The organism is Blastococcus mobilis (assembly GCF_900188025.1).
Classification (GTDB): Bacteria; Actinomycetota; Actinomycetes; order Mycobacteriales; family Geodermatophilaceae; genus Blastococcus_B; species Blastococcus_B mobilis.
Genome location: NZ_FZNO01000001.1, coordinates 339418 through 397088, shown reverse-complemented (window position 1 = coordinate 397088; position 57671 = coordinate 339418). Strand labels below are relative to the sequence as shown.

Sequence of the window (57671 nt, the reverse complement as noted above, 5' to 3'; positions counted from 1 at the left end):
CTTCCCCCGGCGCAGCATGCTGCTGACCACCACCGGGGTCTTCCTCGCCGGCAACCTGCTGTCGGCACTCGGGCCGTCCTACGGCGTGATCATGACTGGCCGGGTGGTCTCTGCCATGGCCCACGGGGCCTTCCTGGGCATCGCGGCCGTCTACGCCGCCGAACTGGTCGACCCGGCTCGCAAGGGTCGGGCCGTGGCCACCGTCTTCACCGGCCTCACCGCATCGACCGTGCTGGGCGCTCCGATCGGCGCCGCCGTCGGCCAGGCTCTAGGGTGGCGGTACACCTTCTGGACGCTCGTGGTCTTCGGCGGCGTGGCGTTGATCGGCCTGCTGGCCTTCCTGCCTGCTCGCCGGAGCAGCTCCCAGCAGCACCCCGCTTCGGACCCCGCTGCCGGGCACGCCGATGAGCACGGCCACGGCGTCGAGCACGCGGATGCGGACATCCGTCCTCCCGCCGGACACGGAGGCCACGGTCACGGTCACGACCACGGCGCCGCCGCTGAACCGGCTGCTGCCCACGGTGAGGCCGCCGGGACCGAAGGACTGGACGCCCACGCGCTGGCGCACCTGGGCGGGGGCGGACAGGGCCCGAGCATGCGGGAGCAGCTGGTCGCGCTCCGTCGTCCCGCGGTCTGGGCCGCCCTGCTGACCACCTTGTTGGGCTACGGCGGCGTGTTCACCAGCTACGTGTACATCGCACCGCAGTACACCGAGGTGACCGGCCTCTCCAGCAGCTGGATCACCCCGCTGCTGCTGCTCTTCGGAGCAGGTCTGTTCGTCGGCAACAACCTCGGCGGGCGGCTGGCCGACAAGCGGCTCATGCCGTCGGTCCTGGGCACGATTGCGACCCTGGGCGCGGTCCTGTTCGCGATGACGTGGCTGATCGAGCACACCGTGACGGCGGTGGTCGGCACGTTCGTGTTCGGTGTCGCCGCATTCTCCGTCGTGGCTCCGCTCCAGCTGCGGGTGATGAACGCGGCCGGGCACGCGCCGGACGTGGCGTCGGCGGCGAACATCTCCGCCTTCACCCTCGGCAGCGCGCTGGGCATCTACCTCGGCGGTGCCGCCATCGACGGAGGTCTGGGGCTCGCCTCGGTGAACTGGATCGGCGGCCTCATCAGCACCTCCGGCCTGGTCGTCGCCGTCCTGAGCTGGCTGCTCATCGACCGTCGTCAGCCTCGGACGCCCGAAACGCATCACCACCACTGAACCGGGCCGGGTTCCGGACGGCGAGTCGACCGGAACCCCGCTTCGGCACCGGGACCCCGGTGCCGTCGGAGGAACAGAAGGGAGGAACGGCCGTGCCCCACATCGTCCGGGAGCCGGGCGTCCTCACCGGGACGCGGATGGCCGCCTTCCTCGCCCTCGTCCACGCCATGAACGATGCGCTCAGCGCAGTACTGGGCGCGCTCCTGCCCACGCTGCAGGCGCGGCTCGCCGCCGGCACGACCACACTGGCGGTGCTCGTAGCGGCCCTCACCGTCAGTTCCTCGGTCACGCAGCCCGTCCTCGGCGCCGTCGCCGACCGGTTCGGTCTGCGCAGGGTCGCCGCCATCGGAGTGGGACTGGGCGCGATCGCGCTGAGCCTGGTCGGTGTCGTCGACTCCGTTCCGATCCTGCTGGGCCTGCTCGTCGTGGGTGGGTTGGGCTCGGCAGCGCTCCACCCGGTGGCCACCAGCATCGTGGGAGGCCCTGCCGCGCGGAACCCCGGCCTGGCGGTGGGACTGTTCACGGCCGGCGGCATGGCAGGCTTCGCCGCCGGTCCCGTTCTCATCCTGTACCTGGTCTCCTCGTTCGGGCCCGGGGCGCTGGCCTGGCTCATGCTGCCCGGCCTGCTCCTCGCCGCGGGCGTCGCTCTGCTGCTGCCGGAGTTCGAGCCGCATACCGACAGCCGACCGCTCCGCTCCCTGGAGCGGAGCATGTTCACCGGGGCTCTCGGGTGGCTCACGGCGGCATCGACCCTGATCGGTCTGGCGTTCATCGCCTTCACCAGCGGCGTACCGCTGTGGCTCGTGCAGTTCCACGGCCTGGCCGCCGACGCGCCACTGCTCGGCTGGACTCTCGGCGCCTTCTCCCTCGGTGCCGCGCTCGGCGCCGTCCTCGGCGGCGCCGTGGCTCCGCGGGTGGGCACCTCCCGGGTCACCGTCCTGTCGCTACTGGCCGCCGCCGGGGCCCTGGTCGTCGTCCTCAGCCTGCCGGCGGGGCCCGCGCTCCCCGCTGTGGCGGCACTCGCGGGTGCGCTGCTGTACGTGAGCCAACCCCTGTTGATCGTGGCGGCGCAGACGGCCGCGCCACGGAGTCCCACCGCCGCGGCCGGTGTCGTCATGGGGTTGGGCAGCGGCATTGCGGGCCTGCTCTACATCGGGGTCGGTGCGCTGCAGGAAGTCATCGGCCTCTCGCCCGCGATGACGCTGACCTTCCTTCTTCTGATCCCGGCCGCGGCCATCGCCCTCCGCGGGCTGACGTTCCAGCAGCGGCGCCGCGTCGGCGACGAAAGAGCGTAGACGGCCCACCGGAGTCAGGTGCCTGCTGACCGGCCCAACGGGCCCGTCGGCCGACTCTCGTACCCTTCAGATCGAATGGGGGTGGCCCATGGCGGCACGACTGTGGACGGCACTGGTGTTGCTGGCCGCCGTCCTCGCGGTGCACGGCCTGCAGTGCACCGATGCCACCGCCGGCGCGGCCCCTGCCGCCGTCCCGACGGCGATCGTCACCGTCGGCGCTCACCCGGCCGCGACTGCCGGGGCCCTGATGGCAGCGGAGCACGTCGAAGCGACCCCGGCTGCCGGCCCTGCCATGGGGCAGGACGCCGGCATCCCCGCCGCGCTGCTTCTCCTGGCCGGACATGGCAGCGCGGCCGGACATGGCAGCGCGCCGCACGGGGAGGACGCACACCTCTGGGTGGTCTGTCTGGCGGTGCTCGCCGCCGGCCTGGCGGTCCTGCTGGCACTGCGCCTCCCCCGGCTGGTTCAGCTGACCTCGGTGTTGCGGGTGCACGTCCGCGCCTCCGCTGCCGCCGTGGCCGACCGGCTGCGGCCCCCCGACCTCTCTGCCCTCTGCCTGCTGCGGATCTAGGCCGAACCCACGACCACCCCGCCCAGCATCTGCTGCACACGGGGCAGTCCTGGCATGCCTTCGATCCCACCACTGCGCAGAGAAGAGACCTGTCCCATGATCCGCACCACCGCACGCCTCACCGCCGCACGCCTCGCCGGCTCGCTCGTGGCCGGCGCCCTCGTCCTCGGCGGCTGCGCCGACGACACCTCCGACGCCGCCGGTCACGCCTCCATGACCAGCAGCGGTGGGTCCTCGTCCGACCCTTCCGACAGCGACGACGGCGCGTTCAACGACGCCGACGTCAGGTTCGCCCAGGGCATGCTGCCCCACCATGAGTCCGCGATCGAGATGGCGCAGCTGGCCGACGGCCGGGCCGCCGACCCGCGCGTCCTCGACCTGGCCACGCGGATCGAGGCCGCCCAGGCACCGGAGATCGACACCCTCACCGGCTGGCTGGACCAGTGGGGAGTCGAGGGCGACACCGGCCACGGCAGCACGGACCACGGCGACATGGGCGAGATGGCCGAGCAGGACATGCAGGCCCTCATGGCCGCCTCCGGCCCGGAGTTCGACCGGTTGTTCCTCCGGATGATGGCCGAGCACCACCGCGGCGCGATCCAGATGGCCGAGACCGAGGTGGCCCAGGGCCAGAACGCCGACGCGATCGCGATGGCCGAATCCATCCGGGACAGCCAGGCGGTGGAGATCGCCGACATGGAGCGGCTGCTCGCCGAGCTCGGCGGCTGAGCGAGGACACGGCGGGGCGGGCCGGCTCGCCCGCCCCGCCGCATCCCCACTCACATCGCCCCCCCCGCACCGAAACTCGGAGATCTCCTTGCTCGAGCCCCACGCTCACCTGCCCCTCACCGTCGGTCGCCGAGCGGTCGCGCGCACCGGTTGGGCGGCGACCGTCCTGGTGGCACTCCTGTCCGGGTGCTCCTCCTCGCAGTCCGGAACCGCCGCCGAGGACCCGCGGACGGCCGAACCCGGCACGCTGCCGTCCGCACACGTCCACGGGGTCGCGATCGACCCCGGGGACGGGACCCTGCGCCTGGCGACCCATGAGGGGCTCTTCGAGGTCGGCGAGGGCGGTGAACTGACCGCGGTCGGCCCGGTCATCGACCTCATGGGCTTCACCGTGGCCGGCGCCGACCACTACCTGGCCTCCGGGCATCCGGGGCTGCGGGTCGACCTGCCGCAACCCGTGGGCCTCATCGAGACCACCGACGGGGGCGCGACATGGGAGCCGGTGTCCCGACAGGGACAGTCGGACTTCCACGCCCTCACCGTCAGCGACGCAGGCATCCTCGGCTACGACGGGACGCTGCTCCGCAGCGCCGACGGCCGGACGTGGGAGCAGCTGCAGATCCCCGACGAACCGCACACCCTCGCCGCCGCGCCGGACGACAGCAACCTGCTGGCCACCACGCAGCAGGGACTCCTGCGGTCGGCAGACGCCGGCTCCTCGTGGTCCCTCGTCGAGACCGCGCCGCTGTTGCAGGTGGTCACCTGGTCCGGCGACGGCACCACCGCGGTCGGCGTCGACCCGGAGGGCACGGTCTGGACCAGCACCGACGGGGCCGGGACCTGGCAGCAGGCGGCGCGGCTGGGTGCAGCCCCACACGCCGTGGCCGCAGCCCCCGGCGACGGCGGGTCGCAGCGGATCGCCGTCGTCACCGACAACGGTCTGCTGCAGTCCACCGACGCGGGGAAGACGTTCGCCGTCGTGCTGGAACGCTGACCGCCTGCCTGCCGGCGTGGGACTCGCACTGGTCCCCGCAGGCCGTGCACGCCGCCGCGCGGGCCCCCAGTACCGCTCGCGTCAGGTCGGCGTCGTAGCCGGTGTGCCGGGACAGCATCCGTCCGGTGCCGCACACGCCGGCGCAGTCGAGGTCGGTGCGGATGCACGTGGTCAGCTCGGCCACCGTGTCCTCGGACCAGCAGCACTCGGCGCCGGAGCAGCACATGGCTGACGGACCAGGAGACGGCGACCGACCGCGCCGAACGAACAGCCGTGCCCGTCGTCGAGATCGAGGTTCCGGGGCCTGGCCCGGACCGATGGGATCGCCATGGACGCCGTGAAGACATGGACCGTTCACGTCGACATCGACGAGCACGAAGGGCGCACGCGCGCGGTCGCCCGCTTGCGCACAGGTGGTGCCGACGCCCTGGCCGGCACAGGGCTCGCCAGGCTCAACCCCGCGGACCGTGACGTGCCCCGGATCGGCGACGAACTGGCGGCCGCCCGGGCCCTGTCGGAGCTGAGCCATCTCCTGCTCGACATCGCCGCACGGGACATCGAGCAGAGCAGCGGGGTGCCGGCCCACCCCGTCCTGTGACGTCAGGGTCATCGGGACTCAGCTCTCTGTCACCCGGACCGACTCGACACCAGACTACGGACCTCGCGCAGGGCCACGGAGAGCGTTGCCAGGTCCGCCCGGTCGTCGGCGGCGACGTCCTGGAGGACGGCGAGACATCGGCCGACGGCCGGTTCACTGCGCGTGAACCACTGCTGGATCAGCTCGGCACTGTGCTGCGCGGGGTCACCCACCTGCAAGACGTCGGCGGTCAGCGAGGCCCGGACGGCGTAGAGGTCGTCGCGGAGCGCCGCACGGGCCAGGGCCTGCCATCGGTCGTCACGGGGAAGCCGCAGGATGCGCTCGCGCAGCCAGTCGAGGTGCAGCTGTGGGCCGAGAGCGACGTAGACAGCGGCCACCTGCTCCCACTCCCGGCCGGTCGCGGAGGCCACGTCGATGACGTCCAACGCGGAGAAGAGCGCCGGCAGCCCGGCCACCCGTCGGGCGAGCGCTTCGGGGACGCCGTCCGCGGTGAAGCCGGCGACCGCGGCCTCGATTGCCTCGTCCGCTTCCTGCGAGCCGGCGAGCAGGCGCGGTATCTCGTCGGCCAGCAGCGGGACGGACGGCCCGAAGTGCTGGACGGTCGCTCGGATGTCCAGTGGCTGACGTCGGTTCCGGAGCAGCCAGCGGCTCGCGCGTTCGGCCAACGTCCGCCCCTCGAGCCGGAGCCGGATCTGGGTGTCCGTCGAGACATCGGCCAGCGACTCGATCTCGGCGTGCAGCTGCGCCAGCCCGAAGATTTCCCAGCTCGCGAGGTGTGCGCGGGCGATGTGCGGGACGGGGAGGCCGATCTCCTCGGCCAGGCGGAACGCGAACGTGGTGCCGGCGCGGTTGACCATCGCGTTCGTCACGCAGGTCGCGATGATCTCGCGGCGGAGCGGGTGATCCGCCAGGCGGTCGGCGTACCGGTCCCGGATGGCCGTCGGGAAGTAGTCGGCCAGTTCGGCGGACAGGAACGCGTCGTCGGGGAGGTCGGAGGCGAGCAGCTCGTCGGATATCCAGATCTTCGAGTAGGCCAGCAGGACGGCGAACTCGGGCATGACCAGACCGCCCCCGGCCGCCGCGCGCTCGGCCAGTTCGTCGTCCGTCGGCAGGAACTCGAGCGCCCGGTTGAGGCGCCCGGACCGCTCGAGGGCGCTCAGGTATCGCACGTGCACGTCGAGCATGGCGCGCGCCTGCGCTTCGGCGTTGTACAGCGCCCGGGTCTGGGCGGCGTTGTCGCCGAGCACCAGCTCCCCCACCTCGTCGGTCATCTCTGCGAGCAGGGCATCTCGTTGCTTGCCCGTGAGGTCTCCGTCGGCGGCCACGCGGTCGAGAAGGATCTTGATGTTGACCTCGTGATCGGAGCAGTCCACTCCGGCGGAGTTGTCGATCGCGTCGGTGTTGATGCGCCCGCCCCCGAGCGCGAACTCGACCCGGCCCCGCTGCGTGACGCCGAGGTTGCCGCCCTCACCGACGACACGGCACCGTAGTTGGCCGGCGTCGACACGCACCTGGTCGTTGCGCTTGTCCCCCACCTCGGCGTGGGTCTCCGCCGAGGCCTTGACGTAGGTGCCGACGCCGCCGTTCCACAGCAGGTCGACGGGGGCTCTCAGGATGGCGCGGATCAGCTCGTCCGGGGTGAGGAACTCCGCCGTGACGTCCAGCCGGCCCCGGACCTCCGGGGTGAGCGCAACGGTCTTCGCCGTCCGCGGGAAGACACCGCCTCCGGCCGAGATCCGCGATGCGTCGTAGTCCGCCCAGCTGGAACCGGGGAGGTCGAACAGCCGGGTGCGCTCGGCGAAGCTCGCCGCCGGATCCGGATCGGGGTCCAGGAAGACATGCCGATGGTCGAAGGCAGCCACCAAGCGGATGTGCCGGGAGAGCAGCATGCCGTTGCCGAAGACGTCTCCCGACATGTCCCCGATCCCGGCCACCGTGACGTCGTCGTTCTGCACGTCGACGCCGAGGCCGCGGAAGTGGCGCTGGACCGAGATCCAGGCTCCTCGCGCCGTGATGCCCATCGCCTTGTGGTCGTAGCCGGCCGACCCCCCTGACGCGAACGCGTCCCCCAGCCAGAACCCGTACTCCCGAGAAATGGCGTTGGCGATGTCGGAGAAGGTCGCGGTGCCCTTGTCGGCGGCCACGACGAGATACGCGTCGTCCTCGTCGTGGCGCACCACGCGCTCGGGCGGGACGACCTCGCCCGCCACGAGGTTGTCGGTCACGGAGAGCAGTCCACGGATGAATGCCGAGTAGCAGGCGACGACCTCGGCCTGCAGCCGGTCCCGGTCCTTGGGCGGGTTCTTGACGACGAAGCCGCCCTTGGCGCCGACCGGCACGATCACGGCGTTCTTCACCGTCTGCGCCTTCATCAGCCCGAGCACCTCGGTGCGGAAGTCCTCCGGCCGGTCGGACCAGCGCAGGCCGCCGCGGGCGACCGGCCCACCGCGCAGGTGGACGCCCTCGACGCGGGGCGAGTACACGAAGATCTCGAACATCGGCCGTGGGAGGGGCAGGTCGGGGATCTGCGCCGGGGCGAGTTTGATCGAGATCCACGGCTCGGGCTCACCGTGGGGTCCGGCCTGGAAGTAGTTGGTCCGCAGAGTCGCCTCCACGATCCGGAGCAGGGCGCGCAGGACCCGGTCCTCGTTGAGGCTGGTGACGGCGTCGAGCCCGCTCTCGAAGTCGTGGACGATGTGCTTGGCGGTGAGATCCCGGTCCCCGGTGTGATCCGGATCCAGCCGGACCCGGAAGAGCTCGAACAGCCGGCGGGCGAGCCCGGGATGGTTGGTCAGGGTCGTCACGGTGTAGTCCAGGGCGAAGGTGGCGCCGACCTGCCGGAGGTACTTCGCGTAGGCCCGGACGACGGCCACCTCTCGTCCCCGTAGCCCGGCGCGGAGAACCAGTCGGTTGAGCCCGTCGTTCTCCAGGTCGCCGCACCAGACCATGGCGAAGGCCTCTTGGAAGCGCTCCCGCATCCCGTCGGTGTCGAGGTCGGGCATCTGCTCATGGCGTAGCCCGAAATCGTAGATCCAGACCGGATCGGCACCGGCAGGTCGCACCTCGTACGGGCGCTCGTCGACGACGTGGACGCCCATGTTCTCCAGGAGGGGAAGGACGTCGGAGAGGGTGACGGACTGACCGTGACGGAACAGCTTGAACCGCAGCGTGCCCGGCGCGGCCTCCAGCGGTCGGTACAGGTGCATCGCGAGGTCGTCGCCACCGCCGAGTCCCTCCATCCGCCCGATGTCGACGACGGCCGCGGCAGCAGGGGTGTCGTGCCGGTAGGCCGCCGGGAACGCCTCGGCGTAGCGGTCGTGGAGGGCGACCCCGCGTTCCTCGCCGAGCTGGTCGACCAGCGCGTCGTACAGGTCGTCGCTCCACGAGCGCATCGCCGCGACGAGCCGGGCCTCGATCCCGGCGACGTCGTACTCCGGGACCGCGCCGGGTTCGGTGTGGACGGTGATGTGCAGCCGGGCCAGGACCGATTCGCTCACCTGCGTGGCGTACTGCGTGCTCACGCCCTCGAAGGCCGCCTGCAGGATGCCTTCGATGCGGGTGCGCAGAGCCGTGGTGAGCCGGTCGCGCGGCAGGTACACCAGGCAGGACATGAAGCGGCCGAACATGTCACGACGCACGAGGAGGCGGAGGCGCTGACGGTCCTGGATGTCGAGGATGGCCGTCGCCGCCTCGTACAGCTCCCCCGGGTCGATCTGGAACAGCTCTTCGCGGGGGTAGTCCTCGAGGATGTTCAGCAGCATCCGCCCGTCGAAGCTGTCCGGTGGGTAGCCGGCCCGGTCCAGCACGGCCTGCACCTTGCGGCGGAGGACCGGGATGTCCCTGGGCGATTGCCGGTAGGCCGCGCTCGTCATGAGGCCGAGGAAGCGCCGTTCCCCGAGCGCGGCACCCTCGGGGCTCAGCGACTTGACGCCGATGTAGTCCAGGTAGTTGGGCTTGTGGACGGTCGACCGCGAGTTCGCCTTGGTGAGGTTGAGCAGCCCGGGCTCGCGCGCCTTCTGCCGAACCTCGGGCGGCAGTTTCGCGAAGCTGTGCGAGATCGGGCGGCTCCGGCTGTCGCGCAGCAGGCCCAGCCCCGTCCCCGGGACGGCGCACAGCGCGTCCTCGCCGCCCTCTCTGCCCAGCTCGTACTCGCGGTAACCGAGGAACGTGAAGTGGTCGTCTGCGAGCCACCGCAGCAGGGCGGCCGCCTCCTTCCGATCGTCCTCGTCGAGGGCCGTTGCCTCGATCGCCACGAGGTCGGCAACCGCGAGGGCTTGCTCGCGCATCCCTGACCAGTCCTCGACCGCGGCACGCACGTCGCCCAGGACGCGGAGGACGTCCCGGCCCAGGCCGTCCACCACCGCGGCGTCGGTCTGCCGGTCGACCTCCAGGTGGACGAACGACTCGGACACCGTTCCCGACGTCGGATCGTGCGGGGAGAGGATGCCGACGAGCCGCCCCCCTGTGTCGCGACGTACCGAGACGACAGGGTGCACGGTGAGATGCAGTCCGAGGCCGTGCCGGATGACCTCCGTCGTCGCCGAGTCGACGACGAACGGCATGTCGTCGGTCACGATGTCGACGACGGTGTGCGCCGAACCGAAGCCGTGCTCCTCGAAATCCGGGGAGTACACCCGCACTGCGGGTGCACCTGGCGCTCGGTCGAGGGCGAGGGTCAGGTGCGACATCGCGGCGCCGTACAGGTCGTGCACCGACCGAGCCGCCAGGTCGTCGCGAGCGACGTGCCGGTAGTACTGCCCGACGAACGTCTGGAACAGCCGCTGCTGCTCCGGGGTCTGCCGCTCCTGGGCGTACCTCCGGATGTCGTCGATGATCTCGGTCCGGTCCCTGGACGGGATGGTGGGCATGGCGACCCCCTCGTGGCCACGCCCCAGCGTGCTCTCTTCGGAGGCACGCGCCAAGGAGGATGGAGCCGCAGGCCGGATCGCCCGTGCCGCGCACTGGCCGTGCCGTCGCCGGGTCGGGTTCCGTTCCCGGCGATACCGCGGGCTGTGACCTCGGAACGCGCGCCCCTGCCACTCGAGGTCGCCGTCGCGACCCGCGTCTACCTCGACGGCAACATCACGCGCCACCCCCGGTCCCACGTCCTCGACCCGGCAGTCAGGCGCGCAGGAGTCGTCCGCCGCTCAGGTGTCCGGGCCCCTTGCGTCACGTCCCCCAGCGGCGGCCGTGGGGACACCGGGCCCCGGTTCCGCGGCACGGATGGCGGACAGCGTCCGGCGGACGCCGTACTCGTACGAGGTGGGGACGAGTCCGAAGGCGTCCGCGGCGCGGCGGCCGTCGACCACGAACGGCTGCTCGAACTGGTAGACCAGTTCCGCGCCCTCACGTGCGAGGGGTAGGAACCAGCCGAGCGCCCGTACCTGCCTGCTCCCGTGCCGCAGCAGCACCAGACGGGTGCCGGCCTGCCGGCATGCCTCGGCAGCCAAGGTGCGGCCAGTGGTCGGCTCGGGGTGCGGTACGTGCGAGACCGCTGCGTCCGCCCCGTCCTGCAGGCCCAGGACGGCCACGGTCCTCGCGAAGTCATCGACATACGTGGGGGTCAGCGGGAGGTCGGCGTCGCCGACCCAGTGCACCGGCCGACCGCGCAGCGCCGAAGCGAAGACGTTGCCCGCGATGAGGGACCGCACACCGGGCCCGTAGAGCTCCCCCGCACGAGCGATGCTCACCTGCAGACGGCCGCCGGCGGCCGCGTGGAGCATGCGTTCGGCGATCCAGGCCCGGAGGACGCCCTTGGTGCTCACCGGTCGCCACGGGGTTTCCTCGGCCATGGGGCCGCGAACCCGGTCGTACATCCACGTGTCGTCGGCGTAGACCAGCCGCGCCCCCACGGTGCTCGCTGCCTCGACCAGGGCGTCGGTGATCACCGGGAACTGCTCGGTCCAGCGTCCGAGCACCGGCATGACGCAGTGATAGACGCTGGCCGCCCCGCGGCATGCGGCGGTGAGGGCCGCGCCGTCCCGGGCGTCCGCCGCCACGCACTCCACGTCGGGCGTGCCGACGTCGCGCCCGTTCCGGGTCACGGCCCGCACCCTGGCCCCGGCCGCGTGCAGATGCGCCACGACCAGCCGGCCGACCGCGCCGCCGGCGCCCACCACCACGTGGACATCGGACCCTCCGGAGGCCGCCGGGTCGGGCGCGGGCGTGCGCAGCGCCGAGGGCGGTTCCGGCTCGGGGCCCCTCGGCCCGCGGGTCATCGCAGCCTCCTGGATGTGCTTCGCGGCCAGGACGCGGAACGCCTGGCCTCCCTCAGTGACTCACCGACGCCGACCTCGGCCCGCCATGGACTCTGTCGAGGTACTCCAGTACGGCGCGCTCCTCGGCGGGCTGCCGGCGGTGCCCGATGTAGCCGTCGGGACGCACAGGTAGGCGCCACCGCCCTCGGCGCCGTACAGACGGTGCGCCTCCCCGTCCGCATCGAGGAAGGCAGGTTCCTCAGGCCGGTCCGCGAGCGACGTTCCCGCCGGCAGGACGACGCAGGACCGGACGTCCGCACCCGGCGCTGCGTCGACCCGACGAGCGATTCCTGCGAGCCGCGCGCGCTCGTCCCGACCGGCGGCCGTACCGGTGAACAGCAGCAGGGACCAGTGCGGACCGCGGAAGTGGTCGAACAGCCGGGCGGACCCACCCAGGGCGTCGTGTCCGCGGGCGTCCGGGGCCCGGTCGCCCGCATGCGGACCCCGGGAGAAGCGGAGCCGTTCGATCAGGCCCACCGGCGGGTCGCCGTCGACCCGCGACGGCCTCCGCGGGAAGGACGCCTGCCCCTCCAGCCCGAGCGAGCTGCTCCGGTATCCCACGCCCAGCTCCGCGGCGCGGTTCAGGATCGCCCGCTGGACGGCGCTCAGCTGCAGAAGCGGCGTCAGCACTCTTTCTCGCACCACCCGTATCACCGGATGGGGCGAGAAGACGGCGTTGTGTCCGGTGTCGCTGCCCTCGAGGACCGACCGGGCTACCGGGAGGCGCTCCTCCTGGTAGGTGTCGAGCAGCCGGTCGGACGCCTTGTCCTGCAGCACGAGCGCCAGCTTCCAGCCGAGGTTGTAGGCATCCTGGATGCCGGTGTTCATGCCCTGCCCTCCGGCGGGGCTGTGCACGTGGGCGGCGTCCCCGGCCACGAAGATCCGCCCGACGCGATAGCGGTCGACCACGGCCACTCGGGGTGAGAAGTCGGACAGCCACGTGGCGTCGTGGAGACGGACGCCGGGCAGCCCGCGTTCGTCGAACAGCCGCTGGAAGAGCTCCAGCGACGCGGGCTCCACGCTGCCGTCCGCTGCGACCGGGGCGCTGGCCTGCACCTGCCAGGTGCCGGTTCCGGACAGCGGATCCGCGGCCAGGTAGTCCGCGCCGTCGAACCAGGCGTAGGAGATCCCCGGCTCGAGGCCGTCGATGCGCACGTCGCCCAGGACGAAATGCTGGGTCCTCGAGGTGCCCTCCATGCGCAGCCCCACGAGGCTCCGGACGGCGCTGCGCCCGCCGTCGCAGGCGACCACGTACCGTGCCCGAACGCGTTGAGGGGCGGCGTGGCCGGTCTCGGAGCTCAGCGTGGCCGTGACCCCACGCTGGTCCTGGGCGAGGTCCGAGAGATCGAGGCCGAGTTCCACCGTGCCGCCGAGGCTCTCCAGCCGGTTCCGCAGAACCTGTTCGGTGCACCACTGCGGAAGGATCAACAGATCCGGATACGGAAGGCCCGGACGCGCGGGCCGCGCCGGCAGGCGCACGTCAGCGGTCAGTCGCCCGCCGACGTAGAGGCGTAGATGGTTGTCCCGCCGACCGAGCTGCAGAACCGACTCGACGATCCCCAGGTCGTCGAAGACCTCGAGGCTGCGGGGCTGCAGGCCCTTGCCGCGGGAGCGGTGATGGAACTGGACGGCCTTGTCGATCACCCGACAGTCGATGCCACGCCGCCGCAGCTCACAGCCCAGCGTCACCCCGGTGGGACCAGCCCCACGACGAGTACATCGGTCTCGCTCGTCCTCATGCCCGCTTCCCTCCATGACCCACGGGCGTGCTGCGCCCGCGTCCGGAACCAGGCCTGGACGGCCGACGACGACGGGTGCATGCTTCCGACGAGGAGGCGGCGGATCCGGCGAAAGCTACGCGGAGGCCCGACGGAGGGCAATAGGTCCTGACGGCGAAGGCCCGGCGACCGGTGACTCGTCCGGGACAACGCCGACGCCGACAACCCACGGCGCGCTGCGCGGGGTCCTCCGGGCCCGCAGTTCCGGCGCGTGGCGGAAGCGCGGGCGCCTCCCCTACCGGTCAGTGGCGCGATGAGGCCCGGTGCCGGGCGAGGACGTCGAGGCCGAAGTCCGACTCGGGGTCACGCCACACCGAGTGAGCATGGTTCGCCTTCCGCTGCGTGTTGTCCCACTCGACCAGGAGCCGGGGTCCTTGCAGGCGGTAGTAGTGCGGTTCGCCGGGCGCTGTGGACCCCGCCCACGCGAAGTGGACGGCGTCGAGGACCGCGTCGTCGTCGTAGCGACGCAGCGGGGAGACCTCCGAGGGAACGCGGTCGAGATATGTGCCGAGCAGCGCCCGCACCATCACGCGTTGTTCGGGGTCGAGTTCGGCTGCCGGCACGCCTCTGGGTTCGGCGGTGTACTCCACCGCCACGTGGTCCGCGTCGTCGTACCCGGCGGCCACGTCAATGGCGTCGCTCAGGTCCTGCAGCTTCGCCTGCTCGACCGGGTCCGGAAAACGCTCGTCCCGCCAGATCCCGGCGAGCGGGATCACCCGGTCGCCCGGGGAGATCGTCGTGCGGTTGGCGGTGACCAGGTCCGAGGGAGCCCTGGGCAGCAGCACGGCGCGAGCCGCGAGGCCGGGACGCAACGACCGGACGAGATCCCGGGCGAGGTCCTCCACGCGGGCCAGCGGCCGGTTCACCGCCCCACCGAGCAGCGGCGACGTGGCGGGATCGGCGCCGAGGAAGCACGGAGTCGTCGCGACGACCGCGCCGTCCACCACGAGATTGTTCAGGGAGACGTGGTGTCCACCGAAACGCCATCCCCATGTCCCCCGCTCCCCGGGCTCGCCGAAGACCCGGAGGTAGTACAGGCCGGGGTCACGACCGCGCTCCCGGTCGAAGCGGGTCACGAAGCCCTCCGCCCCGTCGAGGACGTTCTCGAGGCCGATGATCGTCGCCACCGTGACGTACCCGGCCGTGGACACTCCCGAGGCCACGAGCCGCATGGCCGCTCGCTGCTGGGCCGGTCGCTGTGCGTGGAAGGTCAGGCCACCGTGATCGGTGGGTGTGTAGAACCAGCGTCGGCGCTCGGCATCGGATGCGTCGTCCGCAGGCGTCGCGCCGGCGGCGACCCGCCGCTGTTGCACGTCCAGGCTGTCCAGCCACGCGTTCGCCGCCTCGGCCATCCGCCGAGCCACCTCCCGCGCGGGACCGTCGTCCTGGGCGACCTCCCCACCGGCCATGGCCGGAATGTAGCGCCACGGCGTACCGGCATGCCCGGTGAGGACGCGATGCCCGCCTCACCTCCAGGAGTTCGCCGCGCGCATCCCGGAGCTGCTGGACGACAAGGGGCTGACGATCAACCGCGTGCGCCGCATCGCGTGACCACGGGCGCCGGGGAGGATGCGGCCCGGGGCGACCTCACGTGAGCCCGTCGCCGCGACCGTCGAGGGGGCGACGGTCGCGGCGTCACCGGCCTTCGACGACCGGGTAGTCAGGACGCCCCGTCCGCGCCCACGTGACGACGTTTCCTGCTGCCTTGCGCCGCAGTTCCACCTCGGACTCCCGCGAGTACCACGCGACGTGCGGCGTCACGAGGGCACGGGGATGGGCCAGCACCGGGTGGTCGGGCGGTGGCGGCTCCTCGGGGAGCACGTCGAGGGCGACGCCCGCCAGCACTCCCTCCTCCAGGGCCCGGAGCACGGCGTCGAGCTCGACCAGTCCGCCGCGGGCGGTGTTGACGAGGTAGGACGCGGTCGGCATCCGCGCGAGCAGGTCCGCCCCCACGAGCCCGTGCGTCTCGCGCGTCAGAGGCAGATGGAGCGTCACCGCGTTGCTCCGGGTGAACAGCTCCTCCAGCCCCACCTGCGAGGCGATGTAGGGATAGAGGATGAACTCGCCGCTGGCCATGCCGACGCCGGCAGCGATGATCCCGGGGCCGATGACGTGCCGGAAGCTGGGGGCGGCTCCGGCATGTCCCGAACCGACGGCGCGGCCAGGTGCTTGGTCGGGAACAGGTCTACCACCGACGAAGGGTGGCCTCCCGGACGGGTCGTGACCATCGCGCCCCCCCGCGTGAGCTGCATCACTGTCGAGGCGTACATTGCTGCACGCTCCCGGCTCGGGGCAACCTGGGTCGCGCGGTCGCGATCAGACCGAGACGTTCGGGTAGTCGCCGGTGCCGTGCGGCGTGAAGGCGACGTGGCGCCTCGAGAGGTCCGCGCTGCGTCGCACGCCGAGCAACTGCATCGAACGCTGGTACTCCTCGGCGAGGATCTCGTACACGCGGAGAACGCCGTCCCGACCGCCGGCCATGAGTCCGTACAGATACGCACGGCCGATCATCACGGCGTCCGCTCCGAGCGCGCGGGCGGCCAGGATGTCCTGGCCGTGGAGGACCCCACCGTCGATGAGCACCGTTGCGTGCTGCCCGACGGCCGCACGGATCGCGGGCAGCACGTCCAGCGTCGCAGCCGAGCGGTCAAGCTGACGCCCGCCGTGGTTGGAGACCACCACGCCGTCGGCCCCGTGCTCCATGATCTCGCGGGCCGAGTCGGGAGTGGTCACACCCTTGACCAGGAGGTTGCCCCGCCACCGCCGCCGCAGCCAGTCCAGCGCGGCGACATCCAGCCCGGGGTCGAACATCATGCCGGCCACCTCACCCGGGGTCGGGTTCCCCTGGACGCCGGTGAGCGATGCGAACGTCAGCCCCCCGGTGGTCAGCTCGTTGAACCACCACACCGGGAACCGGGACATGTTGAGCACGGTCCTGGCGGTCAGCGTCGGCGGGATGGTCAGGCCGTTGGCCACGTCCCTGAGCCGCATGCCGGACACCGTGGTGTCGACGGTGAGCAGGACCGTCGAGTACCCGGCCGCCTCGGCCCGGGACAGGAGGTCGTCATTGAGCTCCGGGTCGGTGGTGAAGTACAACTGGAACCAGAGGTCGGCCTCGGGTGCGGCGGCGCGGACGTCCTCGATCGAGGTGGAGCCCACCGTCGAGAGGGCGTACGGCACCCCGACGTGCTCGGCGACGGCCGCGACGGCCGCTTCGCCGTGGTGGTGCATCATCCGGGTGTAGCCGGTGGGAGCGAACACCAGGGGCATCGCGATCCGCGTGCCGACAGCTCCACGCTCGTGTCGGGATCGGCGACCGAGCGCAGCGCATCCGGGTGGAACGTGACCCGCCGGTAGGCCGCCAGGTTCCGGGCCGCCGTGATCTCCTCCTCGGCCGCGCCGTCCACGTAGTGGAAGACCGCGCGGGGAGTGGTCCGCTGCGCCGCCGCGCGTAGATCGCGGACGGTGAGCGCCCCCGTCAGGCGCCGCGCCGTCCGGCCGAACCGCGGCCTCCTGAACTGGACCACGTCACGGAGCTCGGACCACTTCGGTGCCCGCCGAGCGGTCCGGACCGGCCCCAATGGCACCTTGTCCGTCACGCTCCTCGCCCCCTACGAATAAGGCGGATCCGTCGACGACCGGCGCGGCACGCGGCGCGGGTCCAGGGTCGCAGTCAGGACGGCCGACCGCTCGTCGTCGACGGATGCCGCACGCGGAGCGCTGTTCTGCGGCGGCTCGTCCTCAGCCGCTGCACCCGTCACCGGTCGACCACGTTCCTCAGCTGCTCCCCCTTCATCAGCGCCGCGAGGTTGGTCGAGATGAGCTCGTCGGCGCCCACCGGCCGACCGCCGGCGGCATGCGGCGTCAGCAGCAGATTGGGCGCCTCCCAGAGCGGCGAGTCCGCGGGCAGCGGTTCGGCAGCGGTGACGTCCAGGGCGGCGCCGGCGATCCGGCCGTCCGCCAGTGCCGTGACCAGCGCGGCCTCGTCGACGGTGGAGCCGCGTCCGACGTTGACGACGTGGGCGTGCGGGGGCAGAGCAGAGAGCCGGCGGGCGTCCAGCGCGTTCGTCGTGGCGGGCGTCGACGGCAGGATCATGACCAGGACGTCGGTCCGTCCGAGCTCGGACTCCAGTTCCTCCTCGGTGACGACGGGGAAGCCCGACCGCTCCCCCGGGCTGCGGCCGATTCCGCGGACCTGGGCACCGAGCTGGCGAAGCATGGGCGCGAGGGTCTGCCCGATGTGCCCGAACCCCCAGACGAGCACCCGGGCGTCGAGGAGCGTGGTCACCGCGCCCGGAGGATGCAACGGCTGGAGGCCGCCGAGCTCGTCGGCCCAGCGATGCTCCGCCTGCGCCCTCGCTGCGGCGGGCAGGCGCCGGACCAGCGCGAGGATCAGTGCCAACGCGTGCTCGGCGACGGGCCGGTCGTGGAGTCCCAGGCCGGCGGTGACGACGACCTCGTCCGGGAAGCCCGCGGCGAGGACCGCGTCCGGCCCGGCCGCCAGGGTCTGCACCCAGCGCAACCGCGGCATCCGAGCGGCGACGTGGGCGAGGTGCTCGCCGGAACTGCCCCAGACCACCATCGCCTCGGCATCGAGGTGCGCGTCCGGCACCGGGGCCGAGGCGTCGTAGGTGACTGCCTCGACCCCCTCGAGCAGGGACGGGCTCAGCGGGAGCGAGTCAGGGAGCAGGAGCTTCATGGGGGATGTCCGCTTTCGGTCGAGGTCCGACGTGCGCCTCCGTCCGGGCGGGTAGCCCCGTCAGGCGGTGCCCCACGTCGGCCCCGTCGGCTCAGGACCGCGTCGTCGGGACGGAATGCGCAGCCCTGGGTCGTCGGCGAGAGAAGCATCAGCATGCTCGCCGCGGGAACGGCCGTGCCAGCCGATGCACGTGGCACACGACCGCAGCACACTCCCATCATGCGGACCAGCCGTGCGGCCGTCACGCACGACCACGCGGGGCACGCCTGGTCTCCCTCGGCGACCGGGGGGCGCGCGCCCGGCGGGTCGCCGCCGTGAAGGTCACCGAGATCGAGACCTTCCTGGTCCCGCCACGTTGGCTCTTCGTCAAGGTGTCGACCGACGAGGGGCTCGACGGCTGGGGCGAGGCAACCCTCGAAGGGCGCAGCCACACCGTCGAAGCGGCGATCCGGGACCTGGAAGACATCCTGGTGGGCCAGGATCCACGCCGGATCGAGGACCACTGGCAGGTCATGACCAAGTCCGGGTTCTACCGCGGTGGGCCGTCTTCTCCTCGGCCGTGGCGGGACTGGACCAGGCGCTGTGGGACATCGCCGGCAAGTCCTACGGCGTGCCCGTCCACCAGTTGCTCGGCGGCCCCGTGCGCGACCGCGCCCGCGTCTACGGCTGGATCGGTGGCGACGAGCCGGCGGAGATCGCCGACCGGGCCGCCGAGATGCGAGCCGCCGGCTTCACCGCCGTGAAGCTCAACGCGTCCGGCCGGATGAGCCCGCTGGACACGACGGTGGCGATCGACCGCACTCTGGGTCTGGCCGCCGCCGCGCGGGAGGCGATGCGGCCCGACGGCGACTTCGCCCTGGACTTCCACGGCCGGTTCACGACCCCCATGGCGCGTCGCATCGTGTCCGAGCTCGAACCGCTGCGACCGCTGTTCGTCGAGGAGCCCGTCCTGCCCGAGCACTCGAGCCACCGGCTGAGGGACGTCGTCGACGCCACGACCCTCCCGATCGCCACGGGGGAACGGCTCTACAGCCGCGCGGACTTCCTGCCCGTGCTCCAGGCCGGCATCGCCGTCGCCCAGCCGGACGTCTCACACGCGGGCGGCATCTCCGAGTGCCGCCGGATCGCGGCTCTGGCCGAGACGTTCGACGTCCTCCTGGCCCCCCACTGTCCCCTCGGTCCCATCGCTCTCGCGGCGTACCTGCAGGTGGACTTCGCGACACCCAATGTCCTGATCCAGGAACAGAGCCTGGGCATCCACTACAACACCACCTCCGACCTCCTGGACTACCTCGTCGACCCGTCCGTGTTCGCCTTCGCGGACGGCTGGTGCGCCCGTCCGACGGGGGCGGGCCTCGGCGTGGAGATCGACGAGGTCGCCGTCCGCCGAGCCGCGCGGACGGGGCACCGGTGGCGGGGGCCGATCTGGCGGCACCCCGACGGCTCCTTCGCGGAGTGGTGACGTTCCGTCGTCAGCATCGGCCGGTCCTCCGCGCCCCTCACGTGGTCGGGCTGGGAAGCGGTGGCGCGCCGGGCGAGGACGGATCGGCCAGGGCCGGTGGATCGCGATGCGTTGCTGCGCATCCACGGCCAGCGCGCCGATGGAAGACCTCCGGGCGCCTGAGCGGGCGCCGTACCCGGCCCGGAGACCCATGTTCCTGCTCGTGTTCGCCGTCCCGGCCCTGCTCGTCGTCGTGCTCGGCTACGTCGTGGGCTACGGGCTGTGGTCCTGGATCGGCGGCTGTCTCGACGCCGTCCTCGGAACGTCACTCGCCGGTGGCGCCGAGATCGCGGGATGGGTGACCGGTCTCGTACTGCTCCTGGGGGTGGTGCGGGCGGCGATCCGTCGGTCGCGGGCGCGACGCCCGTGAGGCCTCCCCACTGGTCCTCAGCGGCGTCCGCCCGCATCCTGTCCGGGCGGGTGATCACGACCGTCAGGAGGACGTCGATGAGGGTGACCGTGCTCGGGGCAGGCTCCTGGGGGACGACGGTCGCCGCCCTCATGTGCCGACGCGACCACGAGGTGCTCCTCTGGGCGCGCAATCCCGACGTGGCTGCCGAGGTCGATGAGCAGCGCTCCAACGAGGCCTATCTGCCCGGTGCCCGGCTGCCCGCGCGGTTGCGCGCGACCGCCGACCTCGAGCGGGCATCCCGGCACGCGGAACTGCTGGTGGTGGGGGTGCCGACGGGGGCGTTCCGTGAGGCGCTCGAGCTGACCCGGCCGCACCTCGCGCCGTGGATCCCGGTGGTGAGTCTCAGCAAGGGGCTCGAGCGCAACACCCACCTGCGCATGACCGAGGTGATCAAGGAGGTGCTGCCCGGGCGGCCGGCCGCGGCCCTGACCGGCCCCAACCTGGCGAGGGAGATCCTGGCCGGCCAGGCCGCGGCCAGCGTGATCGCGACCGAGGACCTGACCGTCGCCGCGGCGCTGCAGCGCGAGTTGGCCCGCGGCGTCTTCCGCGTCTACACCCACCACGACGTCGTCGGCTGCGAGATCGGGGGCGCGCTCAAGAACGTCATCGCGATCGCCACCGGCATGGCCCAGGGCCTGGGCGTGGGCGACAACACCCGATCTGCGGTGATGTCCCGCGGCCTGGCCGAACTGACCACCCTGGCCGTGGCCATGGGGGGCGAGGCGACCACCCTCGCCGGGCTCGCCGGCATGGGCGACCTGGTCGCCACGTGCATGAGCCCGCAGAGCCGTAACCGCCACGTCGGCGAGCAGCTGGGCCTGGGTCGGTCGCTCGACGAGATCCTGGGTGAGATGCGCATGGTCGCGGAGGGTGTGAAGACGGCGTCCACGGTGGTGGAGCTGGCCGACCACCACGGGCTCGACATGCCGATCGCGCGGACCATCCACGACGTCGTCACAGGTCGGATCCGGGCCTCGGAGGCCTACCGGGGCCTCACCCGGGCGGTTCCGGCCGGACACGAGCTCGACCCGGGGTGAGCGGCCGTCATCCCCCTGACGTGCCTCGCACGCCCGGTGCCGGTCCCGCGCTCACGCCCAACCTCGGGCTGCTTTCCCTGGACGCTGGTCAACGGAAGTGGTCGAGGGCGCCGAGCACCGTCGGCCAGGCTGCACTTCGGGGGTCGATCAGCGCGAAGTGCCCGGAGACGACCGCAGTCAGCACCGCCCCGGGATGGTGCCGCACGTAGGACTCGCTCACCTCGACGGGGACGATGCCGTCTTCGGTCCCGTGCACGATCCGGACCGGTCCCCCCGGGGAGGGCAGCAGCGCCGGGTCCAGGTCAGGACGCGCGGCGGCGTCCTCCCCGAGGAAGGCCGGCACCGCATCGCTGCCCAGACGTAGCGCCTGCGCCCGACGCAGGTCGGCCACCGGCGCCAGGGCCAGGACGCCGGCCGGAGCATGTGCGGGTCCGAGGGTCGCGGCCGCCTGCAGCGCCAGGTGTCCACCGGCGGAGTGCCCGACGAGCAGGACGCGGGTGTCCCGCCCGCCGGCGAGTCCAGGCCGCCCGGTGATCGCCCGCACGGCCGCATGGACGTCCGCCACGGCGAGATCGGGCCGGCCGGGGATGCGGCGGTACTCCGGCGTCACCGTCGGCCAGCCGGCCGCGGCGAGGGCCTCGGTCATCGGCCGGACGTGCACCCGGTCGAACTTCGGACGCCAGAACCCGCCGTGCAGCAGCACCAGCAGCGGCCGGTCGAGCGCGTTCGTCCCGGCGAACCGGACGTCGGCCACCTGCCCGTCGTCCGGGCCGTACGCGAAGACGGCGTCCGGCGCCGACGCCGTCCGGGTCAGCACCGACCGATCCTCGGAGTCCGACGTCATCAGAGCTCCGTCCGGTGCATCCGGTGGCGAAAGATCATGCGGTAGTACTACTCGATCGGTCGAACGGCGCCTCGGCAGCGACCTGGACGGCGATAGCGGCCGGCACGGAGAGGGAGGGTCATGGCGATCGAGAACGGCGTTCGCGCCATCGAGGACGGTGTGGCGACGGACTTCACCGCCACGATGGACTACGGCGGCTACCTGGCGCTCGACACGCTGCTGTCCGCGCAGCGCCCGATCAGCGACCACCACGACGAGCCGCTGTTCATCATCGCGCACCAGACGACCGAGCTGTGGCTGAAGCTGGCGCTGCACGAGCTGCGGGCCGTCCGAGCCTGTCTCGACGCCGACGACGTCCGGCGCGCGCGCAAGGGACTGGCACGGGTCAAGCACATCTTCCGGACCCTCACCGACCAGTGGTCGGTCCTCGCGACGCTGACGCCCAGCGAGTACATGGAGTTCCGCGGTGTCCTGGGCAACGCGTCCGGCTTCCAGTCCTACCAGTACCGCGCCGTCGAGTTCATCCTCGGCAACAAGAACGAGCGCATGCTCAAGGTGTTCGTATCCAGGCCGGAAGCCCACGACATGCTGGCGGAGCTGCTCGACTCCCCCACCGTCTACGACTCCTTCCTGTCCTTCCTGGCGCGCAGCGGTCACGAGATCCCGCAGCAGGTCCTGGACCGCGACGTGCGGAAGGCGTGGGTCGAGGACGCGTCACTGCTCCCCGTGTACAAGGCGATCTACGAGGACACCGCGGCGCACTGGGCGGAGTACGCCACCTGCGAGGACCTCGTCGACCTGGAGGACGCCGTGCAGCTGTGGCGGTTCCGCCACCTCCGGACGGTCCAGCGGACCATCGGCTTCAAGACGGGCACCGGCGGTAGCTCGGGGGTCGACTTCCTCCAGCGGGCGCTGGACCTGACCTTCTTCCCGGAGCTCTACACGGTGAGGACGTGGATCGGTGCGTGAGGACCGCGTGGACGTCCGGCTCCCCGACGAATTCGTCGAGCTGGCCGTCGAGCGCGACGTTCGCGATCCGCTGGCCGCCCTGCGATCCGAGTTCGTCCTGCCCGACGGTGTCCTCGCCTACCTCGACGGCAACTCGCTCGGCCGGCCGCTGAAGGTCACCCGCGAGCGTCTCGCCGGATTCGTCGACGGCGAGTGGGGCGAGCGTCTGATCCGCGCCTGGGACGAGTCCTGGATGGACCGTCCGACGGCCGTGGGCGACCTCATCGGGCGCGCGGTCCTCGGGGCTTCCCCGGGGCAGACGGTCGTGGGCGACTCCACCACCGTCATGCTCTACAAGCTCATCCGCGCAGCGGTCGACGCCCGGCCCGAGCGCTCCGAGATCGTCGCCGACACCGAGAACTTCCCGACCGACCGCTTCATCCTCGCCTCGATCGCCGCGGAGACCGGACGGACGATCCGGTGGATCGAGCCCGACCCGGCGACAGGCGTGCAGCGAGCCGAGGTCGACGCGCTGCTGGGCGACCGGACGGCGCTCCTCGTGCTCAGTCACGTGGCCTACAAGTCCGCCTACATCGCCGACCTGCCGGGGATCACAGCCGCGGCGCACCGGGCCGGCGCCCTCGTGCTGTGGGACCTCTGCCACTCCGCCGGCGTCGTCGACGTGCAACTGGACGCCGCCGCTGTCGATCTCGCCGTGGGCTGCAGCTACAAGTTCCTCAACGGTGGACCGGGCGCGCCCGCCTACGGCTACGTCGCCCAGCGGCTCCACGAGGAGCTGGCGCAGCCGATCACGGGCTGGATGGGCCACGCCGAGCCGTTCGCCATGGGCCCGGACTACGTCCCCGCGTCGGGCATCCGGCGCTTCCTCAGCGGCACCCCGCCGATCCTGTCGATGATCCCGATCGAGGACATGCTGGCGCTGATCGAGCGGGCCGGCATGCCGGCCATCCGGAACAAGTCGGTCCTGCTCACCGACTACGCGATCGCGGTCGCCGACAAGGTCCTCGCCCCGCTCGGGGTCGTCGTCGCCTCGCCTCGCGACGCCGAGCACCGGGCGGGGCACGTCACCCTCGAGCACGACGCGATGAAGTCGGTCGTCGACGAGCTGTGGCGTCGGGGCATCATCCCGGACTTCCGGCCGGCCCGCGGTCTTCGAGTCGGCCTCTCGCCGCTGAGCACCAGCTTCCGCGAACTGGCGACAGCTCTGGCGCACATCCAGCAGATCCTGGAGTCCCAGGACGACTGAGGAGCCGGAGCGGTTCCTCGTGCACGGATACACCCGGCAACGTGTCCGGCGGTGGAGTGTGGGTAGCCGCTGACGGCTGGGCAGCACGCCAGGTACTGATGGCGCTCCGGCCGAGACTTCCGCCGCCGGGGACGGTCCCGCCGTCCCCGCGCCGCGATCGAAGCGACAGGAGGACACCATGTCCACCAGACGCCCGCTCGAGGGCCGCCGGATCGCCGCCCTGGCGGCCGACGGCTTCGAGAAGGTGGAGCTGACCCTTCCCCTGCGAGCCCTGAAGCGGGCCGGCGCGAAGGTCGACGTCGTGTCCCTACGGCGCGGACGCATCCGTGGGGTGAACCTGCACGTGCCGGCCAGGCGGGTCGGCGTGGACAAGACGATCAGCGAAGCAAGCCCCCGGGACTACGACGGTCTGCTCCTCCCCGGCGGCTTCATCAATCCTGACCTGCTCCGGCAGTCCGCCCCGGCACGGGCGTTCGTCCGCGCGTTCGCCGCGACTGACAAGCCCATCGCCACCCTGTGCCACGGACCGTGGGTCCTCGCATCGGCGGGGCTCTTGGACGGACGGACCCTGACCTCCTGGCCCGGGATCCGCGACGACCTGGTGAACGCCGGTGCCACCTGGCTCGATCAGGACCTCGTCCGGGACGGCAACCTCACCACGAGCAGAGGTCCGCAGGACATGGCGGCCTTCGTCCCCGGAATGCTCGATACCTTCGCCAAGCCCTCGCCGGAGCCGGCGACGAGAGCACCGGGTCGTGAGTCCGATCCGCCGCGGGACGCACCTCCCGGCCCGGCCGTCGCCGCGCTGCGATGGTCACCGAAGCCCTCAGCCGCCGCCGTGGTGGGCATCGGCCTGGCCGCTGCCGCCCAGCGAGCCCTGCGTGGCCGGGCTCGGCAGCACTAGAGGATCCGGGCCGCGATTCGCTACGACTGTTGTCGTCGCCGGGAGTGGCTGCTCGGTGCACGGTGTCGACGGCGGCGTACGGCCAGCACAGCGGATCTCTGGAGTCGGGACGAAGCGCGCGTCCGGGGTCTGGGGGGCAACGCCACCTCCGCCGATGGAACAGCCGCCGGCCGGACGGCGCTGGAGCTGCCGTGGTCGACGTGGAGCTGCGGCTCTCCCTGCTGGACCGGTCCCGCACCCGGCTGGGCGAACCCGACGCCGCGGCGCTCAGCGGCACCGTCGCGCGCGCGGCCCACGCCGAACAGCTCGGGTTCGGCCGGTTCTGGGTCGCCGAGCACCACGGGGTGCCCGGAGTCGCGGGCGCTGCCCCGGCGGTGCTGCTGGCCGCCATCGCCGGCCGGACGACGACCATCCGGCTCGGCTCGGCCGGCGTGATGCTGCCGCACCACCAGCCACTGGTGGTCGCCGAGCAGTTCGCCACGCTGTCCGCCTTCGCCCCCGGCCGGGTCGACCTGGGGCTGGGCCGCTCCCCCGGCTTCACACCGCCGGTGCGTCGGGCGCTGCGGGAGACCGACCGGGACTTCGCCGCCGACCTCGCCGAACTGCGCGGGTTCCTGACCGGGACGGCGGAGACCACCGTGCACCCGCAGCCGGTCGGCGCGGTGCCGCTGCACGTGCTGGCCACGGGGCACGGCCTGCAGGTCGCGGCCGAGCTGGGGCTGCCGGTCATCCTCGGCGGCCCGCTGCTGGGGGTGGCCGGCGACCCGGAGGCGGGACTGGAGGCGCTGGCCGGCTACCGACGCGCCTTCCGGCCCTCCGCGCAGCAGCCGGAGCCGCGGGTGGCGATCAGCCTCGACGTGCTGGTCGCCGACACCGCCGCGGAGGCCGCTGACCTGCTGCTGCCCGAGGCGTGGGCGATGGCCCAGGCCCGCACCACCGGGGTGTTCCCGGCGCTGGAGCCGGTGGCCGCCATCCGGGCCGCCGCCCGCACCCCCCGCCAGCAGCAGTACCTCGAGCAGACCGCGGCAGCGGCGATCGCCGGCACCCCGGCCCAGGTGGAGCACCGGCTCGCCGAGCTGCTCGACCGCACCGGGGCCGCCGAGCTGGTCGCCTCCAGCAGCACCTTCGACCGGACCGCGCTGGCCGCTTCCGACGCGGCGCTGGCCGCACTGTTCGGCCGGGCTCCGTCCGCTGCGCCGCCTGCCGGCGGCGAGTGCCCACCCCCGGGCGATGGGCGCGAATCCGCGCAGTGAACCGCCTCGCCTCGCCGAGGTCGCCGGCGTGCAGGCGTTCTCGGGACGGCTGGTCACGTGCGGCTCCCGCCGACGTGGCTGCCATGGTGGCCTCGACTGCCAGGGGGTGCTCGTGCCGACCGCTGCTCGCGCCAGGAGCTGGTCGTGCCGGACGTGCCCGGTGCGTCAGTGCGTGACCTTGAGGCCGATGACGCAGCCGACGATGCCCAGGAGCAGGAACACCCGCAACACCGACACCGGCTCCTGTCCGGACCACATGGCGTAGCCGGCGGTCAGAGCGGCGCCGATGCCCACCCAGACGGCGTAGGCAGTGCCGACCGGGAGGCCACGCATCGCGTAGGCGAGGCCGGCCATGCTGGCGGCCAGGGCGGTCAGGAAGACGACGGTCGGCGCCAAGCGGGTGAGGCCCTCGGACTTGCTGAGCGCGGTCGCCCACACGGCTTCGAGGACGCCGGAGATGATGAGCACGAGCCAGTACACGGGTGTCTCCTGGAGACGCCGTCTTGTCGCTGTCCGGGTACGGCGCTGCTCGTCCGGGAGTCTCATCGTGGACTCACGCCTACGGTCTCACATCCCACCGGCCGGGCACCGGTCTCGGCGGTGATGCTGACCACCGCAGGCGACCCGTCCGGGCCCAGCCGGCGGCCGGTGTGCGGCGGCCACCCTGATGCGGGTCGCGCGGGCCCCGCCCACCTCCGTCGGCGCCCCCTGACCCGGGTCAGGGGCTGACGGCCAGGAAGAGGAAGCCGGCCAGCAGTACCAGGTGCACGACGCCCTGCAGCCGGGTCGCGCGGCCCGGCACCACGGTCAGAGCAGCGACGACGACCGTGACTGCCAGCAGGACCATCTGCGTGGACCCGAGTCCCAGCAGCAGGGGGCCTTCCAGCCAGATGGACGCGATGGCGATGGCGGGGATGGTCAGGCCGATGCTGGCCACCGCCGAGCCGAAGGCCAGGTTCAGGCTGATCTGCAGGCGGTTGCGCAGCGCGGCCCGCCCTGCGGCGAGCGTCTCGGGCAGCAGGACCAGCAGGGCGATGACGACACCGACGAACGACGGGGGGAAGCCCACCGCAGCGACACCGGCCTCGATGGCCGGCGACTCCACCTTCGCCAGCCCGACGACGCCGACCAGCGCGATCAGCAGCAGAAGCAGGCTGGCGGCCGTCGCTCGACCCGTGGGGGGATCGGCGTGCTCCTCCGGCGAGTCGACCGTCCCCGGCGTGGGCACGGGCAGGAAGAAGTCGCGGTGGCGAACCGTCTGGGTGAGGACGAAGGCCGCGTACAGCACGAGTGAGGCGACCGCGGCGAAGGCCAGCTGCGCCGGGGAGAACTGCGGGCCCGGGCGGCTGGTGGTGAAGGTCGGGAGCACCAGGCTCAGCGTGGCGACGGTCGTGACGGTGGCCAGCGCCGCCCCGCTGCCTTCGGCGTTGAAGACGGCCAACCCGTAGCGCAGGGCGCCCAGCAGCAACGACAGCCCGACGATGCCGTTGCACGTGATCATCACCGCCGCGAAGACGGTGTCCCGCGCCAGGGACGCCGTCTCCGGCCCGCCGGACACCATCAGGGTGACGATGAGCGCCACTTCGATGACCGTGACCGCGACCGCGAGCACCAGGGAGCCGAAGGGCTCACCGACCCGATGGGCCACCACTTCGGCATGGTGCACCGCGGCGAGCACCACCCCGGCCAGGACCAGCGCCACCACGACGACGAGCACCGGGGGCAGCGTCCGGCCCCACGTGGCGGCCAGCGCCACCAACGCCACGGCCGGGAGGACGGTGGTCCAGGAGTGCAGTGGGGAGCGCGTCGCCGACGCCATGGGGCCCACGCTGGCACAGTGTGCAGCTGAGGAGGAGCGATGCGCGTCGGCGTCCGGTGAACGGTGTGGCCGCGCGCCCTGGGCCACGGGCTTAGTGTCACCCGTGGACTTCGCCGACCTGAGCCGGCCCTTCGTCATCGCCCACCGCGGCGGGGCCCTGCAGGTGCCCGAGCACACGATGGAGGGCTACCGGGTTGCGGTGGGCCAGGGTCTACCGGTCATCGAGCAGGACGTGTCGACACTCGCCGACGGCGGCCTCGGCGTCATGCACGACGGCACCGTCGACCGCATGACCACCTCGAGCGGCAACGTCGCCGATCACACGTCGGTCTCCTGGAAACAGCTCGACATCGACGCCTCGGCCACCCTCGGCGGAGGATGGCCCGACGGGCTGCGCCCCCCGCTGTTCGACGAAGTGCTCACCGAGTTCGGCAACCGCGTGCTCCTGTGCGTCGAGGCCAAGAGCAGCGACGCGATGGGCCCCATGATCGACGCGCTCGATCGACGCGGGATCAGGCCGGCGTCCGTGCTGCTCCAGTCCTTCGCGCTCGCCGACTGCCGGCTGGCGCGCTCGCGGGGGTGGGGGGTCATCTGGCTGGGCAGCACCGACGTCGCCGTGGCCACTGCCGAGGGCATCGGCTGGATCGGCCCGGAGGCAGGCCGCGTCACCTCCACGCTGTGCAGACAGGCGCACGCCGCAGGAATCAAGGTGGCCTGCCACACGGTCAACCGGCGACACCAGCGGGATGCCCTCATCGCCGCCGGCGTGGACGCGATCTTCTCCGACGACCCGGTCTACATCGCGGGGGACGCGGCGCGCCGCACGTCGGACCTCTTCGCCCACCAGGTCTGGCTGCCCGGGATGCTGGCGGACACCAGCCGCGGCCGGTTCTACCAGGACGACTCATCCTGGGGCTTCGACCGCTCCGACACCGCCGGGTCCACGCTCATGGGCTTCCTGGCACCGCCGGACCCGGACGCCTTCACGCTGCACCTCGACCTGCGCCTGGACGAGACCCGCGCCGACAGCCGCACCTGCTGCGGGTGGATCTTCCTGAGCACCGATGACCACCCGTACCGACCGCCGTCCGGATCGTCGCCCGGCGCCAACGGCTACCTCTTCGTCCTGCGCGGAGACGGCAACCTGCACGTCGATCGGGTCGCCGAGGGCGTTGCCACCGCGCTGGCATCCTCGACCGGAGGAGCCGCCTTGACGATGGGCACCTACGTGGCGCTCCGGGTCACCGTCACCGACTCGGCCCTTCACTTCACTCGCGCGGGCTCCGTCGCCGAGACCGTGACCGTCGCGGACGCCACCTACCGACCTGTCCCCGTCGTGCACCTCGGCAGCGCCTTCGCCGGGGTGCGCTTCAAGAGTCTGGTGTTCACATGACCGACCCGTTCGAACTCCCCGGCCACGGGCCAGCCGACCCGGACGGCTACCTCATCGAGCAGACCTCCGATGGCTACAGGTGGACGTGCCGCGCCGACGGCCGCACCGCAGGGCCGTTCCTCAGCCGCGATGAGGCCGTGCACTCCGCCGAGGCTGACCGCACCGCCCGATCCACCGAGAGGTGACCCGCTGCGGGGTCGTCAGGCCGGCCGTCGCCGGACCCGTGAGCTACCCGGGGTGTCCGGCCGCCGATACGGGTAAGGCAGGTCCATGAGCGCTGAGGACAAGATGAAGAACAAGGCCGAGGAGCTGCGCGGCAGGAGCAAGGAGGCCCTCGGCCGCGCCACCGATGACCCCGACCTCGAGGCCGAAGGCAGGGCCGAACGGAGCAGAGGCAACATCAAGCAGGCAGCCGAGAAGATCAAGGACGTCTTCAAGTAGGCCCGATCCGCGGAGTCACCCGCCACCGGAACCCCCTCGACGAGCTGTGATGAGCGTTCCGCCCTCCCGCTCGAGGTGCGGGTGGGCTGCCAGGGTCCGGTCGCCGAGACAAGAGGAAGACAGCACTGCGGGCACGTCGTCGCCTCATGGCTGTGTCCTTCCGAGAAGGAGGTCGCGTGCGACGGGTCCATCTGCTGGCCACGGGGGGCACGATCGCCAGCCGGCAGGGTCCGGACGGGCTCGCCGCCGTCACCCCGGCCACGGACCTGCTCGCCGCGGCCGGGTCACTTCCCGGATTGACCGTGTCGACGAGCGACCTCGGCACCGTCGGCAGCTTCGCGTTGACGACAGCCGACCTCCGGGCTCTGGTGACGGAGGCGCGCCGCTGCCTGGCGTCGGGCGTGGACGGCGTCGTCGTCACACACGGCACCGACACGATGGAGGAGTCGGTGTACCTCGCCGATCTCGTCCACGACGACCCGCGCCCGATCGTCTTCACCGGGGCACAACGACCGTTCGACGCCGCGGCTCCCGACGGCCCCGCCAACCTCGCCGATGCCCTCCGGGCCGCCGCCTCCCCCGCTGCCCGGGACCTCGGTGCCCTGCTCTGCTTCGACGGGCTGGTCTTCGCCGCCCAGGGCGTGCGGAAGGTCGACACGCTCCGCAGCGGGGCCTTCGCGGCTCCCGGCAGAGGCCCGGTGCTGCGCCTGGCCGCTGGGTCCGTCCTCCCCCTGGGCCGCCGCGCCCGCCCGGCGGCACTGCCGCTCGATCTGGCCGCCGACCTGCCGCGCGTGGACGTCGTGGCCTGCTACCTGGGCGTGGACGGAACCCTGATGCACGCCGCGGCGGCCGCGGGCGCGGCCGGACTGGTGCTCGAGGCCTTCGGCGCCGGGAACGTGAGCCCGGCGGTCGCCGAGGCCACCGAGGAACTCGTCGGCAACGGCATCCCCGTGCTCGTCTGCTCCCGGGTGCAGTCCGGTCCGGTGGTGCCCCTCTACACCGGCGGTGGCGGAGCGGACCTGGCACGGGCCGGTGCCCTGTTCGCCCATGACCTCAGCCCGTGGCAGGGGCGGCTCCTGCTGGCCGCCGCCCTCGCCGTGGCACCCGACGACCCGCACCGCGTCGTGGTCGACCGGCTCGCCGTCTGACACCCCGCCGCCCCGGCCGGGGGCGACCCCACCAGGAAGGAGCACGACAGCGATGAGCAAGGAGATCTTCGTGGCGTTCGGCGTCGACATCGACGCCGTCGGCGGGTGGCTGGGCTCGTACGGCGGGGAGAACTCCCCGGACGACATCTCACGGGGGGTGTTCGCGGGCGAGGTCGGCGTGCCCCGCATCGTCGAGCTCTTCCGGCGCAACGGCATGACGCAGACGTTCTTCTGGCCGGGGCACTCGATCGAGACCTTTCCGGAGCAGTTCGACGCGTGCGTCGCGGCCGGGCACGAGATCGGCGTCCACGGCTACAGCCACGAGAACCCCATTGCGATGAGCCGTGAGCAGGAGCAGGCCGTGCTCGATCGCTGCATCGAGCTCATCGAGAAGCGGGCAGGGCGGCGCCCCACCGGCTACGTCGCCCCGTGGTGGGAGTTCAGCCCGGTCACGAACGAACTGCTGCTCGACCGCGGGATCAAGTACGACCACTCGCTCATGCACCGTGACTTCGAGCCCTACTACGTCCGGGTGGGCGACTCCTGGACGAAGATCGATTACTCGGCGCCGGCGGACAGCTGGATGAAGCCGCTGGTCCGCGGGGACGAGACCGACCTCGTCGAGATCCCGGCCAACTGGTATCTCGACGACCTGCCGCCGATGATGTTCGTCAAGGCCAGCCCGAACAGCCACGGCTTCGTCAACCCACGGGACATCGAGCAGATGTGGCGCGACCAGTTCGACTGGGTGTATCGCGAGATGGACTACGGGGTCTTCACGATGACCATCCACCCCGACGTCTCCGGGCACCCTCAGGTGCTGTTGATGCTGGAACGGCTCGTCGAGCACATCAACGGTCATGACGGCGTCCGGTGGGCGACCTTCGACCAGATCGCCGACGACTTCCTCAGCCGCTCCCCCCGCTCCCGTGGACAGACGGCGACCGGCGCCACCATCTGAAGCGGGACGGCGTTCTCTCGGGGCATCGGCGAACGCAACCGACCGGACGGCGTGCCGTCAGCCGATCTTGGCCGGTATGCGCCGCCCTTCGAGCAGCAGGCACAGGTGCTGGAGCCCGGCGATCGAAGCGGCCTGCAGCAAGGGCAACCGCACGAACACCAGACCGAAGGGACCCAGGAAGGACGCGAAGAGCCACATCGAGGTTCCCAGGCAGAGCAGGCGTCGACCCGGGCTGTCGTCGTCGGTCCCCCGGCGGGCGAGGGGCAGCGCGCCCAACCCGAAGGCGACTCCGAGCACGACCCACAGCACCGCGGCGCTGCGCGTTCCACCCAGCCATTCGGAAGGGAGCACGCTCAGGGCGGCCGCCGTGAGGGCGGCCAACCACCACAGACGTCCGGCGGGGCGGCCCCTCCACCGTGCGGGCCGCTCATAGCAGTCCAGGCCGGTCGGCGGGTGGTCGGCCAGCATCCGGGACCTGTCCCGATGGACGACCACCGAGGGATGGTTCCGGGTGACCAGCGCGGCGAGATCCGCCGGCACAGCGGCCGACAGCCACAGTGCCTCGATCCGGCAGTGCTCGGCCCGCAGACCACGGGTTCCCGCGATGATCCGGCCCCAGCAGGCGACCACCGCGAGGACATGGCGGCTGCGTGGGTGCTCGCCGACCGACTCCTCCGCGCCGAAGGCGTAGAAGCCGCAGGTGCAGTCCGGATCCGGGCTGCGATGCGGCTCGCTGTCCTTGCGCAAGCAGCGCGCGGTGTTCGTGCCGTCGACCCAGTGCTCGTTCGAGAACAAGGGGTACAGGGCACCGTCCGGACCGATCCGGAAGGTGCGCAGTGCCCTGACCTCGCCTACCTGTGGCTCGAAGCCACCGTAGGGATCCACCGCAGCTACCTCGTAGGGGCCGGTTCCCGATGCGGCTCGGGTCGCTCCGGCGGAGCCGGCTCCCGCGTCGGCTCCGGCACTGGCAGAACCTCGATGCGGCGGACTTCCTTACCGATGTTGCCCACGCCGGAAAGCGTAGGTACCCGTTGTCGAATTGGGGGCTCTTCCGCCGTCCCGGCGGAGAAATCCGACGGACGCCGGTACCCCCGTGGGACCGGGTCGAGGGGGTGCAGGGGCGGCAGTGACGACGTCTCGGGTGGATGCGCCACCTGCCCCACCCACTCGGACCGGCATTCGACGACGGTTGCGCGGCCGGAGCGGATGACCCGGCCGACGCCACACCGATCGGACGACGACACAGCGTGACGGCGACCCGGACGCCGGGGACTTCTCGCGCCGGCGGCCACGGGGCTGTTGGTGGACGTCTGGCGAGAGAGACTCTCGTCTCCGTCAGTCCTGCGACCGGTGAGCCGCGTCGCGGGGGCCCGCGACGACCGCCCCACCGAGGGGACGTCCGATGAAGGACCCGGACCTCCGCACGCGCACGCGAAGCGCTCTGTCGCTGATCGCGGCGGGATGATCGACGTCGGCCGACCGTCCTGCGCTGCGGCGAGCACCCGGAGCTGATCGAGCCGAACCCGCCGTACGCGCTCTTCGACCCGCCAGGCGGTGACCATGTCCAGCAGCAGCTCCTCGCCCGGTCTGCTGGGACGGCGGAGCGAATGCGACACGTTGAGCGGGCTCGTGGCCGCTGCGAGGGCCCCGAGGCCGGCGAGTGGCTCCAGCAGGCCACCGTCGCGATCCGTGCCCGTGTGCCCCTGCAGGTGTTGGAGGACGTGATCCAGCCGTTCGGGACCTCCTCGGAGGCGTTCCTGGACGCACTGGTCGAGCTCCGCGCCAAGGCGGCCGTCCGCGCGTGATCGCGGCCCGCGCACGCGCCAGGTAGTCGCGCCCGTCGCTCCCGGCCGTCTGCTCGCCGGAGCGTCTACCCGGGGCGCTCCTCCCCAGGCACGGACTGTCGGCTGACGGCCCAACGGGTCCGCTGGCAGGACCGTCGATTCCGTGCTCAGCTGGTGACGGGCCGAACCCGACCAGCGTCCCCAGCCGCGGACGGGTGTGGCGGCAGCATCAGCCGGCCCCTGAGCGGCAGCCTCCCGCGAGTCGTGGCGCTCGGACCGATGTCCGCGGACTCGCGGACGTCCGCGGGGGTGAGGACGCCGGACACTGTGCACCGGAGGATGAGTCGTGCACCGGCTGAGAATGCTCGCCGAACGCGCCTGGGGACGGCTGCTCGGCGCTGACCCCGGGCTCATCCGCCTGCGCTCCGCCGGACGGACGACGGTCGCCCTGGCGGTCGTGCTGGCCGTCCTGGCGTTGCTGGCCGCGGTCGCCGGGCAGCCGTCGTCCGGCGTGATGGTCGGCGCGCTGGTCGCCATGGCCCCTGCTCTCTCACCACCCGACCTCGATCCCCGTCACCGGCGGTTCACGACCGTCCTGCTGGTGGCGGTCGCCGCCACGACGCTCTCCGCCGGCGCGCTACTGGCGCCGCACCGGCTGGCCGGGGGGCTCGGGCTGGTTCTGGTCTCGACCATGGCCTTCTACGTCCAACGGTTCGGCTCCCGCGGGACGGTACTGGGCACAGGCGCTCTCCTGGCCTACTTCGCAGCACTCGTCGTCGGTCCACCCCCGGGTCAGCTGCCGTGGTTGGTCACTGCGGTCGCGGTCGGCGCGGGCACCGGCCACCTCGTCCTGGGGTCCGTCCTCCTCGACCGGCCCGACCGAGTGCTCCCGCGCACGCTCGCCGCCTTCCAGGTGCGCGTCGGCGCGGTCGTGGACGCGGTGGACGACGCCGTCCGCGCCGGACGAGCGGACGAGCGACTGCTCGGCCGGCTACGCACCCGAAGTGCTCGGCTGAACGAGACGGCGCTGACGGTCCACGGCCAGCTCACCCAGCATCGCGACGACACCGGTCGACCGCTGGACGTCGACGTGGAGCAGCTCCTTCGCGTCGTCTTCGACGCCGAGCTGGCCGCCGAGCGCCTCGGCTCCTCCGCCGAACGGGTGGCCGCCACGGTCGAGGAGATCTCGCCGGCCGTCCGCGCCCGCCTGCACGACGCGCTCGAGGCGGTGGGGACCGAACTGCAGACCGCGACCAACCCCGTCGATCTGACGGCGGCCGGCCGACGGGCGGCGGGGGTGCTGGACATCGACCCGGGCTCGCCGAGCACCGAGGACGGGGACGCGACCGAGGACGTGCGACGCCTCGCGCTCGCGCTCCACGAGACGGCCGGCGCAGTGGTCCAGCTGCACCTCCTGGCCGCTTCTCCCGCCGACCGGACCGGGATCGGTGACGGCCCCGTCAGCGCGGGGGAGAAAGAGACGGTCGACGAGCGGCCGAAGAACATGGAGCGACCGGCGGGTGAGGAGTCGCCGGACACCGTGCCGACTCGGCTGGGGCCGAGCACCCGACGGGCCATCCAGGTCGGCGTCGCCACCTCACTGGCGATCGTCGCCGGCAATCTGCTGTCGGCCACGCGGTGGTACTGGGCATTCATCTCCGCGCTCGTGATCTTCCTCGGGACCGAGTCGAGCGGGCAGACCCTGGCCAGGGGTTGGCAGCGCCTGCTCGGGACGGTGCTCGGCCTGGCTGCGGGTGTCGTGCTCGCCACCGCCGTCCGCGGCGACACCGTCGCGTCCTTGGTGCTGGTCGTGGCGGCGTTCTACCTGACGCTCTTCTTCATGCAGGCCGGCTACGCCGTGTCGGTCTTCTTCAGCACCGTCCTCCTGGCGCTGGTCTACGGCCTCCTCGGGGAGTTCAGCGTCGACGTCCTGGTCGACCGGTTCCAGGAGACCGCCGTGGGGGCCACCATCGGTGTACTGGTGGCGCTCGTGGTGCTGCCCAGCAGCACGGCAGAGCTCGCCCGCGGCGCCGCCCGCGACTTCACCGCCACCCTTGCCGACCTGGTCGGGAGCGCGGCGGGCAGCCCCCTGGGCAAGGAGAGCTCCCCGCCACTGACGGAACAGACCGCCGAGCTCACCCGGCGGCTCCACCGGCTGCGGACCGTCGCCGCGCCGATGACGAGCGGCGTCACAGGGCTGGGCGGGCGGCACGGTGCCCGTCGGGCCCTGGAGGTGCTGACCAACTGCAGCCACTACGCCCGCACGCTCGCCGGCATCAGCGCCCGGCCCGCGCCGTCCCACACCCGGGCCGCGGTGCAGGACGACCTGGACGCCGCGGCCCGGCACGTCCAGGAGAACATCGCCGCGCTGGGTGATCTCATCGCGGGCCGGACCGCGACCGTGTCACCGGCTGATGACCTCCTGGACCGGGCCGAGCAGGCCCTGCGCGCCCGATCGCCGGAGGAGGGCGGAAGGCGGGTCGATCACGATGGGGCGGAGGAGCCGGGCAGCCGGGAACTCATCGCCATACACACTCTCCGCCGTCTGGATGCAGCCGTCACAGGCCTCGCCCGCGATCTCGGCGCGAAGGAACCGGCCGGTCGTCGACGTGACGCCGGCTCACCGGAGCAGCACAGCTGAGGGGAGCGAACGAGCCTTCGCACGCCCGTCCAGGGCCGGCGTCCCCGACGTCAGGTCGCCGGCACCTCCCCGACCCCCCTCCGGCCCGAGACCCGAGAGGCGCGGCCGCCGTGCTGCCGCAGGCGCGGTTCACTCCTTCTGAGAAGCTCTCGTCTGGACACCGGCGTGACAGAGACCGTCGGTGTGGGCGGAGGTACCCCCGCACAGGGCCGCTGCGGCCCCACCACCCACGTGACGTCCCGAGTGACCCCGCAGGGAGGAACGAGTCGACCCATGGCGACCACGGCGCTGTTGATCTTCGACCTCGTCGGCACGTTCGCCTTCGCGCTCAACGGTGCCCTGACGGCCCTGCGCGCCACCCGGCTCGACATCGTCGGCGTCGTCACCCTCGGCATGATCACCGCGCTCGGCGGCGGCGCCATCCGCGACATCTTCCTCGACAGCCTGCCCCCGGCCACCTTCCTCGACTGGCGCTACCTGGCCGTGGCAGCCAGCGGGGGGCTGATCGTGTTCTTCGCCGGGCATCGGCTGGAACGGATCAACCGGGCGATCAACGTCCTGGACGCCGCCGGGCTGAGCCTGTTCGCCGTCACCGGCGCCCTCAAGGCGGCCGGGCTCGGCTTCGGCCCCGCGCAGGCCATCATCGTCGGCACGATCACGGCGGTCGGCGGCGGCACGCTCCGCGACGTGCTCACCGGCCGGGTCCCGTCGGTGCTCAGCAGTGGGCTCTACGCCGTTCCGGCGCTCATCGGCGCCACCGCCGTCGTCATCGCCGAACTGCTCGGGATCCGGGGGCCGATCGCCACGGGCGGCGCCGCTGCCCTGTGCTTCGTCATCCGCATGGTCGGCGTCCACTTCGACGTGAACGCGCCCGTCCCGCCCGGCAGCCCCCCCGCCAAGGACGGCTGACCTCTCCCGGGACGTGGCTCTCCGACGGCCCGGCGGCCAGGCGGCCAGGCGGCCAGGCGGCCAGCCAGGCCAGAGCCGCGACGACGAGCGCCTGGGTGCCCGTGTCCAACGTCGGCTGGATGACCGGGGCGAAGGTGGCGGAGTGGTTCACCGGGATGTCCTGGGTGACTCGGCCGGACCGCTCGGCCTCGGCGTAGCGGTCCGCGTCGATGCCTCCGATGAACCAGTACGTGGAGGGCGCGCCCAGCGCGGTGGGCAGGTCGCTGAAGCCCTCGCTGGCCGACTGCTGTCCCACCGGTCCGGCCCGCTCCCCGAAGAACGTCGCGAACCCCGACTCCACCCGGCTGGTGGCAGCCTCGTCGTTGTCGGTCAGCGGGAACAGCTCGAACTCCGGCTCACGGCGGCTGCCCGACGCCTGGCACTCCGCGCGGACGATCCGTTCGATGGCGCCGAGGATCGTGCTGCGGGTGCCGCGATGTCACTCGGATCGATGAACTGCTTGATGGACTGGTCGGCCAGTGCGCTGTCGATCTCATCCTCGACCGGGCGCCCGGACACGGCCTCGCGATCGACCGACATGGGGGCCACGCACTGGGCGGGCCGTCGTCGGGCAGGCGGCCTGCCGGCTCGCGCTGTCGGTGCCGTGAACCCGTCGGCCAGCGGCGAGGCCGTGCCGTGCCGGAGGGCCACGTACCCGTCAGGTCATGGGGTATTCCGCCGCCGTCGGACCGGGAGCGGTTGGTGGCCCGGGACGGACGGACCACGGCCACCGGGCGCGGCGCGTAGGTGATGCAGCGCTGGCCCACCGGCCCCGGGAGCGCTCCACGCATGATGCACAGCGGTCGACACCTGTGCTGGCCGCGGGGTTGAGGAAGTCGGGCGGGGGGCAGACAGACGGGCGACCCAGATCCCGATGCCAGGACCGGAGCGCCGTGCCGACCCGACCGCTGACCCGCATCGACGGGTACCTGCCCATCGAGGACCACGGGATCATCGGGGACGGCGCCACCTGCGCGCTGGTCGCCCGCGACGGCTCGATCCCCTGGCTGTGCCTGCCCGAGTTCGACAGCCGGCCCTTCCTGGCCGGGCTGCTCGACCCCGTGCGCGGTGGCCACCTGACCATCCGCCCGGTCGACCTGCGCGAGGCCGGGCAGCGCTACGTGGAGGACACCGGTGTCCTGGTCACCGAGCTGCGCGGGCCCGAGGGGGTGCTGGAGCTGACCGACTGCATGACGCTGCGCTCGGGAGCCGACCTCGCTGAGCTCGTGTCGCCCGGGCGCGGCGAACTGCTGCGGGTGGCGCGGGTCCTCAGCGGGTCGGTGGAGGTGGACGTCCGCCTGACGCCCTTCGACCGGGTGCAGGTCACCCGGGAGGGCGGTGGCTGGCGGATCCACTGGGCCACCCGGCCGGAGCTGCACCTGGTGCTGTGGTGCTCCGCCGAGCTCACGGTCGGTCGCGACGGGTCCCTCGGAGGCCGGACGACCCTGGCCGCCGGTGAGCGGCTGACCGTGTCGCTGCACTGGTCGGGCAACACCCGGATCCTGCACCGCACCGACCCGGTGGAGCTGGTCGACCGGACGGCGCAGGCGTGGCGCCGCTGGGCGCAGCGGTTGAGTTACGAGGGGCCGCAGCAGGCCCTGGTCCGGCGCTCGGCGCTGACCCTCAAGCTGCTCGACCACGCCGCGACCGGCGCCATCGTGGCCGCCGCCACCTCCTCGCTGCCCGAGCAGATCGGCGGGGAGCGCAACTGGGACTACCGCTACACCTGGGTCCGCGACGCGGCCTTCTCCACCTACGCCCTGCGCCGCATCGGCATGCACACCGAGTCGGAGGCGTTCCTCGCCTGGACGCTCACCAACGCCGAGCGCGACCAGCGGGTCAGCATCATGTACGCCCTCGACGGCGGCCGACCGGTCACCGAATGGCAGGACGTCGCGCTGTCCGGCTACCGGGGTTCGGGCCCGGTGCGCTGGGGCAACGGCGCCGCGCACCAGCAGCAGCACGACGTCTACGGCGAGCTGCTCGACGTCGCCTACCAGTGGGTGCGCTCCGGCGGCACGGTCGAGGAGCACCTGTGGCGCGTGCTGCGGATCCTCACGGAGCAGGCCATCGAGCGCTGGAACACGCCGGACCACGGCATCTGGGAGATCCGCGACACCGGTCGCCCGTTCACGTACTCGGTGGCGATGTGCCACGTCGCCGTCGACCGGGCGCTGCGCATCGGCGATCTCTGCGGCCTGTCCCATCCGCGGGCCCGCTGGCAGGCGGCGGCCGACCGGATGCGGGCCGCCCTCCTGGAGCAGGCGTGGGACCCGGACCGGAGGACCTTCACCGAGCACCTCTCGGTGGACGGCGAGGGCCGCGGGGGGCTCGACGGATCGCTCCTGGCCCTGCCACTGCGCCGGGTGGTCGCCGCCGACGACCCGCGAATGGTGTCCACCACCGAGGCCGTGCGCCGCGTCCTCGACGCCGGGAACGGCCTGCTCTACCGCTATCTGCCCGCCGAGTCCTCCGACGGGCTGGCCGGGGATGAGGGCGCGTTCCTGCTGTGCAGCTTCTGGCTGGTCGACAACCTGACCGGCCAGGGCCGCCTCGACGAGGCCCACGAGCTGTACGCGTCGCTGTGCGGCCGGGCCACCGAGCTGGGGCTGCTGGCCGAGGAGATCGACCCGTCCACCGGCGCGTTCCTCGGCAACTTCCCGCAGGCCTTCAGCCACGTCGGGGTCATCTCCAGCGGCTGGGCGCTGGCGCGCGCGGAGAAGGCGCGGCGGTGAGGCGCTCGCTGGCGGTGCTCGGCGGTACCGGCGACCTGACCGGCCGGCTGCTGCTGCCGTCCCTGGCCTCTCTCGTGGCCACCGGTGCGTTCCCCCACGACGTCGAGGTGCGGGCGGTCGGCACGGAGGACTGGGACGACGACGGCTACCGCGACTGGGCCCGCGGCCGGCTCGCCGCGCACGCCGCGGAGGTCGACGAGCGGGCCCGGGAGCGCCTGATCAGCTGTCTGCGGTACCGCCGCGGCGACGTCACCGACGCCGGTCAGCTGCGCGCCGCCCTGGACGGGCTCCCCGGCGTGCCGATCGTCTACCTGGCCCTGCCCAACACGGTCTTCCACCCCACCCTCGAAGCGCTGGTCGAGGTGGGGCTGCCCGAGGGCGCGCAGGTGGTCGTGGAGAAGCCCTTCGGCCGCGACCGGGCCGACGCCCGGGCACTCAACGAGGTCCTGCGCCGGCTGGTGCCCGAGGAGGCCGTCTTCCGCATCGACCACTTCCTCGCCATGCAGACGGTGCTCAACCTCCTCGGGCTGCGCTTCGCCAACAGGATCTTCGAGCCGGTCTGGAACGCCGGCCACGTCGAGCGGGTCGAGATCGTCTTCGACGAGACGCTCGGTCTGGAGGGGCGGGCCGGCTACTACGACACCGCCGGCGCGTTGCGCGACATGCTGCAGAACCACCTGCTGCAGCTGCTGGCGCTGGTGGCGATGGACCCGCCGCACGCCATCGACGACACCTCCCTCCCCGCGCGCAAGGCCGACGTCCTCCGCGCGGTCCGCCCCCCAGCTGACCTGGCCCGCGACACGGTGCGCGGCCGCTACACCGCCGGCACCGTCGCGGGCCGGCAGCTACCCGACTACACCGCCGAGGACGGCGTCGACCCCTCCCGGGGCACCGAGACCTACGCCGAGTTCACCGTCACCGTCGACAACTGGCGTTGGGCCGGCGTCCCCTTCCGGCTGCGCACCGGCAAGGCGCTGGGCAGCGACCGCCAGGAGATCGCGGTCCACTTCAAGCCGGTTCCCCACCTCCCCTTCGGCGACGACCAGCCCGAGCCCGACGTGCTGCGGCTGCGCTTCGATCCGGACGGGATCGACCTCGAGATCAACCTCAACGGCGCCGGCGATCCCTTCGACCTCGAGCGCGAGGTGCTGCAGGCGGCGCTTCCCCGCCAGGAGCTGCCCGCGTACGGGGTCCTCCTCCGCGAGCTGCTGGCCGGCAGCACCACCCTGTCGATCAGCGACGTCGAGGCCGAGGAGAGCTGGCGGATCGTCGAGCCGGTCCTCGCCGCCTGGGCCGCCGGTGAGGTGCCGCTGCTGGAGTACCCGGCCGGCTCCTCGGGGCCTGCGCAGCCCTGACGGCCGTACCCTCGCTGTCAGTCCGCCGCCTGCTCGCGCAGGAACCGGTCGAGGGTCAGCCGCAAGGGGGCGCTGACCGGGGCGTCCACGGTGACCTCGCCGGCCCGCTCGAAGGTGAAGGTGACCGGCAGGGCCTCGGAGCTGAGCAGCGTCTCGTCGATCCCCGCCAACACGAGCACCGGCCCCTCGGGCCCGTCGGTGAAGACCGTCTGGTCGGCCGGGATGGTCACCGCCGGGTTGCTGGTGGCCGGGTTCTCGTCCACCAGCACCGCGGTGAAGTCAGGCCCGGACACCCCGACCAGCTGATCCTCCTCGTCGCCGGTGTTGACCATCGCCACACCCAGCAGCGCGGCCGACCCGACCTCGTATCCCCCAGGGGGCGGGTTGTCCAGCCGGATGTTGCGCAGCTCCATGTCTCCCACCGAGGCCTCGACGCCGGGGCCCCCGACCCGCACGGGCTGCTCGTCGTCGCCGCATCCGGTCAGGACGACCGCCGCAGTGATCAGCACGCTGCCCAGCACGGCCCGACGACGAGACCTCTGCACGCTTCTTGCCTGCCGCATCCGCTGCTCCCTGAATTGCCGACGTCGGTGCGGTGGCCGGGCTCACCCTTGCCGAGCTGCTCCGGTCGCGCCGTCGAGATCGGATCGCCGGCTCACCTGGAGCCGGCCGAACAGCAGAAGCATGATGCCGTCGGTCAACGCCTGTACCCCGAGCAGGATACCGAGCAGGGTCAGCGTCGCCTCGAACACGTTGAACAGGACGATCAGGCCCAGGACCAGCCCGACCACGCCGCTGAGCAGCAGCGCCGCGCGCGGCGCGTCGGGCGCGAATGCGGCGATCAGCCGCACGATCCCCCCGGCCAGGAACAGCGCCCCGGCGACGAGCGTGAGCGTCAACGCCGCCACTGCCGGGTTGCGCAGCATCATCAGCCCGAGCACCAGCAGCAGCCCGCCGCTGAGCGCGGTGGCCCAGAAACCGCCCCGGCCGAGCTGGAAGAACGCCGCGATGATCAGGACGACGCCGCCGACCAACCCCAACCAGCCGAGGAAGATCACCGACACCGCCGTCGCCCAGACGACGTGGGCCAGTATCACCAGCCCGGCGATGACCAGCAGCACGCCGAGCACGATGTCCCATCCGCTGCGCCGACGCGCAACCACGATGTCGCTCATCCCGTTCCCCCTCGGTGAAGCGTCCGATCACCGTGCTTACCCACTGCGTCGACGAGACACCTGCTGCGTGGTCGAGGAGGCCGGCACGGTGACGGTCGGGACCCCGAGCATCACCGTCTGCGCGGATCGGTCAGGCCATGCCGCACAGCACGACACGGGCTAGCGTCGTGCTGTCTGTAGGCGAACTCCGGCGTTCACCGGCGGATGGCCGCCTCGAACCGGGATCACCGCATCGTTCGCCAGGGCTCGTTCCTCTCGGGAGGTGGCCGTGGGAGACGTTCCGGCCGGCCACGAGAACCTCGCGACGGCCCCCGAGTCCAGCGCTCCACCGGCTCCGACACGACGTGCGAGCCGGTCCGGCGACCGGCAGGGATGGGCGTCCTGCGCGCTGGCGGCCGCCGGCTTCGTCGTGTGTCTGGTGGGCTGGCTGCAGGGCGGCGCGTCGTCGGACTGGCCCTGGATGCCCTCGCTGGATCTGCGACTGAGCTTCGCCCTGGACGGGCTCGGCGCGCTGTACGCCCTGCTCGCCACCGGCATCGGGGTCCTCGTGTTCGCCTACGGGACCGCCTACCTGTCCCTCCACCTGGCCCACCAGGAGCGAGCGACGGCGGAGCGGTGGCGGTTCTGGCCGTGGATGGCGTTGTTCGCCGCGGCCATGGTGGGACTGGCGACGGCGCAGGACCTCGTCCTGCTGTTCCTCTTCTTCGACGTGACGGCGGTCTGTTCCTACTTCCTCATCGGCTTCGACCGGGATGAGCAGCAGGCCCACCGGGCCGCGCTCATGGCGCTGCTGGTGACCGTGGTCAGCGCCGTCGCGCTGCTGATCGCCGCCGTGCTGCTGTACGCCGAGTACGGGACCTTCTCCATCCCGGAGCTGGTCGATCGCGTGGACAGCGGCACGACGACGACCGTCGCGGCCGCGCTGCTGGCCGTCGCGGGGCTGGGCAAGAGCGCTCAGGTGCCCCTGCACTTCTGGCTGCCCCGGGCGATGGCCGCGCCGACGCCGGTCTCGGCCTACCTGCACTCGGCGGCGATGGTCGCCGCTGGGGTTCTCCTCCTCGGCCGAGTGCACCCGCTGCTGGCCCGCAGCGACGCGGTGCTGACCGGTCTGCTGGTCGTCGGGACGGCGTCGATCGTCGTCGGTGGTGTGCTGGCGCTCAGCCAGGACGTGCTGAAGCAGGTGCTCGCCTACTCCACGATCTCCCAGTACGGGTACGTGGTCGTGCTGTACGGCATCGGCGGCGCGACCGCCAGCGGCGCGGCTGCCTTCTACGTCCTCGCTCACGGCATCGCCAAGAGCGCGCTCTTCATGACCGCCGGCGCGGTCACGATGGCGACCGGGCAGGACCGGTTGTCCCGCCTGGGCGGCCTGGGGCGGCGGTCCCCACTGCTGGCAGCGGCCGCGGGAGTGGCGGCCGCCAACCTCGCCGGACTGCCGCTGACCGCCGGCTTCTTCAAGGACGAGCTGTTCTTCGAGGCCGCGCACGGTGCCGGATCGGTGACCACGGTGATCGCCGTGCTGGCCGCCGGCCTCACCCTGGCCTACATCGGCCGATTCTGGATGCTGTTGTTCCTCGGTCGGCCGCGGACGGACCCGTCCCCGGTCCCCCGGCTGCTCACCGCGCCGATCACCGTGCTCGCCGTGGCCAGCGTGCTGGTGGGCGTGGTCCCGCAGCTCTTCGCGGGACTGGCCGCCGACGCGGGCAGCGTCACGAACGCGGCACCCGTCGACGTCTCCCCCGGGTACCACCTCGACGCCAGACCGGCCAACCTCATGGCGCTGTCGGCATGGGCGCTGGGCGTCCTGGTGCTGGTCTTCCCGGGCACAGCGCGCGCAGGGTCGCTGGCGCTCGCGCGAGCCGGTGATCGGATCGGGCCCCAGCGGATCTACACCCGACTGCTCCGCGCGTCGTTCCGGCTGTCCGGAGCGCTCCACGCCCGCGAGGTCCTCGACCTTCGCAGCAGCGTGGCGGCGGTCCTCGTGCCGGCCGGCCTGCTCATGGCGCTGGCGTTCGCCGCCACGCCCACCGTGGGGGCCTATGCGGTCGGTTCGCCGGCCGGCAGCGACTGGCTCATCCTGCCCCTGCTCGGCCTGGTCCTCGTCGCCGCGTGCGTGACCGCCCGGGCCGGCACCAGGCTGGGGATGGTGCTCGCCCTGTCCGTCGTGGGCTTCGCGCTGGCCGCCGTCTACGCGCTCAACAGCGCCCCGGACGTCGCCCTGGTCGCTGTCGTCGTCGAGACGATGATCACCCTGGTCTTCCTGGCCGCGCTCGCCCGGCTGCCCCGTGCAGCATCCGCGGCGCGCCCAGGCCACCTGCACGTCGACGTCGGCGCCGAGGCGCCCCTCAGGGGTGCCCGATGGCGGAATCCGCTGGCCGCGGGGGTCGCCGGTCTGGCGGCCCTGGCCGGCATCTGGGGTTTCCTCTCCGAGCCCGATGTCACCCCCGGCCTGGCCGAGGAGCTCATCCGGCGAACCCCCGAGGCCCACGGCCAGGACGTCGTCACCGTGACCATCACCGACTTCCGGGGACTGGACACCCTCGCCGAGATCACCGTCCTGCTCATCGCCGTGGTCGGGGTGGCGACGCTGGTGCGGAAAGGCAGGCTCTGGTGAGCCGACCGTATGTCGTCGCGCAGGTCGTGGCCCGGCTCCTGTGGGGACCGAGCGTGGTGGTCGCGATCAGTCTCATCGTCAAGGGCTACACCGACGTCGGTGACGGCTTCGCCGCCGGAGTGGTCGTCGCCCTCGGCCTCGCCCTGTTCTACGTCGCGCTCGGGGCGTCCGCCGCGGAGCTGGCCCTGCCCTTCCTGCGGTACGCACCGCGGCTGATGATCACCGGTCTTCTGCTGTGCCTCGGCACGGGCTTCTTCCCGTTGCTCTCCGGCGAGCCGATCTTCAGCCATCTCCCGGAGCCCGGAGCGCATGTCGCCACGGTCGGCTCGCTGGAGCTGTTCACTCCCCTGCTGTTCGACCTGGGGCTGTTCCTGCTCGTCGTCGGCGTCCTCACCGTCCTGCTGCACCAGCTCGCCGGGTTGAAGGGCGTGGCCGAGGACCTGGCCGTGCCCCCGGTGGACGACGCACCGACGGGAGGACGGCGACCGTGAACCTCGCCTTCGCCACCGGCGCCGCAGTTCTGTTCGGCTGCGGGGCGTACCTGCTGCTCCACCGCGATCTGTTCCGGGTCGTCGGGGGCATCGCACTGATCTCCCAGGCAGCCACCCTGACCTTGATCGCCTCCGGCCTGACCCGGGGACGGGCCCCCATCTCACCGGAGCCGAACGAGCCGGTCAGCGACCCGGTCCCGCAGGCGCTGGCGTTGACCGCGCTGGTCATCGGGCTGGCCACGCTGGCGCTGCTGCTCGCACTGGTCCACCGCCTCACCGTGGTCCTGCGCACGGCGCGACACGACGAGCTGGCAGCGCAGGAGGCGCAGCACGAGAGCCGGCTCGAGCCGGACCGACAACGGGACCGGGACGAGGCCACGTGACCGAGCTCGCGAGGTCACGCAGGGAGACAGCACCCGGGGTCGCGGGGCCGCCGAGCGCCGGCGAGGCGGACCCGTGACCGAGCTCGCGAGGTCACGCAGACAGACAGCACCCGGGGTCGCGGGGCCGCCGAGCGCCGGCGAGGCGGACCCGTGACCTTGCTGGCCACGGTCCTGCTGGTCCCCTGGGTCGCCGGGGCGCTGCTCGTCGGGCTGGACGGGCGTCGCCGTCCACTCGCCTGGTCGGCCGTGGCCGTGCTGGCGGTGGGCCTGGTGCTCCTGGTCGCGCTCACCGTCAGGGTGGCCTCCGCGGGACCGGTACAGCTGGTCACGGGGGGCTGGCCGGCCGGCGTGGGCATCGTGCTGCGGGCCGACGCGCTGGGTGCCACCTTCGCCGTCGTCTCGCAACTGGTCCTGCTGGTCGCCGCGGCCCACGAGGCGATCCCCGGCCCCCGCGCCCGAAGCTTCCCGGGCCTGGTGGTGCTGCTCGCCGCCGGGCTGACGGGGCTGTTCCTCACCGGGGACGTGTTCAACTTCTACGTCTTCTTCGAAGTCGCGATGACCGCCTCCTACGCGCTCGCCGCCTACGGCGGCCGGCCGCGTCAGCTTCGCGCAGCGCTGGTCTTCGCCGCGGTCAACCTGCTGGGGTCGTTCATCTTCCTGCTCTCCGTGGCGGGCACCTACCGGATCACCGGGTCGCTGGCGATGGCCGACGTCGCGGACGGGGTGCTCCGGGCCGGAGCCAACGCCGGCCTGCTCGTGGCGGTCGGCTTCTTCGTCGCCTTCAGCACCAAGCTGGGCCTCTTCCCGTTCCACTTCTGGCTGCCGACGGTGTACGCCGGCAGCCGGCCGGCGGTCGCAGCCATCCTGAGCGGCGCGGTGGCCAACATCGGCGGGTACGGGCTGATCCGCTTCGGCGCCGGGATCTTCCCCGCCCAGCTGCGCATGGCGGCCACCGCGCTCGTCGTCCTGGGGGCCGCATCGATCGTCTACGGCGGCGTCCTGGCCGTGTCCCGCGGGGACACGGCCGAGCTCCTGGCCTACTCCGCCATCGGACAGGTGGGCTACGTCCTCGTCGCCGTGGGCGTCGGCGGGCCGGTCGGACTCGCCGCGGCGGTCTTCTACAGCGTGGTCAACGCGCTGAACAAGGCCCTCCTCTTCCTGACCGCGGGCCTGCGCGGGCCGCTGGTCGCCGGCGCCTTCGTGGTCGGTGCGCTCAGCGTGGCCGGCGTCCCGCCGGCGGCGGGGTTCGTGGGCAAGCTGACGCTGTTCCGCACCGGAGTCGCCGCGGGCAGCCCCGCACTCGTCGTCCTGTTGCTCGTCGGCAGCGCCCTCTCCTTGCTCTACATGTTCATGAACTACCAGCGGCAGTTCTGGCGCAGCGACCCGGCAGCCGGTACCACGGTGAGCCCGCTCCCCCGTCGCGCGCTCGTCGCCGTCCTCGCTCTTCTCGTCCTCGCCCTCGGCCTGTGGGCCGAGCCGCTGTGGCAGCTCAGCCAGCAAGCCGCCGACCTGTTCGCCAGGGAGAGTGGATGACCACCGTCCTCGTTCGCGTCACGGCCCTGACCGTCGTCTACCTGCTGGCGCTGACCAGCCTGGCACCGGGCGACATCATGATCGGGGTGCTGCTCGCGGCGCTCCTGGTGGCAGCAGGACGGAGGATCGGTCCCCCCGCCTCCGTCCGGTCCCGGTCACCGGACGCCACCTCGGGCCGCGGGGTGACCGGGGTAGCCGCCCTGATCGGCGGCACCGTCGTCGACATGGTCCGGGAGAGCTGGCAGGTCGCCGGCTACTGCCTGCGCGGCCGTCTACCGGCGCCCGGCCTCGTCACGGTCCCGATCCGGCGAGACGCGCCGTCCTCCGCGGCCGCGTGGGGAATTCGCGTCGGGCTGGCACCCGGCAGCGTCGTGGTGGAGGTCGACGACGCCCGCGGGGAGCTGATCCTGCACGTGCCCGACGCTCGCGACCCCGAAGCGGTCCGTCGCGCGCAACTGCGCTCCTACGAGCGCCGCCAGGCCCGGGTCTTCCCGTGATCGGCATCCTGACGACGATCGGCCTTGCCTGGGTCACCGGACTGCTCGTGGCCGGCGGACTCGTGCTGCTGCGTGCCCGCGACGTCTTCCAGCGGATCGTCGCCCTGGACACCCTCTCCGTGCTCGTCGTCTGCCTGCTCGCGCTGCTCGCCTACTCGCGAGACGTGCCCTACTACTTCGACGCCGCCGTCGCTCTCTCGTTGTTCTCCTTCGTCGCCACCGTCGCCGCGGCGCGGTACCTCGCATCCGGAGGGCCGTTCGAGTGATCTCCCTGCTGCTGGACGTCGTCGGCGGAGCGCTGCTGGTCATCGGTCTGCTCCTGATCACCATCAGCCTCTTCGGCCTGCTGCGCCTGACCGGCACCCACAACCAGCTGCACGCTCAGGGCCTGGCCACCGGTCCGGGCGTGATCGCCGTCCTGGCGTCGTCGGTCGCCACCGAGAACGCCGCCATCATCACGTTCGCCGTTCTCGGTCGCCTTCGTCGCCGTCACCTCACCCGCCTCCAGCAACGCGATCGCGCGAGCGGCGTACCTCCGCAGCCGGCCAGGACCTGCGGCCGCCGGTCCGCAGCCCGAGCGATGACCCCCGCTCCCGGCCGGCGCAACGGCCTGCACCCGTCGGTCGGGCCTGCCCCGTCCGGCCCGGCTGCGGCCGGCGGTGCCACCGCGGTCGCTCGGCACGGCCGCGCCCGGGGCCTGCTCGACCGGCCCGGCCGCCGCTGGCTACGGCTGCACCCGGCCGGTCTCCTGCTGGGGACGGCGTTCGCGGTGCTGGCGATGACGCCGTCGCTGCTGCCCCGGGACTGGCTGTTCCAGGGGGTGGTCTCGGGCATCTCCGCGGCCGCGGGTTACGGGGCCGGGGTCGTCCTGGCCTGGGCACTGCGTCGCTCGGCCCGGTGGAGGCGGCTCCAGGACAGGCTCCGGCGTCGGCTGCCGGCGCGGGCGACCGCCTGGGCCTGGGCCGCGCTGCTGCTGGCGATCCCGGCGGTCGTGGTGGCCATGCTGCTGGTGTCCGCCCAGTGGCAGCGGGAGATCGCCACGCTCGTGGGCATCGACCGGACCACCACCACCGGCTGGCTGCGCGCCGGACCGGTCCTGCTGCTCGTGGCTGCCTTGCTGCTCGCGCTGGCCCGGGGCGTGCGGGCCCTCTACCGCCTGGTGGCGCGGCTGCTGCGGCGGTGGGTCCGGCTGCCGCCACGGATGGCGTCGGTGCTCGGCGCGGTCCTGGTGACCTTCCTGGTCGCCTCCCTCGTCGACGACGTCCTGCTGCAGCGTGCCCTGACGGTGGCCGACTCCGCGTTCAGCGCCGCCAATGACGAGACGTTCGAAGGGGTCGAGCAGCCGCGCACGGAGGCCCGCTCGGGTTCGCCGGCGTCACTGGTGCCGTGGGACACCTTGGGCCGGGAGGGCCGACGGTTCGTCGCCGGCGGCCGGACGCCGGAGGAGCTCGACGCGGCGGCGGCGGGCACTGCGCGGGAACCGGTCCGGGTCTACGTGGGGTTGCAGAGCGCGCCGACGCCGCAGGAGCGGGCGAACCTGGCCGTGGCCGAGCTGGAGCGCACCGGCGCCTTCGATCGGTCGGTGCTGCTGGTGGCGACCTCGACCGGCAGCGGCTGGGTGAACGACACGGCGCCCAGCGCCGTGGAGCTGATGTACGGCGGGGACACCGCCGTCGTGTCCATGCAGTACTCCTACCTGCCCAGCTGGCTGTCCTTCCTGGTCGACCGCTCCCGTGCCGAGCAGGCCGGCCGGCTCCTCTTCGACGCGGTGCACGCCCGGGTCGACCAGCTGCCCGAGGGAGACCGCCCGCGGCTGCTGGTCTACGGCGAGAGCCTCGGTTCGCAGGGTTCGGAGGCCGCGTTCAGCTCGCTGGCCGACATCCGGGCCCAGGCCGACGGCGTGCTGTGGGTCGGGCCGCCGAACTCCAACGAGGTCTGGTCGGCGCTGGTGGAGCGGCGTGACCCCGGAACACGGGCGGTGCAGCCGGTGTACTCCGACGGGCTGGTGGTGCGGTTCGCCGGGGACGAGGCGGAGCTGCCCCAGCCGCCCACGCCGTGGGTCCAGCCGCGGGTGCTCTATCTGCAGCATCCCTCCGATCCCATCGTGTGGTGGTCCCCGGACCTGTTGCTCCGCCGTCCCGACTGGCTGGTCGAACCGCGCGGCGACGACGTCTCACCGGCCATGAGCTGGTATCCCGTCGTCACCTTCTGGCAGGTGACCGCCGACCTGACGCACGCCCAGTCGGTGCCCGACGGGCACGGGCACAACTACGACGACCTCATCCTCGACGGGTGGGCGGCGGTCGCCGCCCCGGACGGCTGGACCGACGCGGACACCGCCCGCGTCGCCGCCGTCCTCGGCCCGTGACGCGAGCGGCGCGCCTGCGGCGCTGGCTGCCCTTGGCCGGGACGTCGGCCGGGTTGCTCGCCTGGAGCAACCTCGTCGTCCCGACCCTGCCGTCGGCCCCGGGAGTGCGTACCGCCGCCAACGTCGCCGCCGTCTCGGCGCTGGTGCTGGCCGCGCGTGCGGGCGGGATGAGCTGGACCGAGCTCGGCCTGGGCCGCCCGAGCTGGAGCTCCGGCGCCCGGTGGGGCAGCGCCGCCCTGGCCGTCGCCGCCACCGGCTACGGCGTCCTGATCGCCGTGCCCGCGTGGCGGCTCCTGCTCGACGACCCGCGCGTCGGGGCGATGGCGGTCGGCGACCTCGCCCTGCGGGCGCTGGTGCTGATCCCCCTGGGCACCGTGGTGAGCGAGGAGGTGGCCTTCCGCGGCGTCCTGCTCGCCCTGGCCGGCCGGGTGCTCGGGCCCAGGTCGGCGGTCGCCGTCACCGCCGCGGTCTTCGGGCTGTGGCACGCGTCCGCGGCCCGGCTGCCCGGATCGCTGGGGATGTCACCGCGGTCAGGCGCTGCGGCGGTGGCCGGCGTCGTCGTCGCGACGGGAGTCGGCGGACTGCTGCTCGGGTGGCTGCGGCAGCGCAGCGGCAGCCTGCTCGCCCCCCTCGGGGCGCACCTGGGAAGCAACAGCCTCGGTCTGCTCGCCGCCAGGGTGGCCACCGGGCCCGTCTGACCTGGTCCCGGTCGAGCCGGTGGGCAGCCACGCCGGACCGCGGGATCGCTGCGTCGGCCCTCGGGGCATCCCGCGCTGCGGCAGCCGACGTCCCGGCCTAGCCTGCAGTGCGGAGAGCCACTCCGGTCCGGCGCCCCCCGGGAGGCCGTGGTGTCGTCGCGGGCTGATGTCGGGCCGGCATCCACGTCGCCAGGACGCCCGCCCCGGGGCCCCGGCCGCGTCGTGCGCGGGGTCCTGGTCTCCGGGCGCTGGCTCGTCGTGCTCGCGTGGGTGACCGCTGCGCTTTGGGTCGTCCTCGTCCCTCCTCCCGCCGGAGGAGGAGGTGGTGGAGGGGACGTCGGCAGCCTCCTCCCGGCCGACAGCGAGGCCGTCGAGGTGCAGCAGCGGTCGCTGGCCCAGTTCGCCGTGCCGGTGTTGTCGCAGACGGCGGTCGTGGTGCACGACCCGAACGGCCTGGCCCTCCTCACCCGCCTCGACGCCGCTCTGTGGGCGCTGTCCCACACGCGGGCGACGCTCGACGGGCAGGTCCCCTCGGGAGGCGGTCACATCCTCGCGGCGGTGCCGATCCCGACCGCCAGTCCGGACACCGCGGTCAGCTATCTCTACGTCTCCCCTGGCACCTCGCTGGACGACACGGTGGAGTTGGCGCACGAGTACGCCGCGCACTTCGACCAGCCCGGCGTGCAGACCTACGTCACCGGGCTGCTCCCCGCGCAGGTGCAGCAGGCCGACTACCTCAGGTCGCGGCTGGGCGTCTTCGAGATCGCGACCCTCTTGCTGATCACCGGGGTGGTGGCGCTGGTCTTCCGTTCCCTGGTGGCTCCCCTCGTGGTGCTCGTCGTGGTCGCGCTCGGTTTCCTGGTGGCGTACCGGTTGTTGACCGTCGCGGCCGGGGCGCTCGGTTTCGTGCTGCCCGACCAGCTGCGGCCCTTGACGGCGGCCCTGTTCATCGGTGTCGTCACCGACTACTGCGTGCTGTTGTTCTACGGCTTCCGTCAGCAGCTCGAGCGGGGCCTGCACCGGCACGAGGCGGCGTGGCGCATGTCCGCTGCCGAAGGCCCCCTCATCGCGGTGGCCGGCCTCACCGTCGCCGGTGGGACGGCAGCACTGCTCGCGGCGGACTTCGTGCTGTTCCGGGCGTTCGGGCCGGCCCTGGCGCTGACGGTCCTGCTCGGGGTCCTCGTCTCGCTGACCCTCGTCCCGGCGCTGCTGGCCATCCTCGGATCCGCGCTCTTCGCCCCTCGCCGGATCCGCCAGGTGCCCCCTCCGGCAGAGGCGCCCGCGCAGCCCGGGCGGCTGATCCGCACGGTCGCCGACCGGAGGGGTGCCACCGTGGCGACCGTGCTCGGCGTGGCGCTGCTGGCCCTCGCCGCCGTGCCGTTGCTGTTCATCCGGCTGGACGTCTCGTTCACTGCGGGGCTGCCCCCGGACGATCCGGTGCGCCAGGGCGCCCAGGTGCTCGACGCCTCCGGTGTCGGAGGGATCGTCGCGCCGACCGAGGTGCTGGTGGAGGGGCCCGACGTCGCCGAGCAGCGCGCGGCGCTCGACCGGCTGCAGGAGGCGATCCGCGCCCAGCCCGGGGTCGCCCAGGTCCTGGGGCCGGCCCAGAACCCGCTGCCCCAGGAGTTCGGGATCGTCTTCTCCCGCGACGGGGATGCGGCCCGGTTCGTCGTGGTCTTCGACAGCGACCCGCTGACCGCGCCGGCCATCGCCGACCTGACGCTGCTGCAGGAGCGCTTGCCGGCCCTGCTGGCCGAGGCGGGCGTCGAGAACGCCGGCGTGGCGGTGACCGGGCAGACCGCGATCGCCGCCGAGCTGACCGAGCTGACCCGCGAGGACCTCTGGGTCACCCTGGTCGCGGTACTGGCCGTGGAGCTGGTCATCCTCGTGGTGTATCTCCGCGCCCTCGTAGCGCCCGTGGCACTGCTGGCCGCCAGCGCCCTGGGCGTCGCCGCAGCGCTCGGCCTGTCGGTCCTGGTCTTCCAGGGTCTGCTCGGCGCGTCCGGGTTGACCTTCTACGTCCCGTTCGTCGCCGCGGTGCTGCTGCTGGCCCTCGGGTCCGACTACAACGTGTTCGCGGTGGGCTCGATCTGGCGAGCGGCCGCCCACCATCCGCTGAGCCGGGCCATCGCCGTGGCCATGCCGGCCACCGGTCGCGCGATCAGCGCTGCCGGGATCATCCTGGCGGCGACCTTCGCGATGCTGGCCATCATCCCGCTCGGCCCCTTCCTGCAGCTGGCGTTCACGATGACCGTGGGCCTGCTCCTCGACACCTTTCTCGTGCGCCCCGTGCTCACCCCCGCTGTGCTGACCCTGCTCGGGCGGACGGCGAGCTGGCCCAGCCGACGCATTCGCACCACGGCCGCCCCGCGGGAGGAGCTGCGGCAGACCGCCCTGTCAGGGGAAGGAGCACCTCACTCCCTCCTGAGCCACGTGTGCCCCGACCGGCGCCTGCCCAGCTCGTCTTCTGAGTCCCCGTCCCCACGGTCCCCGAGTCGCCCCCTCCGACCGGACGGGGACGGCGACAGCCCCTGACAGGGCCACGAGGGCAGTCTCCGGGTTCCGGGCGCTCCCCGTCTCCCGGGGTCAGCGGCGCCCGGCGACCGGCTGTCCGGGATGGCCCATCGCCGTCCGGCACAGGTGGCTCGCGGGGCAACTCTGGGGTTGGGTGGGGCATGACGTCCCCGGCCCGCGTGCGGTCGGCGGATCGCCGGCCCGGGGACCGAACGACGACCGCCGGCTCGATCCGTGGCTGACCACCACCTCGGTGCGGTCTACGACCTCGACGGGGAGCTGCCGTTCGTGTCGTTGCGCGCCGTGGCCCGCCGGCTGCATGGCCTGCTCGTCCACCGGAGCTGGGACCGCCGCTCGGTGCTGGGCATGTCCGGACTGCTGCAGGCACTCCGCGCCAGCGCGCCAGGTTGCCCGGTGCACTACATCAGCGCCCTGCCCGAGACGGCTCGGCGTCCACTGGCGACCTTGCTCCGCGATGGGGCCCACCCGCCGGGATCACTGCACCTGACCGGACCCGGCCGGTTCCCCCGCCGCCTGTTCCGCGGCAGCCGAGCCGGCAAACTGCGCGTGCTCCGCGATCTGCTGGCCGACGACCCTGACCGCCGGTGGGTGCTCATCGGCGATGACGGACAGGACGACCCCGACCTGTTCGACGAGCTCGCCCGCCACCATCCGGGTCGTGTCGCCGCGATCGCGCTGCGCTCGGTCGCCGCGATCGATTTCGGTGGCGCGATCGATGCGGTGCCGCCGGTGCCGGAGCCCGGCGGCGCGCCGGTCGTCCGGGCGCCCAACGCCGAGGAACTGCTGCCCCCGCTGCAGAACGCGCTGGGGTTGGGGCGGCCGGCCGGTCGCGGACCAGAGGACTGGCTGCTCAGCGGGACCGGGCGCGGCAACGACGCCACCCGGCTGCGGCCCTTCACCGCGGGCAATGCCGTGCGCGCTCTCGTGCACGGCCGGTCGTACTTCCCCGTTCTGGCCGAGCAGCTCGACGCCACCGAGGCGGGAGATCTGGTCCTCCTGCTGGGCTGGCGCGCCGACAGCGACGAACGGCTGACCACGACGGGTCGCACCGTGGGCGAGCTGCTGAGCGCGGCGGCCTCCCGTGGAGCGCTGGTGCGGGGACTCCTGTGGCGCTCGCACGCCAGCGAGCTGACGTACTCGGCCCGGGAGAACCGTCAGCTCGCGGCCGCGCTGCGGGCAGCAGGTGGCCAGATCCTGCTCGACATGCGGATCCGCAGCCGCGGCAGTCATCACCAGAAGCTGGTCGTCGTGCGCCACCGTGACCATCCGGGCCGGGACGTCGCGTTCCTGGGCGGGATCGACCTGGCGTACAGCCGCGGCGACGACGCCGCCCATCACGGTGATCCGCAGAGCACCTCGTTCGCATCCGTCTACGGCCCCACCGTGCCGTGGCACGACGTGCAGCTGGAGCTGCGCGGACCGGTCGTCCGCGACGCCGAGGAGGTGTTCCGGGAGCGCTGGAGAGATCCGGCTGCTCTGGTGCGGCTGCCCTGGCACGTCCTGCCCGACCGGCTGCACGGCCTGGACCGCACTGCCCGTCCGCTGCCCGAGCCCGCCGAGGACCCTCCGGCCGCGGGCACCTGTGCGGTGCAGCTGCTGCGCACCTACCCCTGGCGCCGGCCGGCGTACCCGTTCGCGCCACGCGGCGAGCGCAGCATCGCCCGTGCCTATGCCAAGGCGCTGGTCCGGGCGCAGCGGCTGGTCTACATCGAGGACCAGTACCTGTGGTCGGTCGACGTCGCCCGGGTCTTCGCCGCGGCCTTGCGGCGCGCTCCCCGGTTGCACCTGATCGCCGTCGTCCCCCGCCATCCCGACCAGGACGGCTCGTCCTACCGCACCTCCGCGCGCCACGGCCATGCCGAGGCGCTGGCGATGGTCCATCACGCCGGCGGCGACCGGGTGCAGGTCCTCGACGTGGAGAACGCGACCGGACGGCCGATCTACGTCCACGCCAAGATCTGCATCATCGACGACGTGTGGGCCGCCGTGGGCAGCGACAACTTCAACGTCCGATCCTGGACGCACGACAGCGAACTGGCCGCAGCGGTCGTCGACGAACGACGCGACGACCGGGAACCACGCGATCCCGGCGGCCTGGGCGACGGCGCCCGGCACTTCGCCCGGCAACTGCGCCTGCAGATGCTGCGCGAGCACCTCGCCACCGACTCCGACGACGACCTGCTCGACCCCGACCGAGCCGCCGCCACCGTCCGCGCCAGCGCGGCCGCCCTCGACGACTGGCACCACGCGCCCAGAGGACCTCGTCCCCCCGGCCGACTGCGCCGGCACTGGACGCCCGCCCCCGCTCCACACCTGCCGATCTGGCGTCGCTGGCTCGCCGACCCCCTCTACCGGTCCGCCCTCGACCCCGATGGCCGGCCACTCAGCATGCGGCTGCGCCGGATGTACTGAACCGCGCTCGACGGCGCGGCCGCCCCGTGGCCGACCACCACGCGGCCGCTGCCATGGTGTTGAGCGACCTACGTCTTCCCTTCCCCTGAGGGGCCCTCGCTGAGGTCACGGGCGATGGCGCCGGCAGCCTCGGCCAGCGCGCTCGCCCAGACCGGCAACCGACCGCGGGAGTACCGCGCCGAGGGCGCGGCCAGGGAGAGCGCGGCACCGGTGAACCCGCCCGCAGGCGGGACGGCGACCCCCACGGCGGTCAGACCGGCCTCGGTCTCCTGGTCGTTGACCGCGAACCCGCGACGCCGGATGGTGCGCAGCTCCCGGTCCAGCCTTGCCGCAGTGGCTGCGTCCAGGGGTTCGAAGGAAGCGGCGAGCTGCGCGTCGTCCAGCGTGGCCAGCACCGCCTTGCCGCCCGAGCTGAGATGCGCCGGAAGCGTCCGGCCGGTGCGGTCGCCCACCCGCAGGATCTGATCGCACTCGACCGTCGCCACGAAGCGGACGTCCGAGCCGGCCAGGACCATCGCGTTGGCCGTCTCCCCCACCGCATCGACCAGCCGCCGCAGGTGCGGCAGGGCGACCTCGCGCAAGGTGGTGACCGACGCCTGCTGCTGCGCACCACGACGCAGGACGGGGCCGGGGGCGTACCGGCGGTCCGGCAGCTGCTCCGCGAAGTCCCGGTAGACGAGCATGCCCAGCAGCCGGTGCGCCGTCGACACCGAGACCCCCAGGCGCGCGGCGACGTCGGTCACCCGCATCGCCCCTTCCTGCTGCAGCAGGCTCGCCAGCAGCAGGGCGGAGTCGACGGAGGTGATCGCGTACGCCGGTCGATTCTTCACTACAGAAAAGCCTATCCCTTCCTGCAGTAAGTCGGGCACCGTCAGGACTCGACAGACACTGTGGCCGCGGATGGCAGGGAAACGAGCGTGCAGTTCTACCTCAACGGATACCGGCCGGGCGACCCCTTCATCGAGGAGCCGCACCCCTCCGTCGCGGACCGGCCGGACGGCCTGCCCGACGAGGTCGACGTCCTGATCGTCGGGTGCGGTCCGGCGGGCCTCGTCCTGGCCGCCCAGCTGGCCAACTTCCCCGACATCAGGACGATGGTCATCGACCGCCGGGACGGTCCGCTCGAGGTGGGCCAGGCCGACGGGGTCGCCTGCCGCACCGTGGAGATGTTCGAGGCGTTCGGCCTGGCCGACCAGCTCGTCGCCGAGGGCTACTGGGTCAACGAGGTCTCCTTCTGGCGACCGGACCCGGAGGACCGGACCCGGATCACCCGCACCGGGCGGATCCAGGACGTCGAGGACGGGCTGTCGGAGTTCCCCCACGTCATCGTCAACCAGGCGCGCATGCTCGCCTACCTGCGCGACCACATGGAGCGCTCCGCCAGCCGGCTGGAACCCTTCTACGGCCTCCACGCCAGCGGGCTCACCATCGACTCGGACAGCT

General features: G+C 72.7%; 48 protein-coding genes, 2 pseudogenes and 1 riboswitch (2 of these 51 only partly in view). Of the genes and pseudogenes, 35 read left to right on the top strand and 15 right to left on the bottom strand.

Annotation, left to right across the window (positions count from 1 at the left end):
- From CHB94_RS01795 to CHB94_RS01775, 5 genes are all read left to right on the top strand, one after another.
- Positions 1 to 1210, top strand: partial view of an MFS transporter gene (locus CHB94_RS01795; protein WP_089334835.1) — the 3' portion only. Its footprint begins 350 nt before the window's first position; the window shows 1210 of its 1560 coding nt (coding positions 351–1560); its start codon lies beyond the left edge, outside the window; the stop codon is at positions 1208 to 1210.
- Between the two features lie 92 nt (positions 1211 to 1302).
- Positions 1303 to 2505, top strand: a complete 1203-nt coding sequence (locus tag CHB94_RS01790) for an MFS transporter (protein ID WP_089334834.1) — start codon at positions 1303 to 1305, stop codon at positions 2503 to 2505.
- An 88-nt stretch (positions 2506 to 2593) separates the two neighbouring features.
- The gene (locus CHB94_RS01785; protein ID WP_141137396.1) at positions 2594 to 3076 is read left to right on the top strand and encodes a hypothetical protein; all 483 of its coding nucleotides are present in this window, start codon (positions 2594 to 2596) and stop codon (positions 3074 to 3076) included.
- Positions 3077 to 3172: 96 nt separating this feature from the next.
- The gene (locus tag CHB94_RS01780) at positions 3173 to 3805 is read left to right on the top strand and encodes a DUF305 domain-containing protein (protein ID WP_089334832.1); all 633 of its coding nucleotides are present in this window, start codon (positions 3173 to 3175) and stop codon (positions 3803 to 3805) included.
- An 88-nt stretch (positions 3806 to 3893) separates the two neighbouring features.
- The gene (locus CHB94_RS01775; RefSeq protein ID WP_254920333.1) at positions 3894 to 4799 is read left to right on the top strand and encodes a F510_1955 family glycosylhydrolase; all 906 of its coding nucleotides are present in this window, start codon (positions 3894 to 3896) and stop codon (positions 4797 to 4799) included.
- Here CHB94_RS01775 and CHB94_RS27010 read toward each other — a convergent pair.
- On the bottom strand, positions 4732 to 5025 hold the full coding sequence (locus CHB94_RS27010; protein ID WP_497006390.1) for a four-helix bundle copper-binding protein: 294 nt from the start codon (positions 5023 to 5025) through the stop codon (positions 4732 to 4734). The two genes, CHB94_RS01775 and CHB94_RS27010, sit on opposite strands and share 68 nt — an antisense overlap.
- Positions 5026 to 5127: 102 nt before the next feature.
- On the opposite strand from CHB94_RS27010, the gene CHB94_RS01765 reads away from it, so the two are divergent.
- On the top strand, positions 5128 to 5397 hold the full coding sequence (locus CHB94_RS01765) for a DUF1876 domain-containing protein (protein WP_089334831.1): 270 nt from the start codon (positions 5128 to 5130) through the stop codon (positions 5395 to 5397).
- A gap of 29 nt (positions 5398 to 5426) precedes the next feature.
- On the opposite strand, the gene CHB94_RS01760 is transcribed toward CHB94_RS01765, so the two are convergent.
- The 7 genes and pseudogenes from CHB94_RS01760 to CHB94_RS01725 all read right to left on the bottom strand — a co-directional run bounded on the left by CHB94_RS01760 (position 5427) and on the right by CHB94_RS01725 (position 18131).
- Positions 5427 to 10265 carry an NAD-glutamate dehydrogenase gene (locus CHB94_RS01760; RefSeq protein WP_089334830.1) on the bottom strand — a complete coding sequence of 1613 codons (4839 nt, stop codon included), beginning with the start codon at positions 10263 to 10265 and terminating at the stop codon, positions 5427 to 5429.
- A gap of 279 nt (positions 10266 to 10544) precedes the next feature.
- Positions 10545 to 11615 carry an NAD-dependent epimerase/dehydratase family protein gene (locus CHB94_RS01755; RefSeq protein ID WP_089334829.1) on the bottom strand — a complete coding sequence of 357 codons (1071 nt, stop codon included), beginning with the start codon at positions 11613 to 11615 and terminating at the stop codon, positions 10545 to 10547.
- Positions 11616 to 11675: 60 nt separating this feature from the next.
- Positions 11676 to 13409 carry an FAD-dependent monooxygenase gene (locus CHB94_RS01750; protein WP_089334828.1) on the bottom strand — a complete coding sequence of 578 codons (1734 nt, stop codon included), beginning with the start codon at positions 13407 to 13409 and terminating at the stop codon, positions 11676 to 11678.
- Between the two features lie 265 nt (positions 13410 to 13674).
- Positions 13675 to 14841 (bottom strand): DUF3500 domain-containing protein, encoded by a 1167-nt coding sequence (locus CHB94_RS01745; RefSeq protein ID WP_217899119.1) that lies wholly within the window; start codon positions 14839 to 14841, stop codon positions 13675 to 13677.
- A 226-nt stretch (positions 14842 to 15067) separates the two neighbouring features.
- Positions 15068 to 15508 (bottom strand): NAD(P)-dependent oxidoreductase, encoded by a 441-nt coding sequence (locus CHB94_RS01735; protein WP_089334827.1) that lies wholly within the window; start codon positions 15506 to 15508, stop codon positions 15068 to 15070.
- Positions 15509 to 15748: 240 nt separating this feature from the next.
- Positions 15749 to 16839: pseudogene (locus CHB94_RS01730) on the bottom strand (alpha-hydroxy acid oxidase).
- A gap of 350 nt (positions 16840 to 17189) precedes the next feature.
- The gene (locus CHB94_RS01725) at positions 17190 to 18131 is read right to left on the bottom strand and encodes a phosphoglycerate dehydrogenase (RefSeq protein WP_089334826.1); all 942 of its coding nucleotides are present in this window, start codon (positions 18129 to 18131) and stop codon (positions 17190 to 17192) included.
- 5 nt (positions 18132 to 18136) lie between these two features.
- Here CHB94_RS01725 and CHB94_RS26925 point away from each other — a divergent pair.
- From CHB94_RS26925 to CHB94_RS01710, 4 genes and pseudogenes are all read left to right on the top strand, one after another.
- A pseudogene (locus CHB94_RS26925) lies at positions 18137 to 18649 on the top strand (hypothetical protein); the annotation flags it as partial.
- Entirely contained in the window at positions 18634 to 19593 is a 960-nt protein-coding gene (gene dgoD / locus CHB94_RS01720; protein ID WP_438264907.1) for a galactonate dehydratase, read from the top strand. The pseudogene CHB94_RS26925 and the gene dgoD, both read left to right, overlap by 16 nt.
- Before the next feature lie 190 nt (positions 19594 to 19783).
- Positions 19784 to 20002: a hypothetical protein gene (locus CHB94_RS01715; protein ID WP_089334825.1), complete on the top strand. Its 219-nt coding sequence runs from the start codon at positions 19784 to 19786 to the stop codon at positions 20000 to 20002.
- 77 nt (positions 20003 to 20079) lie between these two features.
- Positions 20080 to 21081 carry an NAD(P)H-dependent glycerol-3-phosphate dehydrogenase gene (locus CHB94_RS01710; protein ID WP_089334824.1) on the top strand — a complete coding sequence of 334 codons (1002 nt, stop codon included), beginning with the start codon at positions 20080 to 20082 and terminating at the stop codon, positions 21079 to 21081.
- Positions 21082 to 21169: 88 nt separating this feature from the next.
- On the opposite strand, the gene CHB94_RS01705 is transcribed toward CHB94_RS01710, so the two are convergent.
- Positions 21170 to 21925, bottom strand: coding sequence for an alpha/beta hydrolase (locus CHB94_RS01705; protein ID WP_089334823.1), 756 nt, complete (start codon positions 21923 to 21925; stop codon positions 21170 to 21172).
- 120 nt (positions 21926 to 22045) lie between these two features.
- On the opposite strand from CHB94_RS01705, the gene CHB94_RS01700 reads away from it, so the two are divergent.
- The 4 genes from CHB94_RS01700 to CHB94_RS01685 all read left to right on the top strand — a co-directional run bounded on the left by CHB94_RS01700 (position 22046) and on the right by CHB94_RS01685 (position 26297).
- On the top strand, positions 22046 to 22894 hold the full coding sequence (locus CHB94_RS01700) for a tryptophan 2,3-dioxygenase (RefSeq protein WP_089334822.1): 849 nt from the start codon (positions 22046 to 22048) through the stop codon (positions 22892 to 22894).
- Positions 22887 to 24140: a kynureninase gene (locus CHB94_RS01695; protein WP_176445359.1), complete on the top strand. Its 1254-nt coding sequence runs from the start codon at positions 22887 to 22889 to the stop codon at positions 24138 to 24140. Before CHB94_RS01700 ends, CHB94_RS01695 begins: the two co-directional genes overlap by 8 nt.
- 178 nt (positions 24141 to 24318) lie before the next feature.
- Entirely contained in the window at positions 24319 to 25044 is a 726-nt protein-coding gene (locus CHB94_RS01690) for a type 1 glutamine amidotransferase domain-containing protein (RefSeq protein WP_089334821.1), read from the top strand.
- Between the two features lie 191 nt (positions 25045 to 25235).
- Positions 25236 to 26297: an MsnO8 family LLM class oxidoreductase gene (locus CHB94_RS01685; RefSeq protein WP_254920331.1), complete on the top strand. Its 1062-nt coding sequence runs from the start codon at positions 25236 to 25238 to the stop codon at positions 26295 to 26297.
- Positions 26298 to 26462: 165 nt separating this feature from the next.
- Here CHB94_RS01685 and CHB94_RS01680 read toward each other — a convergent pair whose 3' ends face one another.
- Together CHB94_RS01680 and CHB94_RS01675 are read right to left on the bottom strand one after the other, a co-directional pair.
- On the bottom strand, positions 26463 to 26777 hold the full coding sequence (locus tag CHB94_RS01680) for a DMT family transporter (RefSeq protein WP_089334820.1): 315 nt from the start codon (positions 26775 to 26777) through the stop codon (positions 26463 to 26465).
- A 12-nt stretch (positions 26778 to 26789) separates the two neighbouring features.
- A riboswitch (guanidine-III (ykkC-III) riboswitch) is annotated at positions 26790 to 26855 on the bottom strand.
- A 160-nt stretch (positions 26856 to 27015) separates the two neighbouring features.
- Positions 27016 to 28116 (bottom strand): calcium:cation antiporter, encoded by a 1101-nt coding sequence (locus CHB94_RS01675; RefSeq protein ID WP_089334819.1) that lies wholly within the window; start codon positions 28114 to 28116, stop codon positions 27016 to 27018.
- A gap of 103 nt (positions 28117 to 28219) precedes the next feature.
- On the opposite strand from CHB94_RS01675, the gene CHB94_RS01670 reads away from it, so the two are divergent.
- From CHB94_RS01670 to CHB94_RS01650, 4 genes are all read left to right on the top strand, one after another.
- Positions 28220 to 29509: a glycerophosphodiester phosphodiesterase gene (locus tag CHB94_RS01670; RefSeq protein ID WP_176445358.1), complete on the top strand. Its 1290-nt coding sequence runs from the start codon at positions 28220 to 28222 to the stop codon at positions 29507 to 29509.
- A gap of 270 nt (positions 29510 to 29779) precedes the next feature.
- A complete protein-coding gene (locus tag CHB94_RS01660) occupies positions 29780 to 29950 on the top strand; it encodes a CsbD family protein (protein ID WP_089334816.1) in 171 nt (56 codons plus the stop codon).
- A 176-nt stretch (positions 29951 to 30126) separates the two neighbouring features.
- The gene (locus CHB94_RS01655; RefSeq protein ID WP_089334815.1) at positions 30127 to 31098 is read left to right on the top strand and encodes an asparaginase; all 972 of its coding nucleotides are present in this window, start codon (positions 30127 to 30129) and stop codon (positions 31096 to 31098) included.
- A 52-nt stretch (positions 31099 to 31150) separates the two neighbouring features.
- Positions 31151 to 32059, top strand: coding sequence for a polysaccharide deacetylase family protein (locus tag CHB94_RS01650; protein ID WP_089334814.1), 909 nt, complete (start codon positions 31151 to 31153; stop codon positions 32057 to 32059).
- A gap of 57 nt (positions 32060 to 32116) precedes the next feature.
- On the opposite strand, the gene CHB94_RS01645 is transcribed toward CHB94_RS01650, so the two are convergent.
- Positions 32117 to 32944: a hypothetical protein gene (locus CHB94_RS01645; protein WP_089334813.1), complete on the bottom strand. Its 828-nt coding sequence runs from the start codon at positions 32942 to 32944 to the stop codon at positions 32117 to 32119.
- Positions 32945 to 33666: 722 nt separating this feature from the next.
- On the opposite strand from CHB94_RS01645, the gene CHB94_RS01640 reads away from it, so the two are divergent.
- The 6 genes from CHB94_RS01640 (at position 33667) to CHB94_RS01615 (ending at position 41522) form a co-directional block, all read left to right on the top strand.
- Positions 33667 to 33864: a hypothetical protein gene (locus tag CHB94_RS01640; RefSeq protein ID WP_089334812.1), complete on the top strand. Its 198-nt coding sequence runs from the start codon at positions 33667 to 33669 to the stop codon at positions 33862 to 33864.
- 325 nt (positions 33865 to 34189) lie between these two features.
- Positions 34190 to 36484, top strand: coding sequence for an FUSC family protein (locus CHB94_RS01635; protein WP_141137394.1), 2295 nt, complete (start codon positions 34190 to 34192; stop codon positions 36482 to 36484).
- A gap of 273 nt (positions 36485 to 36757) precedes the next feature.
- Positions 36758 to 37393, top strand: coding sequence for a trimeric intracellular cation channel family protein (locus CHB94_RS01630; RefSeq protein ID WP_089334810.1), 636 nt, complete (start codon positions 36758 to 36760; stop codon positions 37391 to 37393).
- A gap of 218 nt (positions 37394 to 37611) precedes the next feature.
- Positions 37612 to 37887, top strand: coding sequence for a hypothetical protein (locus CHB94_RS24880; RefSeq protein ID WP_176445357.1), 276 nt, complete (start codon positions 37612 to 37614; stop codon positions 37885 to 37887).
- 438 nt (positions 37888 to 38325) lie between these two features.
- The gene (locus tag CHB94_RS01620; protein WP_217899117.1) at positions 38326 to 40167 is read left to right on the top strand and encodes a glycoside hydrolase family 15 protein; all 1842 of its coding nucleotides are present in this window, start codon (positions 38326 to 38328) and stop codon (positions 40165 to 40167) included.
- A complete protein-coding gene (locus CHB94_RS01615) occupies positions 40164 to 41522 on the top strand; it encodes a glucose-6-phosphate dehydrogenase (RefSeq protein WP_089334808.1) in 1359 nt (452 codons plus the stop codon). The genes CHB94_RS01620 and CHB94_RS01615 overlap by 4 nt, the downstream gene beginning before the upstream one ends.
- A gap of 17 nt (positions 41523 to 41539) precedes the next feature.
- Here CHB94_RS01615 and CHB94_RS01610 read toward each other — a convergent pair whose 3' ends face one another.
- Positions 41540 to 42067, bottom strand: a complete 528-nt coding sequence (locus CHB94_RS01610) for a copper chaperone PCu(A)C domain-containing protein (RefSeq protein WP_254920330.1) — start codon at positions 42065 to 42067, stop codon at positions 41540 to 41542.
- A gap of 60 nt (positions 42068 to 42127) precedes the next feature.
- A complete protein-coding gene (locus tag CHB94_RS01605; RefSeq protein ID WP_089334806.1) occupies positions 42128 to 42697 on the bottom strand; it encodes an HdeD family acid-resistance protein in 570 nt (189 codons plus the stop codon).
- A gap of 268 nt (positions 42698 to 42965) precedes the next feature.
- On the opposite strand from CHB94_RS01605, the gene mbhE reads away from it, so the two are divergent.
- The 10 genes from mbhE (at position 42966) to CHB94_RS01555 (ending at position 56228) form a co-directional block, all read left to right on the top strand.
- A complete protein-coding gene (gene mbhE / locus CHB94_RS01600) occupies positions 42966 to 45311 on the top strand; it encodes a hydrogen gas-evolving membrane-bound hydrogenase subunit E (protein WP_089334805.1) in 2346 nt (781 codons plus the stop codon).
- On the top strand, positions 45308 to 45802 hold the full coding sequence (locus CHB94_RS01595; protein WP_217899116.1) for an MnhB domain-containing protein: 495 nt from the start codon (positions 45308 to 45310) through the stop codon (positions 45800 to 45802). The genes mbhE and CHB94_RS01595 overlap by 4 nt, the downstream gene beginning before the upstream one ends.
- The gene (locus CHB94_RS01590) at positions 45799 to 46185 is read left to right on the top strand and encodes a sodium:proton antiporter (protein WP_089334804.1); all 387 of its coding nucleotides are present in this window, start codon (positions 45799 to 45801) and stop codon (positions 46183 to 46185) included. Before CHB94_RS01595 ends, CHB94_RS01590 begins: the two co-directional genes overlap by 4 nt.
- 150 nt (positions 46186 to 46335) lie before the next feature.
- Positions 46336 to 47718: a complex I subunit 5 family protein gene (locus CHB94_RS01585; protein ID WP_089334803.1), complete on the top strand. Its 1383-nt coding sequence runs from the start codon at positions 46336 to 46338 to the stop codon at positions 47716 to 47718.
- Positions 47715 to 48215, top strand: a complete 501-nt coding sequence (locus CHB94_RS01580; RefSeq protein WP_089334802.1) for a Na+/H+ antiporter subunit E — start codon at positions 47715 to 47717, stop codon at positions 48213 to 48215. Before CHB94_RS01585 ends, CHB94_RS01580 begins: the two co-directional genes overlap by 4 nt.
- Complete coding sequence (locus CHB94_RS01575; RefSeq protein WP_089334801.1) at positions 48212 to 48481, top strand: MrpF/PhaF family protein; 270 nt, start codon at positions 48212 to 48214, stop codon at positions 48479 to 48481. The genes CHB94_RS01580 and CHB94_RS01575 overlap by 4 nt, the downstream gene beginning before the upstream one ends.
- Positions 48478 to 50583 (top strand): alpha/beta-hydrolase family protein, encoded by a 2106-nt coding sequence (locus tag CHB94_RS01570; RefSeq protein ID WP_089334800.1) that lies wholly within the window; start codon positions 48478 to 48480, stop codon positions 50581 to 50583. The genes CHB94_RS01575 and CHB94_RS01570 overlap by 4 nt, the downstream gene beginning before the upstream one ends.
- The gene (locus CHB94_RS01565; protein ID WP_254920329.1) at positions 50580 to 51281 is read left to right on the top strand and encodes a CPBP family intramembrane glutamic endopeptidase; all 702 of its coding nucleotides are present in this window, start codon (positions 50580 to 50582) and stop codon (positions 51279 to 51281) included. The genes CHB94_RS01570 and CHB94_RS01565 overlap by 4 nt, the downstream gene beginning before the upstream one ends.
- 270 nt (positions 51282 to 51551) lie before the next feature.
- Positions 51552 to 53816: an MMPL family transporter gene (locus CHB94_RS01560; RefSeq protein ID WP_254920328.1), complete on the top strand. Its 2265-nt coding sequence runs from the start codon at positions 51552 to 51554 to the stop codon at positions 53814 to 53816.
- 213 nt (positions 53817 to 54029) lie between these two features.
- A complete protein-coding gene (locus CHB94_RS01555; RefSeq protein WP_141137393.1) occupies positions 54030 to 56228 on the top strand; it encodes a phosphatase domain-containing protein in 2199 nt (732 codons plus the stop codon).
- Between the two features lie 68 nt (positions 56229 to 56296).
- Here the strand turns inward: CHB94_RS01555 and CHB94_RS01550 are convergent, their stop codons facing one another.
- Positions 56297 to 57058: an IclR family transcriptional regulator gene (locus CHB94_RS01550; RefSeq protein ID WP_089334799.1), complete on the bottom strand. Its 762-nt coding sequence runs from the start codon at positions 57056 to 57058 to the stop codon at positions 56297 to 56299.
- A gap of 87 nt (positions 57059 to 57145) precedes the next feature.
- Between CHB94_RS01550 and CHB94_RS01545 the strand changes: the two genes are divergently transcribed.
- On the top strand, positions 57146 to 57671 hold the start of the coding sequence (locus CHB94_RS01545; RefSeq protein ID WP_089334798.1) for an FAD-binding monooxygenase. It continues 1403 nt past the right edge of the window; 526 of the gene's 1929 nt are visible here — the first part of the coding sequence; its start codon is at positions 57146 to 57148; the stop codon falls past the right edge of the window.

Coding starts and splice junctions, on each gene's coding strand:
- CHB94_RS01785 (WP_141137396.1), top strand. CDS start 2,594: ATGGCGGCACGACTGTGGACGGCACTGGTGTTGCTGGCCGCCGTCCTC.
- CHB94_RS01780 (WP_089334832.1), top strand. CDS start 3,173: ATGATCCGCACCACCGCACGCCTCACCGCCGCACGCCTCGCCGGCTCG.
- CHB94_RS27010 (WP_497006390.1), bottom strand. CDS start 5,025: ATGTGCTGCTCCGGCGCCGAGTGCTGCTGGTCCGAGGACACGGTGGCC.
- CHB94_RS01765 (WP_089334831.1), top strand. CDS start 5,128: ATGGACGCCGTGAAGACATGGACCGTTCACGTCGACATCGACGAGCAC.
- CHB94_RS01760 (WP_089334830.1), bottom strand. CDS start 10,265: ATGCCCACCATCCCGTCCAGGGACCGGACCGAGATCATCGACGACATC.
- CHB94_RS01755 (WP_089334829.1), bottom strand. CDS start 11,615: ATGACCCGCGGGCCGAGGGGCCCCGAGCCGGAACCGCCCTCGGCGCTG.
- CHB94_RS01750 (WP_089334828.1), bottom strand. CDS start 13,409: ATGGAGGGAAGCGGGCATGAGGACGAGCGAGACCGATGTACTCGTCGT.
- CHB94_RS01745 (WP_217899119.1), bottom strand. CDS start 14,841: ATGGCCGGTGGGGAGGTCGCCCAGGACGACGGTCCCGCGCGGGAGGTG.
- CHB94_RS01735 (WP_089334827.1), bottom strand. CDS start 15,508: ATGGCCAGCGGCGAGTTCATCCTCTATCCCTACATCGCCTCGCAGGTG.
- CHB94_RS01725 (WP_089334826.1), bottom strand. CDS start 18,131: ATGAAGCTCCTGCTCCCTGACTCGCTCCCGCTGAGCCCGTCCCTGCTC.
- CHB94_RS01715 (WP_089334825.1), top strand. CDS start 19,784: ATGTTCCTGCTCGTGTTCGCCGTCCCGGCCCTGCTCGTCGTCGTGCTC.
- CHB94_RS01710 (WP_089334824.1), top strand. CDS start 20,080: ATGAGGGTGACCGTGCTCGGGGCAGGCTCCTGGGGGACGACGGTCGCC.
- CHB94_RS01705 (WP_089334823.1), bottom strand. CDS start 21,925: ATGACGTCGGACTCCGAGGATCGGTCGGTGCTGACCCGGACGGCGTCG.
- CHB94_RS01700 (WP_089334822.1), top strand. CDS start 22,046: ATGGCGATCGAGAACGGCGTTCGCGCCATCGAGGACGGTGTGGCGACG.
- CHB94_RS01690 (WP_089334821.1), top strand. CDS start 24,319: ATGTCCACCAGACGCCCGCTCGAGGGCCGCCGGATCGCCGCCCTGGCG.
- CHB94_RS01675 (WP_089334819.1), bottom strand. CDS start 28,116: ATGGCGTCGGCGACGCGCTCCCCACTGCACTCCTGGACCACCGTCCTC.
- CHB94_RS01660 (WP_089334816.1), top strand. CDS start 29,780: ATGAGCGCTGAGGACAAGATGAAGAACAAGGCCGAGGAGCTGCGCGGC.
- CHB94_RS01650 (WP_089334814.1), top strand. CDS start 31,151: ATGAGCAAGGAGATCTTCGTGGCGTTCGGCGTCGACATCGACGCCGTC.
- CHB94_RS01640 (WP_089334812.1), top strand. CDS start 33,667: ATGCGACACGTTGAGCGGGCTCGTGGCCGCTGCGAGGGCCCCGAGGCC.
- CHB94_RS01630 (WP_089334810.1), top strand. CDS start 36,758: ATGGCGACCACGGCGCTGTTGATCTTCGACCTCGTCGGCACGTTCGCC.
- CHB94_RS24880 (WP_176445357.1), top strand. CDS start 37,612: ATGAACCAGTACGTGGAGGGCGCGCCCAGCGCGGTGGGCAGGTCGCTG.
- CHB94_RS01605 (WP_089334806.1), bottom strand. CDS start 42,697: ATGAGCGACATCGTGGTTGCGCGTCGGCGCAGCGGATGGGACATCGTG.
- CHB94_RS01580 (WP_089334802.1), top strand. CDS start 47,715: ATGACCACCGTCCTCGTTCGCGTCACGGCCCTGACCGTCGTCTACCTG.